The 57,671-nt window shown below is 71.8% G+C and carries 46 protein-coding genes (1 of these 46 running past the window's edge); 23 read left to right on the top strand and 23 right to left on the bottom strand.

Going from position 1 to position 57,671, the window contains the following annotated elements:
* The 3 genes from ACFYZR_RS25935 to ACFYZR_RS25925 all read left to right on the top strand — a co-directional run.
* Positions 1-948, top strand: partial view of a phosphocholine-specific phospholipase C gene (locus tag ACFYZR_RS25935; protein ID WP_391914272.1) — the end only. Its footprint begins 981 nt before the window's first position; only the last 948 of its 1,929 coding nucleotides appear in the window; the start codon falls outside the window, past its left edge; its stop codon occupies positions 946-948.
* 363 nt (positions 949-1,311) lie between these two features.
* The gene (paaK, locus tag ACFYZR_RS25930) at positions 1,312-2,613 is read left to right on the top strand and encodes a phenylacetate--CoA ligase PaaK (RefSeq protein WP_391914270.1); all 1,302 of its coding nucleotides are present in this window, start codon (positions 1,312-1,314) and stop codon (positions 2,611-2,613) included.
* Between the two features lie 94 nt (positions 2,614-2,707).
* Positions 2,708-5,149 carry a penicillin acylase family protein gene (locus tag ACFYZR_RS25925; RefSeq protein WP_391914268.1) on the top strand — a complete coding sequence of 814 codons (2,442 nt, stop codon included), beginning with the start codon at positions 2,708-2,710 and terminating at the stop codon, positions 5,147-5,149.
* 77 nt (positions 5,150-5,226) lie between these two features.
* Here ACFYZR_RS25925 and ACFYZR_RS25920 read toward each other — a convergent pair whose 3' ends face one another.
* From ACFYZR_RS25920 to ACFYZR_RS25900, 5 genes are all read right to left on the bottom strand, one after another.
* Positions 5,227-6,777, bottom strand: a complete 1,551-nt coding sequence (locus ACFYZR_RS25920; RefSeq protein WP_391914266.1) for an acyl-CoA synthetase — start codon at positions 6,775-6,777, stop codon at positions 5,227-5,229.
* Positions 6,774-7,955, bottom strand: coding sequence for an NAD(P)H-dependent flavin oxidoreductase (locus ACFYZR_RS25915; RefSeq protein WP_391914264.1), 1,182 nt, complete (start codon positions 7,953-7,955; stop codon positions 6,774-6,776). The genes ACFYZR_RS25920 and ACFYZR_RS25915 overlap by 4 nt, the downstream gene beginning before the upstream one ends.
* Before the next feature lie 82 nt (positions 7,956-8,037).
* A complete protein-coding gene (locus ACFYZR_RS25910; RefSeq protein WP_391914262.1) occupies positions 8,038-10,320 on the bottom strand; it encodes a tetratricopeptide repeat protein in 2,283 nt (760 codons plus the stop codon).
* Between the two features lie 135 nt (positions 10,321-10,455).
* Positions 10,456-11,643 carry an acyl-CoA dehydrogenase family protein gene (locus ACFYZR_RS25905; RefSeq protein ID WP_391914260.1) on the bottom strand — a complete coding sequence of 396 codons (1,188 nt, stop codon included), beginning with the start codon at positions 11,641-11,643 and terminating at the stop codon, positions 10,456-10,458.
* 76 nt (positions 11,644-11,719) lie between these two features.
* Complete coding sequence (locus ACFYZR_RS25900; RefSeq protein ID WP_391914258.1) at positions 11,720-12,889, bottom strand: tryptophan dimethylallyltransferase family protein; 1,170 nt, start codon at positions 12,887-12,889, stop codon at positions 11,720-11,722.
* Positions 12,890-13,349: 460 nt separating this feature from the next.
* On the opposite strand from ACFYZR_RS25900, the gene ACFYZR_RS25895 reads away from it, so the two are divergent.
* The 3 genes from ACFYZR_RS25895 to ACFYZR_RS25885 all read left to right on the top strand — a co-directional run bounded on the left by ACFYZR_RS25895 (position 13,350) and on the right by ACFYZR_RS25885 (position 22,430).
* On the top strand, positions 13,350-20,924 hold the full coding sequence (locus ACFYZR_RS25895) for an amino acid adenylation domain-containing protein (RefSeq protein ID WP_391914256.1): 7,575 nt from the start codon (positions 13,350-13,352) through the stop codon (positions 20,922-20,924).
* A 70-nt stretch (positions 20,925-20,994) separates the two neighbouring features.
* The gene (locus ACFYZR_RS25890; protein WP_391914254.1) at positions 20,995-21,225 is read left to right on the top strand and encodes an MbtH family protein; all 231 of its coding nucleotides are present in this window, start codon (positions 20,995-20,997) and stop codon (positions 21,223-21,225) included.
* Complete coding sequence (locus ACFYZR_RS25885; RefSeq protein WP_391914252.1) at positions 21,222-22,430, top strand: cytochrome P450; 1,209 nt, start codon at positions 21,222-21,224, stop codon at positions 22,428-22,430. The genes ACFYZR_RS25890 and ACFYZR_RS25885 overlap by 4 nt, the downstream gene beginning before the upstream one ends.
* A gap of 122 nt (positions 22,431-22,552) precedes the next feature.
* Here the strand turns inward: ACFYZR_RS25885 and ACFYZR_RS25880 are convergent, their stop codons facing one another.
* The 3 genes from ACFYZR_RS25880 to ACFYZR_RS25870 form a co-directional block, all read right to left on the bottom strand.
* Positions 22,553-23,569 (bottom strand): aldo/keto reductase family protein, encoded by a 1,017-nt coding sequence (locus ACFYZR_RS25880; RefSeq protein ID WP_391914250.1) that lies wholly within the window; start codon positions 23,567-23,569, stop codon positions 22,553-22,555.
* Between the two features lie 121 nt (positions 23,570-23,690).
* A complete protein-coding gene (locus tag ACFYZR_RS25875) occupies positions 23,691-24,971 on the bottom strand; it encodes a phosphatase PAP2 family protein (protein WP_391914248.1) in 1,281 nt (426 codons plus the stop codon).
* Between the two features lie 182 nt (positions 24,972-25,153).
* On the bottom strand, positions 25,154-26,170 hold the full coding sequence (locus ACFYZR_RS25870; protein WP_391914246.1) for a CapA family protein: 1,017 nt from the start codon (positions 26,168-26,170) through the stop codon (positions 25,154-25,156).
* Between the two features lie 337 nt (positions 26,171-26,507).
* Between ACFYZR_RS25870 and ACFYZR_RS25865 the strand changes: the two genes are divergently transcribed.
* The gene (locus tag ACFYZR_RS25865) at positions 26,508-27,488 is read left to right on the top strand and encodes a glycoside hydrolase family 25 protein (protein ID WP_391914244.1); all 981 of its coding nucleotides are present in this window, start codon (positions 26,508-26,510) and stop codon (positions 27,486-27,488) included.
* Between the two features lie 67 nt (positions 27,489-27,555).
* Here ACFYZR_RS25865 and ACFYZR_RS25860 read toward each other — a convergent pair whose 3' ends face one another.
* On the bottom strand, positions 27,556-28,863 hold the full coding sequence (locus tag ACFYZR_RS25860; RefSeq protein ID WP_391914242.1) for a DUF1266 domain-containing protein: 1,308 nt from the start codon (positions 28,861-28,863) through the stop codon (positions 27,556-27,558).
* A 200-nt stretch (positions 28,864-29,063) separates the two neighbouring features.
* On the bottom strand, positions 29,064-29,729 hold the full coding sequence (locus tag ACFYZR_RS25855) for a TetR/AcrR family transcriptional regulator (RefSeq protein WP_391914240.1): 666 nt from the start codon (positions 29,727-29,729) through the stop codon (positions 29,064-29,066).
* A gap of 57 nt (positions 29,730-29,786) precedes the next feature.
* On the opposite strand from ACFYZR_RS25855, the gene ACFYZR_RS25850 reads away from it, so the two are divergent.
* A complete protein-coding gene (locus ACFYZR_RS25850) occupies positions 29,787-31,247 on the top strand; it encodes an MFS transporter (RefSeq protein WP_391914238.1) in 1,461 nt (486 codons plus the stop codon).
* Complete coding sequence (locus tag ACFYZR_RS25845) at positions 31,244-31,639, top strand: cupin (protein WP_391914236.1); 396 nt, start codon at positions 31,244-31,246, stop codon at positions 31,637-31,639. The genes ACFYZR_RS25850 and ACFYZR_RS25845 overlap by 4 nt, the downstream gene beginning before the upstream one ends.
* A 144-nt stretch (positions 31,640-31,783) precedes the next feature.
* Here ACFYZR_RS25845 and ACFYZR_RS25840 read toward each other — a convergent pair whose 3' ends face one another.
* Positions 31,784-32,356, bottom strand: coding sequence for a TetR/AcrR family transcriptional regulator (locus tag ACFYZR_RS25840; RefSeq protein ID WP_391914234.1), 573 nt, complete (start codon positions 32,354-32,356; stop codon positions 31,784-31,786).
* A gap of 97 nt (positions 32,357-32,453) precedes the next feature.
* Between ACFYZR_RS25840 and ACFYZR_RS25835 the strand changes: the two genes are divergently transcribed.
* Entirely contained in the window at positions 32,454-32,741 is a 288-nt protein-coding gene (locus ACFYZR_RS25835; protein ID WP_391914232.1) for an antibiotic biosynthesis monooxygenase, read from the top strand.
* Between the two features lie 26 nt (positions 32,742-32,767).
* Here ACFYZR_RS25835 and ACFYZR_RS25830 read toward each other — a convergent pair whose 3' ends face one another.
* Positions 32,768-33,136, bottom strand: coding sequence for a hypothetical protein (locus ACFYZR_RS25830; RefSeq protein ID WP_391914230.1), 369 nt, complete (start codon positions 33,134-33,136; stop codon positions 32,768-32,770).
* A 4-nt stretch (positions 33,137-33,140) separates the two neighbouring features.
* On the opposite strand from ACFYZR_RS25830, the gene ACFYZR_RS25825 reads away from it, so the two are divergent.
* From ACFYZR_RS25825 to ACFYZR_RS25800, 6 genes are all read left to right on the top strand, one after another.
* Complete coding sequence (locus tag ACFYZR_RS25825) at positions 33,141-33,377, top strand: hypothetical protein (RefSeq protein WP_391914228.1); 237 nt, start codon at positions 33,141-33,143, stop codon at positions 33,375-33,377.
* A gap of 176 nt (positions 33,378-33,553) precedes the next feature.
* Positions 33,554-33,901, top strand: a complete 348-nt coding sequence (locus ACFYZR_RS25820; protein WP_391914226.1) for a hypothetical protein — start codon at positions 33,554-33,556, stop codon at positions 33,899-33,901.
* Between the two features lie 311 nt (positions 33,902-34,212).
* Entirely contained in the window at positions 34,213-35,736 is a 1,524-nt protein-coding gene (locus ACFYZR_RS25815; protein WP_391914224.1) for an MFS transporter, read from the top strand.
* 112 nt (positions 35,737-35,848) lie between these two features.
* On the top strand, positions 35,849-36,118 hold the full coding sequence (locus ACFYZR_RS25810) for a phosphopantetheine-binding protein (RefSeq protein ID WP_391914222.1): 270 nt from the start codon (positions 35,849-35,851) through the stop codon (positions 36,116-36,118).
* Positions 36,108-37,331 (top strand): beta-ketoacyl-[acyl-carrier-protein] synthase family protein, encoded by a 1,224-nt coding sequence (locus ACFYZR_RS25805; RefSeq protein WP_391914220.1) that lies wholly within the window; start codon positions 36,108-36,110, stop codon positions 37,329-37,331. Before ACFYZR_RS25810 ends, ACFYZR_RS25805 begins: the two co-directional genes overlap by 11 nt.
* Before the next feature lie 31 nt (positions 37,332-37,362).
* Positions 37,363-39,084, top strand: coding sequence for an FAD-dependent monooxygenase (locus ACFYZR_RS25800; protein WP_391914218.1), 1,722 nt, complete (start codon positions 37,363-37,365; stop codon positions 39,082-39,084).
* An 80-nt stretch (positions 39,085-39,164) separates the two neighbouring features.
* Here ACFYZR_RS25800 and ACFYZR_RS25795 read toward each other — a convergent pair whose 3' ends face one another.
* Both ACFYZR_RS25795 and ACFYZR_RS25790 read right to left on the bottom strand, forming a co-directional pair.
* A complete protein-coding gene (locus tag ACFYZR_RS25795; RefSeq protein ID WP_391914216.1) occupies positions 39,165-40,331 on the bottom strand; it encodes a beta-ketoacyl-ACP synthase III in 1,167 nt (388 codons plus the stop codon).
* Positions 40,332-40,365: 34 nt separating this feature from the next.
* The gene (locus tag ACFYZR_RS25790; protein ID WP_391914214.1) at positions 40,366-41,199 is read right to left on the bottom strand and encodes a hypothetical protein; all 834 of its coding nucleotides are present in this window, start codon (positions 41,197-41,199) and stop codon (positions 40,366-40,368) included.
* A 383-nt stretch (positions 41,200-41,582) separates the two neighbouring features.
* Between ACFYZR_RS25790 and ACFYZR_RS25785 the strand changes: the two genes are divergently transcribed.
* Both ACFYZR_RS25785 and ACFYZR_RS25780 read left to right on the top strand, forming a co-directional pair.
* Positions 41,583-41,738 (top strand): DUF6131 family protein, encoded by a 156-nt coding sequence (locus ACFYZR_RS25785; RefSeq protein WP_391914490.1) that lies wholly within the window; start codon positions 41,583-41,585, stop codon positions 41,736-41,738.
* A 92-nt stretch (positions 41,739-41,830) separates the two neighbouring features.
* Positions 41,831-42,055, top strand: coding sequence for a DUF6458 family protein (locus ACFYZR_RS25780; RefSeq protein ID WP_391914212.1), 225 nt, complete (start codon positions 41,831-41,833; stop codon positions 42,053-42,055).
* On the opposite strand, the gene ACFYZR_RS25775 is transcribed toward ACFYZR_RS25780, so the two are convergent.
* From ACFYZR_RS25775 to ACFYZR_RS25760, 4 genes are all read right to left on the bottom strand, one after another.
* A complete protein-coding gene (locus ACFYZR_RS25775) occupies positions 42,037-42,582 on the bottom strand; it encodes a type 1 glutamine amidotransferase domain-containing protein (protein WP_391914210.1) in 546 nt (181 codons plus the stop codon). The two genes, ACFYZR_RS25780 and ACFYZR_RS25775, sit on opposite strands and share 19 nt — an antisense overlap.
* 60 nt (positions 42,583-42,642) lie before the next feature.
* The gene (locus ACFYZR_RS25770; RefSeq protein WP_391914208.1) at positions 42,643-43,173 is read right to left on the bottom strand and encodes a DUF6328 family protein; all 531 of its coding nucleotides are present in this window, start codon (positions 43,171-43,173) and stop codon (positions 42,643-42,645) included.
* A gap of 19 nt (positions 43,174-43,192) precedes the next feature.
* On the bottom strand, positions 43,193-43,519 hold the full coding sequence (locus ACFYZR_RS25765) for a plasmid stabilization protein (protein ID WP_391914206.1): 327 nt from the start codon (positions 43,517-43,519) through the stop codon (positions 43,193-43,195).
* Between the two features lie 144 nt (positions 43,520-43,663).
* Positions 43,664-44,629 carry a TIGR03557 family F420-dependent LLM class oxidoreductase gene (locus ACFYZR_RS25760; protein WP_391914204.1) on the bottom strand — a complete coding sequence of 322 codons (966 nt, stop codon included), beginning with the start codon at positions 44,627-44,629 and terminating at the stop codon, positions 43,664-43,666.
* Positions 44,630-44,765: 136 nt separating this feature from the next.
* Between ACFYZR_RS25760 and ACFYZR_RS25755 the strand changes: the two genes are divergently transcribed.
* A complete protein-coding gene (locus tag ACFYZR_RS25755) occupies positions 44,766-45,404 on the top strand; it encodes a carbon-nitrogen hydrolase family protein (RefSeq protein WP_391914202.1) in 639 nt (212 codons plus the stop codon).
* A 106-nt stretch (positions 45,405-45,510) separates the two neighbouring features.
* Positions 45,511-45,924 carry a VOC family protein gene (locus tag ACFYZR_RS25750; RefSeq protein ID WP_391914200.1) on the top strand — a complete coding sequence of 138 codons (414 nt, stop codon included), beginning with the start codon at positions 45,511-45,513 and terminating at the stop codon, positions 45,922-45,924.
* A gap of 568 nt (positions 45,925-46,492) precedes the next feature.
* Here the strand turns inward: ACFYZR_RS25750 and ACFYZR_RS25745 are convergent.
* Entirely contained in the window at positions 46,493-46,912 is a 420-nt protein-coding gene (locus tag ACFYZR_RS25745; RefSeq protein ID WP_391914198.1) for a GNAT family N-acetyltransferase, read from the bottom strand.
* Positions 46,913-48,350: 1,438 nt separating this feature from the next.
* Positions 48,351-49,025, bottom strand: a complete 675-nt coding sequence (locus ACFYZR_RS25740; protein ID WP_391914488.1) for a class I SAM-dependent methyltransferase — start codon at positions 49,023-49,025, stop codon at positions 48,351-48,353.
* A 366-nt stretch (positions 49,026-49,391) separates the two neighbouring features.
* On the opposite strand from ACFYZR_RS25740, the gene ACFYZR_RS25735 reads away from it, so the two are divergent.
* Positions 49,392-50,183 (top strand): IS5 family transposase, encoded by a 792-nt coding sequence (locus ACFYZR_RS25735; RefSeq protein WP_391914196.1) that lies wholly within the window; start codon positions 49,392-49,394, stop codon positions 50,181-50,183.
* Here the strand turns inward: ACFYZR_RS25735 and ACFYZR_RS25730 are convergent.
* Complete coding sequence (locus ACFYZR_RS25730) at positions 50,140-50,673, bottom strand: hypothetical protein (protein WP_391914194.1); 534 nt, start codon at positions 50,671-50,673, stop codon at positions 50,140-50,142. The genes ACFYZR_RS25735 and ACFYZR_RS25730 overlap by 44 nt on opposite strands.
* Before the next feature lie 739 nt (positions 50,674-51,412).
* On the opposite strand from ACFYZR_RS25730, the gene ACFYZR_RS25725 reads away from it, so the two are divergent.
* Positions 51,413-53,656: a hypothetical protein gene (locus ACFYZR_RS25725; RefSeq protein ID WP_391914192.1), complete on the top strand. Its 2,244-nt coding sequence runs from the start codon at positions 51,413-51,415 to the stop codon at positions 53,654-53,656.
* Between the two features lie 349 nt (positions 53,657-54,005).
* On the opposite strand, the gene ACFYZR_RS25720 is transcribed toward ACFYZR_RS25725, so the two are convergent.
* On the bottom strand, positions 54,006-54,428 hold the full coding sequence (locus tag ACFYZR_RS25720) for a hypothetical protein (protein WP_391914190.1): 423 nt from the start codon (positions 54,426-54,428) through the stop codon (positions 54,006-54,008).
* A gap of 571 nt (positions 54,429-54,999) precedes the next feature.
* Between ACFYZR_RS25720 and dhaK the strand changes: the two genes are divergently transcribed.
* Positions 55,000-55,992 (top strand): dihydroxyacetone kinase subunit DhaK, encoded by a 993-nt coding sequence (gene dhaK, locus ACFYZR_RS25715; protein WP_391914188.1) that lies wholly within the window; start codon positions 55,000-55,002, stop codon positions 55,990-55,992.
* Between the two features lie 44 nt (positions 55,993-56,036).
* Here the strand turns inward: dhaK and ACFYZR_RS25710 are convergent, their stop codons facing one another.
* A complete protein-coding gene (locus tag ACFYZR_RS25710; protein WP_391914186.1) occupies positions 56,037-57,440 on the bottom strand; it encodes an NADP-dependent succinic semialdehyde dehydrogenase in 1,404 nt (467 codons plus the stop codon).
* Positions 57,441-57,671: the final 231 nt, after the last annotated feature.

Genomic DNA, 57,671 nt, shown 5'->3' with positions numbered 1-57,671 from the left:
GAGAACGACGGCTTCTTCGACCACGTGGCCCCGCCGGTCCCCCCGGCCGGCACGCCGGACGAGTTCGTCGGCGGCGCGCCGATCGGGCTGGGGCCACGGGTGCCGATGACGGTGATCTCGCCGTGGAGCCGGGGCGGGCACGTCCACTCCGAGGTGCTCGACCACACCTCGCCCCTGCGGTTCCTGGAGAACTGGACGGGCGTCAAGGAGCCCAACATCTCCGCCTGGCGGCGCACCGTCTGCGGCGATCTGATGAGCGCCTTCGACTTCGCCTCGAAGAACGTCGCCTTCCCCGCGCTGCCGGACACCACCGCGCTCGTCGCCGCCTGCGACCGGCAGCATTCCCTCCCCGAGGCCCGGCCCCCGGCCGACCCTCCGCAACCGGCGCAGGAGCCCGGCACCAGGCCCGCCCGCCGCACGGGCTACGGCTTCGACACCACGTCCTGGACCGACACAGCCACCGGCAGACTGTGGTTCAAGGTGGTCAACACCGGTAAGCTCGGCGCCGGTTTCAGCGCCTACACGGTCAATCACCGCGCCTACGCGGCATGGCACTACACGGTCCCGGTGGGCGGCGAGGCGAGCGACTACTTCAGCGCCCTGACCTACGGCGGCGGGAAGTACGACGTCGACCTCCACGGCCCCGACGGCTATCTGCGCGGCTTCAAGGGCGACGTACGCACCTGGTCGGACGGCACCAAGGGGCACCCGGAGGCCGCCGTGACGCCCGACCCCGCCGCGCCCGGTTCGCTGCGCCTGACCTTGACCAACGCAGGTGGCGCACCGGTCGTCTTCACGGTCTCCGACGGGCAGCGGGCCACGGTGGCGGCCGGCGGGAGCGCACGGCTGACGCTGACGGCGGAGCAGGACGGCGGCTACGACCACACCGTCACGGCCGACGTGGGCGACGGCTTCGAGCGCCGCTTCGCGGGGCGCGTCCACGTCTGACGCCCAAGAGCGCGGCGCCGGGCCACCGCCGTGGACGGGCCGCGCCATGGCGAACCCACGACGGAGAGGCGCGGGCGCGTCGTCGCCGAGAAGCACAGACCGGCGCCCCGGGCCTGCAGTTCCTGGATCTCCACGGCGAGACCGTCCCCTGGTGAAGCGCCGGACCGAACCGCCGGGCCCAAGCGCCGCCTACGACAGCCCGCCGAGCGTGGTTTGCTGTCGTCCGGTCAAGGAAACCGCTGCCGACCAAACGCCAAGCCATAGAGCTCTTGACGCCCGGTCGTGATCCTGGATACTTGATCCCGTCGAATCTACCGAACGATCGGTCGGGCACCCAGGGTGACGGCGAGGCAGGGGGAGACGATGACGGACGCACGGGCGGATTCGCGGGATCCGGCGGAGCGCATGACGCGCGGGGAGTTGGAGGCGCTCCAGCGGGAGCGCCTGCGCGCCACGCTCCAGCATGTCTACGACAACGTCCCCTTCTACCGGCAGGCGTTCGACGCCGCCGGGCTGCGCCCCGAGGACTGCCGGACGCCGGCCGATCTCGCTCGCTTCCCCTTCACCACCAAGGCGGATCTGCGCGCGCAGTACCCGTTCGGCATGTTCGCGGTCGAGCGGTCGCGGATCCGGCGGCTGCACGCCTCCAGCGGCACCACGGGCACCCCGACCGTCGTCGGCTACACCGAGCGCGATCTGGACGTCTGGGCCGACGTGGTGGCCCGTTCCCTCCGCGCGGCCGGCGTCCGGCCCGGCGACACGGTCCATGTGGCCTACGGTTACGGCCTGTTCACCGGCGGGCTCGGCGCCCATTACGGAGCCGAGCGGCTCGGCTGTACGGTCGTCCCCGCCTCCGGCGGCATGACCGCCCGCCAGGTCCGGCTGATCCACGACCTGCGCCCCGAGGTCATCATGGTGACCCCCTCATACATGCTCACGCTGCTCGACGAGTTCGAGCGCCAGGGCATCGACCCCCGGAGCACCAGCCTCCGCGTCGGTGTCTTCGGCGCCGAGCCCTGGACCGAGGAGATGCGCCGCGAGATCGAGGAGCGCTTCGCGATCGACGCCGTCGACATCTACGGGCTCTCCGAGGTGATCGGCCCCGGCGTCGCGCAGGAGTGCGTGGAGACCAAGGACGGCCCACACCTGTGGGAGGACCACTTCTACCCGGAGATCGTCGACCCGGTCACCGGCGAACCCCTGCCCGACGGCGCCCTCGGGGAGCTGGTCCTCACCTCGCTCACCAAAGAGGCCATGCCCCTCGTCCGCTACCGCACCCGCGATCTCACCCGGCTGCTGCCGGGCACCGCCCGGCCCGCCTTCCGGCGCATGGAGCGGATCACCGGCCGCTGTGACGACATGATCGTGCTGCGCGGGGTCAATCTCTTCCCCTCGCAGATCGAGGAGATCGTCCTGGACGTCGCCGGTGTCGCACCCCACTTCCAGCTGCGGCTGACGCGCGAGGGCCGACTGGACCGGCTCACGGTCCGCGCCGAGGCACGACCGGACGCGACCCCGGGGCGGCGCGCCGCGGCCGCCGCCGAGCTGGAGCGGCGGATCAGGGACGGCATCGGGGTGACGGCGGGCGTCGAGATCGTCGATCCCGAGACTTTGGAGCGGTCCCTGGGCAAGCTCAAACGGATCGTCGACGAACGCCCCAAGTGACGCTGCGGAGCATGAGGTCAACCGCGGCGACGTATGTGGCGTCCTTCTCCACGCGCTCAACTGGCGTCAACTTCTGTCACTTCAGGGGGATTTTATGACCGTTCGAAGTCGCTTACGATCATTCGCGGGCGTCTCGCTCGCCCTGCTGACCGCCGCTTCCGTCTCCCTGCCGAGCGGGGCCGCGGCCGCCGGCCCGGGGCGTACGGGGCACTTGTCGGACGGCGGCCTCTCCGCCGTCATCCGCTACACCGAGTACGGCATCCCGCACATCGTCGGCAAGGACTACGCGAACGTCGGCTTCGGCTCGGGGTGGGCCCAGGCCAACGACCAGGTGTGCGAGCTCGCCAAGGGCTTCGTCACCCTGCGCGGGGAGCGCTCGCGCTACTTCGGCCCCGAAGGCAAGGCCGACCGCTCCCTGTCGGACGCCGGCGACAACCTCTCCAGCGATCTGTTCTTCCGTGGGATCAATGACGCCCGGACCGTGGAGAAGCTCCTCGACCGGCCCGCGCCGGCGGGTCCGAGCCACCGGGCCAAGGAGCTGATGCGCGGCTGGGCCGCCGGTTACAACGCCTGGCTCCGCCGGAACCGGGTCACCGACCCCGCGTGCAAGAACGCCGAGTGGATCCGGCCCGTCACCGCGCTGGACGTGGCCCGGCGCGGCTACGCCATCACCGTCCTCGGCGGGCAGGGCGCCGTGGCCGACGGCATCACCGGCGCCAGACCCCCGGCCGGGCCCGACGCGTCCCGGCCGAAGAGCGCCCCGGCACCGGCGGACGCCGCGCGGGCGGCCCGCGATCTGTTCTCCCGCCGCGACGCCGCCATGGGTTCCAACGCCGTGGCCTTCTCGGGCTCCACCACCGCAGGCGGCCGCGGGCTGCTGCTCGGCAATCCGCACTACCCCTGGGAGGGCGGCCGCCGCTTCTGGCAGTCCCAGCTGACCATCCCCGGTGAACTCGACGTCGCGGGCGGCTCGCTGCTCGGCCTCCCGATGATCTCCATCGGCCACAACGCCCATATGGCCTGGAGCCACACCGTGTCCACGGCCGTTCCCCTGAACGTGTACGAGCTGAAGACCGCGCCCTCCGACCCGTACGCGTATCTGGTGGACGGCAAACCCGAGAAGCTGACCGGACGCGAGGTCACCGTCACCGTTCGCGGCAAGGACGGCCGGCTGTCGCGGGTCAGCCGCACGCAGTGGTGGACGCGCTACGGCCCGGTCGTCAACGGCCTCGGGCGCGGGCTGCCCCTGCCCTGGACGAACACTTCGCTGTTCGCCCTGGCCGACCCCAACGCCGCCAACCTGCGGTTCACCGACACCTCACTGGGCCTGAGCAGGGCCCGCGACGTGCGCGGCGTCCAGGACGCGCTGCGCCGCACCCAGGGGCTGCCCTGGGTCAACACCGTCGCGGCCGACTCCGCCGGGCACAGCCTCTACACCCAGTCCCAGGTGCTGCCGCGCGTCACGGACGAGCTGGCGGGCCGGTGCTCCACGCCGATGGGCCGGCAGACGTTCCAGGAGTCCGGCCTGGCGATCCTGGACGGTTCCCGCGGCGACTGCGTCCCGGGTTCCGACGCCGACGCCCTCCAGCCCGGCGTCTTCGGCCCGTCCGCGATGCCGGCCCTGGTCGACGCCCCGTACGCCGAGAACTCCAACGACAGCCCCTGGCTGGCCAACGCGGACCGGCCGCTCACCGGCTACCCGCGGATCTTCGGTGACACCGGCACGGAGCGGTCCTACCGGACGCGCGGTGCCGTCGAGGACGTCGCCGCCATGGCGCGGCGCGGCAAGCTGACCGTGGACGACCTCCAGAAGCTCCAGTTCTCCGACCGCGCTCCGGCGGGCGACCTGGCCGCCGCCGACGCGGGGAAGGCGTGCGCCGCGCTGCCGGGCGGCCGGGCGACGGGGAGCGACGGCACGGCCGTCGACGTGTCGGCGGCCTGCGGCGTGCTGGCCCGTTGGGACCGCACGACGCGCACCGACAGCAAGGGCGCGCTGCTCTTCGACCGCTTCTGGCGGAAGTTCACCGCCGCGGTCCCGGACGACCAGCGGTGGCGGGTGCCCTTCTCCCCCGCCTCCCCCGTGACCACCCCGAACACGCTCAACACCGGTGCCGACGGTTTCCCCCGCTCGCTGGCCGACGCGGTCGCGGAGCTCCGGGCGGCGGGCATACCCCTGGACGCCCCGCTGGGCGAGCACCAGTTCGTCACACGCGGCGGCAAGCGCATACCGGTCCCGGGCGGCTCCAACAGTCTGGGGGTCTGGAACATCGTCGAGGCCCGCTGGAACGCCGCGCAGGGCGGCTATACCGAGGTGGGCATGGGCTCCAGCAACATCCAGGCGGTGGGCTGGGACGGCAGCGGCTGCCCCGTGGCACGGACGCTGCTGACGTACTCCCAGTCCTCCAGCACCGCGTCGCCGCACTCCAGCGACCAGACCGAGCTGTTCTCGCAGGGCCGCATGGTCAAGGGCCGGTTCTGCGAGAAGGACATCCTCGCGTCGCCGCGGCTGAAGGTGGTGCGGGTGAGCGAGCGCTGAAGTCTTTGCCGACTTCGCGGCCTTCGGTGCCCGTGCCGTCCGGCGCCCCGCGTCGGGCGTCGGACGGCACGGTCCCGTCAGACGGCGCGGTCCCGGCCGTGCCAGTACGGGTCGCGCAGCAGCCGTTTGTAGAGCTTGCCGTTGGGGTCGCGCGGCATGGAGGCGGTGAACTCCACGCTCCTGGGGCGCTTGTAGCCGGCGAGCCGGGCGGCGCAGTGGCCGAGGAGCTCGGCAGCGAGGGCGGCGCCCGGGGAATGGCCGGGCTCCGGTTCGACGACGGCCTTCACCTCCTCGCCCCAGTCGTCGTGCGGGACGCCGAAGACGGCGGCGTCGGCGACGGCGGGGTGGGCCAGGAGCACGGACTCGACCTCGGCGGGGTAGATGTTGACGCCGCCCGAGATGATCAGGTCGATCTTGCGGTCGTGGAGGAAGAGGTAGCCGTCCTCGTCGACATGGCCGAGGTCGCCGACGGTGAAGAAGTCCCCGACGCGGCTGCGGCGGGTCTTATCGGCGTCCTTGTGGTAGGCGAAGGGACCGGTCGTCATCCGCAGGTAGACCGTGCCGACCTGCCCGGTGGGCACGGGCTCGCCGTCGTCGTCGAGGATGGCGATCTCGCTGATGGGCCAGGGCCGGCCGACCGTGCCGGGCTTGCGCAGCCACTCCTCGGAGGTGGCGTACGCGCCACCGCCCTCGCTGGCCGCGTAGTACTCCTCGACGCACCCGCCCCACCATTCGATCATCGCCCGTTTCACATGCTCCGGGCAGGGCGCCGCGCCGTGGACGGCGTGCCGCAGCGAGGAGACGTCGTAGGCGGCCCGTATGCCGTCGGGCAGGGAGAGCAGCCGGCTGAACTGGGTGGGGACCATGTGCGTATGGGTGCAGCGGTGGGTTTCGATCAGCCGCAGCATCTCCTCGGGGGTCCATCTGCCCATGACCACCAGCCGGTGCCCGATGTGCAGGGACGCGGCCGCGAATTGCAGGACGGCGGTGTGATAGAGCGGCGAGCACACCAGGTGGACGTTGCCGTCGTGGGGCTTGATGCCGAAGATGCCGAGGAATCCGCCGAGATGGGCCTCCTCGGGCGGGATGCCGGGCAGCGGACGGCGGATGCCGCGCGGGCGGCCGGTGGTACCGGAGGTGTAGTTCATGACCCAGCCGAGGGTCCGGCCCCCGGGCGGGGTGGCGGGCTCGCCGTCGAGGAGGGCGGCGTAGGGCCGGAAGCCGTCGATGTCCCCGACCGCGTACCGCCTGGAGGGCGGCAGCCCGGCCTCGTCGGCGGCGGCCCGTACGGTGTCCGCCCAGCGCTCGTGGGCGATCAGCGCCTTGGCACCGGAATCCGCGAGGATCCAGGCGATCTCGGGGGCGACGAGGTGGTGGTTGACGGGGACGAGGTAGAAGCCGGCCTGGGTGGCGGCGAGATGGGCGGTGAGGAATTCGGCGCCGTTGGGGAGGACGACGGCGAAGGCGTCGCCCTCGCGCAGCCCTTCCGCCCGGAGGGCGTGGACGAGGCGGTTGGCCTCCGCGTGGAGGTGGCCTGCCGTCCAGGCTTCGCCGGTGGGGGTGATCAGGGCTTCGCGGTGCGGGTCGTTTGTGGCCTGGGCCCAGAAGCCGTTGCCCTGCTCGGTCATGAGGTCGTGTCCTCCTGGGGAGCGTCGCCACCTGCGGGCCCGTGGTCGCGTTGTGCCCACCCGTTCCGCCCTGCGGAACGATTGCCCACAACGGCGTTCAGCCGGTTCACCGCTCGTTCGAAGCCTCTCGTCAGGTCGTCGACCACCGCCTGGACGCTGCGGACCGTGTCCATCGCCCCTACGATCTGGCCCACCGGCGTGCCCAGCAGCGGTACCACCTCGTGTTTCTGGATGCGGGAGAGTGCCTCGGCGACGAGGAGGCCCTGGAGGGGCATGGGCAGGGTGCCGGGGCCGGCGGGGTCGTCCCAGGCATCGGTCCAGGGCGTGCGGAGCTGGCGGGCGGGCTTGCCGGTGAGGGCGCGGGAGCGGACGGTGTCGCCGGAGCCCGCGGCCAGGAGCTTGGCGGTCAGGGCGCGGGAGGCCAGACCGGCCTCCTCGGTGGTGAGCCAGATCGAGCCCAGCCAGACGCCCTGCGCGCCCAGGGCGAGCCCGGCGGCGATCTGCTCGCCGCTGCCGATGCCGCCGGCGGCCAGGACGGGCAGCGGGTCGACGGCCCGGACGACCTCCGGGGTGAGGACCATGGTGGCGATCTCCCCGGTGTGACCGCCCGCCTCGTAGCCCTGGGCGACGACGATGTCGACGCCCGCCGCCGCGTGCCGGACGGCGTGCCGGGCGCTGCCGGCGAGCGCGGCGACGAGGGTGCCCCGGCCGTGGGCGCGTTCGATGACGTCGGCGGGCGGTGGGCCGAGGGCGTTGGCGAGGAGCGCGAGGGGGTGGTCGAAGGCGACGTCGAGCTGGCTGCGGGCGACCTCCTCCATCCAGCCCGTGATGCGCCAGCCGGAGCGGTCTCCCTCGGCCAGTTCGGGTACGCCGTGCTCGGCGAGCGTCCTGCGGACGAACTCCCGGTGCCCGTCGGGGATCATGGCTTCGATGTCGGCCTCGGTGAGGCCGGGGACGGTGCGGGCGGGCATGACGACGTCCAGGCCGTAGGGTCTGCCGCCGGTGTGCGCCTGCAGCCAGTCGAGGTCGCGCTCGAGTTCGCCGGGCGCGGTGTAGCGCACCGCGCCGAGGACGCCGAGCCCTCCGGCGCGGCTGATCGCGGCGGCGACCGGGGGGAAGGGAGTGAAGCCGAAGAGGGCGTGCTCGATGCCCAGCCGGCGGCTCAGCTCGGTCCGCATGGGCGGCAGGATGCCGCAGGGAGCCGGTGGAGGGAAGCCGCACGGACCCACTTTCTGACGCAACGTCTGATCCATGGGTCGGTCAGCGCGGCGGCTGGTTCCCCCGGGTGGCGCTGGTCCGGCGGACCGCCGCGACCTGGCGGTAGAGCTCGACGGCCTCGGCCGAGCGGCCGAGCTGTTCCAGGCAGTGGGCCTCGTCGTGCCGGCTGGCCAGGGCATCGGGGTGGTCCGCGCCCAGGACGCGCTGCCGGGCCTGGGCCACGTCGCGGTAGACGGCGAGGGCGTCCGCCCAGCGGCCGAGCCAGCCGAGGCCGACCGCCACCTCACGACGGCTGACGAGGGTGTCGGGGTGGTCGGGGCCCAGCACCCGGGCGCGGATCGCGCAGACGTCGCGTGCCTCGGCGAGGGCTTCCTCCCAGCGGCCCAGGCGGCCGAGGTTGACGCCCAGTCCGTGCCGGGCGCGCAGGGTGTCGGGGTGGGCCGGGCCCTGGGCGCGGGCGCGCTCCTCGACCAGCTCGCGGTAGAGCTCCAGGGCCTCCTCGCTGCGGCCCAGCCGGCCCAGGCAGATCCCGGCCTCGTAGCGGGCGGCGAGGGTGTCGGGCTCGTCGGGGCCGAGCACCCGGGCGCGGGAGGCGGCGACCTCCTGGTAGGTGCGCAGCGCCTCGGTCCAGCGGCCGAGCTGGCCGAGCGCGTAGCCGACCTCGTAGCGGGTGACGAGGGTGTCGGGGTGCTCCCGGCCCAGGACCCGGGAGCGGGCGGCGGCGACGTCGCTCGCCATCCGGTAGGACTCCTCCAGCCGGCCCAGTCTGCTGAGGTTGAAGGCCAGGTTGTGGCGGCAGCGCAGGGTGTCGGGGTGGTCGCCGCCCATGACGCGTTCGCGGGCGGCGAGCACGGATGTGTAGACCTGGTGGGCCTCGAAGTGGCGGCCGAGCTGTCCGAGGACGTACGCGGTCTCCTGGCGGGCCGCCAGGGTGTCGGGGTGGTCGGGGCCCGCGGCGCGCTCGCGGCCCGCCGCCGTCCGGGCGAACTCCCGCAGGGCGTCCTGGGGGCGGCCCAGCCGGCTCAGGGCGAAGCCGAGCTCGTAGCGGGCGGCGAGGGTGTCGGGGTGGTCGGGGCCCAGCAGCCGGTCGCGTTCGGTGGCGACGGCCCGCTGGGTCTCGGCGGCCTCGGCCCAGCGGTCGAGGCGGGCCAGGCGCAGCCCCTCGCTGTAGCGGGCGGCGAGCTCGGCCGCGTGCCCGTCCGGGGGCGGGCGTTCGGAGCCGGAGGGCTGCGGGGGGATCCGCCGGACCCCGGTGCGGCCGGGGCCGTCCCCCCGGGTGCCGGTCCAGGCGCCGGTGAGCGAGGCGGAGGGGTCCGGCGGCGGCTGGAGGTTTCCGGTGCCGGCGGCCTTGGAGCCGGTGGTCATGTTCCGGGCCCAGCCGGGCAGCCGGGGCGGCTCCGGGAGCCGGGCGGAGGCCCGTACGGGCCAGGGGCGCCCCTCGGGCAGGGTGCCGCCCGGGGGCGTGGCCATCCGGTACGGGGTGAGCTCGGCGAGGCTCTGGACGAAGGCGGCGGCGTCCTCCGGCCGGTCGTCGGGGTCCTTGGCGAGCAGGTCGAGGACGACCGTCTCGAAGGGGCAGGGCAGTTCGGGCCGGAGCTCGCGCGGCGGCCGGGGCGGGGTGTCGCGGTGGCCGACGAGCACGGCCCAGGCGTCGTCCATGTCGAAGGGCGGGGCGCCGGTGGCGATCTCGTAGAGCACGCAGCCCAGCGAGTACAGGTCGCTGCGGTGGTCGACGTTGCCGGCGCCGATCTGCTCGGGCGACATGTAGTGCGGCGTGCCCATGGCGATGCCGGTGCCGGTGAGACGGGTGGAGAAGCCGATGTCGTGGGCGAGGCGCGCGATGCCGAAGTCGCAGATCTTCACCGTGCCGTCCGCGAGGCGGACGATGTTGGCGGGCTTGAGGTCACGGTGGACGATGCCCTGCCGGTGGGTGTAGTCGAGGGCGGCGCCCACCTGGGCGGCGATCTCGACGACCTCGGGCACGGGCAGCGGGTGGTGCCTGTTGTCCTCCAGGAGCTGGCTGAGGTTGCGGCCGTCGAGGAGCTCCATCACCAGATAGAGGACGCCCTCCGACTCGCCGAAGTCGTGGACGACGGTGATCCCCCGGTGCTGGAGGGAGGCGGCCACGCGCGCCTCCCTGCGGAACCGCTCGCGGAGCACCCGGAGGTAGGACGGCTCGTGCTGACGCCCCATGGGCTTGAGGCACTTGACGGCCACGTGCCGGCCGAGGGACTCGTCACGGGCGCGCCACACCTCGCCCATGCCGCCCCGCCCGATCAGGTCGAGCAGCCGGTACCGGCCCTGGATCAGCCTGGTGTCCGCCATGCCGCCGCCGCCCCCGTCGATTCGCTGTGCCTCCCCCGGCCCCTCAAGTATGGCGGCCGGGCCAGGCGCCTTGTAGGCCGACGACGGCGCCCGCGGGACCGGTCCGGGATCCGTACGCCCTCCGTCGCGGTCCGCTCAGCGCCGCACCCGCGGCATCCCCAGCCCGATCCAGGAGATGATCTCGCGCTGGATCTCGTTGTTGCCCCCGCCGAAGGTGAAGATCACCGCACTGCGGTAGCCGCGCTCCAGCTCCCCGTGGAGGACGGCGCCGGCGGAGCCCTCCTTGAGGGGGCCCGCCGCGCCGAGGATCTGCATCAGCCAGGCGTAGGCGTCGCGGCGGGCCTCGGAGCCGTAGACCTTGACGGCCGAGGCGTCCTGGGGGGTGAGGGCGGCGCGCTGGAGGGCGTCGACCATGCGCCAGTTGAGGAGTTTCATGGCGTCGAGACGGATGTGGGTGCGGGCGAGGAGGCCGCGTACCCAGCCGAGGTCGATCACCCGGCGGCCGTCGGCGAGCTTGGTGGCGGCGGCCCAGTCGCGGACGTCGCGCAGGGCCCGGATCGCGGCGGAGCCGTGGGCGGCGAGGGTGACGCGCTCGTGGTTGAGCTGGTTGGTGATCAGCCGCCAGCCGTCGTTCTCCGCCCCCACCCTGCGGGTGAAGGGGACACGGATGTTCTCGTAGTAGCTGGCGGTGGTGTCGTGGGAGGCGAGGGTGTTGATCAGGGTGGAGTCGTAGCCGGGGTCGCTGGTGGGGACGAGGAGGATGCTGATGCCCTTGTGGGGCGGGACGCCCTCCTCGACGGGGGCGGTGCGGACGGCGAGCCAGACCCAGTCGGCGGTGTCGCCGTTGGTGGTCCAGATCTTCTGCCCGTTGACGATGTAGCCGTCGCCGTCGCGCACGGCCCGGGTGGTGAGGGAGGCGAGGTCGGTGCCGGCGCCGGGCTCGCTGTAGCCGATGGCGAAGTCCAGTTCGCCCGCGAGGATGCCGGGCAGGAAGGTCGCCTTCTGCTCCTCGGTCCCGTAGCGCATGAGGGTGGGGCCCACGGTGTTGAGGGCCATCAGCGGGAGCGGTACGCCCGCCTGGGCGGCCTCGTCGAAGAAGATGAACTGTTCCATGGGCGTCATCCCGCCGCCCCCGTACTCCTCGGGCCAGCCCACCCCCAGCCGGCCGTCGGCCCCGAGGCGGCGGATGGTCCGCCGGTAGAACCGCTTGCGCTCGGCGGGGTCGGCGTGCCGGGCATGGGAGCCGTCGGGCACCACGTCGGCGAAGTACTCGCGCAGCTCGGCCCGCAACCGCCGCTGCTGCGGGGTGTACTGGAGATCCACGGCCCCTCCCGGTGTGCGCCGGCAGCCCCTGCGGATGCCGGCGCACACGGTAGAACGCGCCTGCGCAAGAGGGAAGTCACACGGGGCGGTACGTGCCCGGGGCGACGTAGGCGGCGAACCTGGGGGTGCTCCCGCCCCGGTAGGAGAGGAAGTTCTGGGTCGCCGACTCGGTCAGCGGGCGGTCGGCGAGGGCGTCGAGGGCCGCGACGTAGGGTGCCGGGTCCACTCCCTCCTCGCGCATGAAGGCGGCCGCGCGGTCGCGGGCCGTCGCGTCGTCCGGGTGGCCGGGGACCATGGGGATGTAGAGCGTCGCGCCCGGCAGGTCCTTGCCGCTGCTGAAGGAGAAGCAGGTCACCGGGGGCTTCCGCCAGCCGGACGCATCGCGGTGGCCGGTGACGCTCTCCAGGGCGCGGGCGAAGGAGCCGGGCACATGGTCGTACGCGACGGCCGACTTGGCGTCGATGTCCTCGGCGGAGACGCCCGAGTGCGCCATGTACAGCTTGACGCGGGCCTCGTCGCCGTCGGAGAGGTCCAGGGCGAGGGCGGCCGGTTCGTGGGCCACGTCGGCGGTCGTGCCCAGGTGCCCGGTCAGGGCCCGCCAGGGGCGCTCCAGGCCCAGGCGGACCATCGCTTCCCCGGTGCGGGCCAGTGAGTGTTCGCGGCCGGCGACGGCGGGGTTGAGGTAGACCTTGTACAGCGGGTGGCCGCCCGGGCGCCAGGCGACGCCGTGGGAGAGGGCGAAGAAGCCCTGGGGGTTCTCGTCCGTGAAGAGGTCCTCGATCAGCAGATAGCGGTCGAGGGAGACGCCCGGCCGCCGGGCCAGCCGGCGGGTGAAGGCCCTGCCGTCCGCCATCCGGCCGCGCGGCGTGCCGGGGTGGCTCGGGGACTCCAGCGACAGCCGCAGCTCGGCGCCGCCGTCCGCCCAGGCGAACGAGATCTCGAAGGGCATCCCGTCGATGGACACCCAGCAGGCGCGCTCCGGCGGGGTGCCGGCGGGGAGTTCGCCCCAGGCGCCGCACAGCTCCCGGACGAGGGCGAGCATCGGCTCGCGGTCCCGGCCTCCTATGCCGAGGCTCGCGGCGGCCCGGTCCACCTTGTCGCAGGCGATGTGGGCGTAGCTGTCGGTGGGGGCGTAGCGCCGTGAGTCGAACCGTACGGCGCGCCCGACCATCTCGGCCACGACCCCGGTCGCGGGGTCGTCGAAGGCGGGATCCGGACGGCCGGTCACGGGGCTGGCGGCTTCCATCGTCACTCCCTGAACAGATCGCGAGCAAAAACGATCGGGATCGTCTCACCAGGTCAGAGGTTGTGTCCGGCTTTCGCTCGACAACGCACCCAAGTGTTCACCTCAGGGCACATGTTCACGCCAATTCGCTGCTTTCCCGGTGGCGTCGCACGCCTGGCCGGGGCCCGGTGGGCGGAGTCGCCCACCCGGGCCCCGGGCCCGGGACGCCGCTGATCAGCAGGGCGCACCCGCGCCTTACCCGGGGTCGCCCCGGCTCCCGGCGGACGCCGCGCCGAGAACGGCCGGAAGGGATCACCCGGGGGGTTTGCGATCCGGCGGACCGAGACATGATCGCTAGGCGTCGCCCGGGGCCGCTTCCGGCCCTCCCGGCGCGCACCTGTGCCTGCCCAACCGCGGACGGACGGACCGCCGGCAGACCGCCGCCGGCCCGGTGACGTCCGCGCAGAGGAGATGTCGACGCGTGTCCGCACAGCACCGCTCCGCAGCACTCCGGCCCCTCACCGCCGGCCGGCGCCCCGCCGCCCCCGTACCCGATGAAATCGACGAAGTACCCGATGAATTCGACGAACTCGCCACCCTCACCGGTGCGTTCGCCCGGCAGGTCCGCCGGACGCCCGACGCGACGGCGGTGGCGTCCGGGGACGGGGAGACGTCCCTGACCTACCGGGAGCTGGACGCGCGGGCCGACCGCCTGGCCGCGAGGCTGGCCGCGCGGGGCGTGGCGCCGCACGACACCGTCGCCGTCCTGATGGACCGCTCCGCCGGCCTGGTCGTCGCCCTCCTCGCGATCGTCAAGGCCGGTGGCTGCTACGTGCCGTTGGACCCCCGGCACCCCGCCTCCCGGCTGGAGTGGATCCTCTCCCGCACCGGAGCCCGCGCCCTGCTCACCGACGCCGGGACGGCCCCGCCCGCCGGGCTCGGCGACGGCGTACGCGTCCTGCGGGCCGACGACGACCGGGAAGACGACGACCGGGAACCCGCCGCCGGCCCCGCCGCCCCCGAGGCCGGCGCCGATCCCGGCCGCCTCGCGTACGTGATGTTCACCTCCGGCTCCACCGGCACCCCCAAGGGCGTCGCCGTCACCCACGGGAACATCACCGCCCTCGTCCGGGACCCCGCGTGGCACGGCGGCGCCCACGAGCGCGTCCTGCTGCACTCTCCGCACGCCTTCGACGCCTCCACCTACGAGCTGTGGGTGCCCCTGCTCACCGGCGGCACCGTCGTCGTGGCGCCCCCGGGCGAGCTGGACGCGCGCGGCATCGCCGCCGTCGTGGCCGCCACCGGGACGACCGGGCTGTGGGTGACCGCCGGGCTCTTCGCGGTGCTGGCCGAGGAGGACCCCGCGTGCTTCCGGGGGGTGCGCGAGGTGTGGACCGGCGGCGACGCCGTCTCCCCCGCCGCCGTCCGCCGGGTGCTGGCGGCCTGCCCCGGCACGGCCGTCGTCAACGGCTACGGGCCCACCGAGACCACCACGTTCGCCACCTGCCACCGGGTGACCGAACCGGGCGCCCTGGACACGGTCGTGCCCATCGGCTCCGCCATGGACGGCATGCGCGCCGAGATCCTCGACGCCTCCTTGCGGCCCGTGCCGCCGGGCGAGGTCGGAGAGCTCTACCTCGGCGGCACGGGCCTGGCCCGGGGCTACTGGATGCGCCCGGGCCTGACGGCCGAACGGTTCGTCGCCGACCCCCTCGGCGGGCCCGGCGAACGGCTGTTCCGCACCGGCGACCTCGTACGCCGCGGCCCGGACGGGCTGCTGGAGTTCGTCGGCCGCGGCGACGACCAGGTGAAGATCCGCGGCTTCCGCGTCGAGCCCGGCGAGACCGAGGCCGTCCTCGCCGGACACCCGGGCGTCGCCCAGGCGGCCGTCGTGGTCCGCGAGGACCGCCCCGGCGACAAACGCCTCGTCGGCTACGTCGTCCCCGCCGACACCCCGGCCGACGACGCCGGGGACGGGGCGCCGGAGCAGACCGGCGAGCAGATCGGCGAATGGCGGGAGATCTACGACGCTCTGTACAGCGACGTCGCCCACGCCCCCTTCGGCGAGGACTTCTCCGGCTGGAACAGCAGCTACGACGGACTGCCCCTCCCCCCGGAGCAGATGCGCCACTGGCGCGACGCCACCGTCGAGCGGATCCGCGAACTGCGCCCCCGCAGGGTGCTGGAGATCGGCGTCGGCACCGGCCTGCTGATGTCCCGGCTGGCCCCCGACTGCGAGTCCTACTGGGGCACGGACTTCTCCGGCCAGGTCATCGAGGGCCTGCGCACGCTCGTGGGGCGGGACCCGGCACTCGCCTCCCGCGTGGAGCTGCGCGCCCTGCCCGCCGACCGGATCGACGAGCTGCCCGCCGGGTTCTTCGACACCGTCGTCGTCAACTCCGTCACCCAGTACTTCCCCGACGGCCGCTATCTGACGGACGTCCTCACCAAGGCCCTCGGCCTGCTCACGCCCGGTGGCGCGGTCTTCGCCGGCGACATCCGCGACCTGCGGCGGCTGCGCCGCTTCCACACCGACGTCCAGCTGCGCCGCCCGGAGCCGCCCGCCGACCCCGCCGTGCTCCGCGCCGCCGTCGAGCACAGCGTGGTGCGCGAGAAGGAACTCCTCGTCGACCCTGCCTACTTCACGGAACTCGCGGCCACCGTCCCCGGCGCCGAAGGCGCAGAGGTGCGCGTCAAGCGCGGCCGGTACGCCAACGAGCTCACCCGTTACCGCTACGACGCCGTCCTGCGCAAGGCCGGGGCCGAGGGCCCCACAGCACCCCCGCCGCCCGCCGCGTCGCTGCGGTGGGGCCGGGACGTGACCTCCACGGCGGCGCTGGCGCCCCTGCTGGGCAGCACCCACCCCGGCGGGCTGCGGGTCACGGGCGTCCCCGACGGGCGGCTCGCGACCGTCGCGGCGGCGGCCCGGGCGCTGGAGGAGCGTGGCGAGGTCACCGCCCTCGGCACCGGCCGCGACGAGACAGGCGGCGAACTCCTGGAGGAGTTCCACGACCTGGCGGAACGTTTCGGCCTGCGGGTGGTGGCCACCACGTCCACGACCGCCTCCGCGTCCGCAACTGCCACCGCGTCCGCAACCGCCTCCACGACCGCCGACGACGCCCTCGACATCGAGCTGACCGGCCGCGCCCCCGGCGCCCCGGGCGGCCAGGAGCCCACCGGCGTCCCGCTCGCCTCGCTCGTCAACGCCCCCGCGACCGCCCGCGACACCGGCGCCCTGCTCGCCTCCGTCCGCTCCCATCTGCGCGAGCGGCTCCCCGAGTACCTGCTGCCCGCCGCCACCGTGGTCCTCGACGCCCTGCCGCTCACCCCCAACGGCAAGGTCGACCGCCGCCGCCTGCCCGAACCGGACACCGGTTCCGCCGCCGACGGCCGGCCCCCGCGCGACCCCCTCGAACAGCTGCTGTGCGGGCTGTTCTCCGACATCCTCGGCGTCTCCCGGGTCACCGTCGACGACAGCTTCTTCGCCCTCGGCGGCCACTCCCTGTCCGCCACCCGGCTCACCGCGCGGCTGCGGACCGTACTGGGCCTGGAGCTCCCCGTCCGGACCGTGTTCGAGACACCGACCGTCGCCGGGCTCGCCGGCGCCGTCCGAAAGGCGGCGGAAGGCGAACGGCCCCCGCTGCTCCCGGCGGAGCGCCCCGGGCGCGTACCGCTGTCCTTCGCCCAGCAGCGGCTGTGGTTCCTCCAGCGCCTGACGGAGTCGGGGGCCGCCTACAACGTGCCGCTGGTGCTGGCCCTGGACGGCGAGCCGGACCGGGCGGCGCTCCGGGCCGCGCTCGGCGACCTCGTCGAGCGGCACGAGAGCCTGCGCACCGTCCTGCCCGAGGACGGCGGGGTGCCGTACCAGCTCGTCCTGGACCCGGCCGCCGCCCGGCCGCCGCTGACCGTCACCGAGGTCGCCCCGGAGGCCCTGGACGCCGCCGTCGACGAGGCGGTCCGGCGGCCCTTCGACCTCGCCGGGGGCATCCCCCTGCGCGCCGGGCTGTTCACCGCCGGGCCCGGCCGGCACGTCCTCGTGCTGGTGGTCCATCACATCGCCTGCGACGGCTGGTCGCTGGCCCCGCTCTGGCGCGACCTGGCCGCCGCGTACACCGCCCGCCGGGCGGGCCGCGCGCCGGACGAGGCGCCACTGCCGGTCCAGTACGCCGACTACACGCTGTGGCAGCGCGAGCTGCTCGGCGACGAGAACGACCCGGGCAGCGCGGCCGCACGCCAGCTCGCCTACTGGAAGGGCGCCCTCGACGGGCTGCCCGAACGCACCGAGCCGCCCCTGGACCGGCCCCGCCCGCAGGTGGCCGGCCACCGCGGCGACACCCTGCGCTTCACCCTGGACGCGGACCTCCACCGGCGGATCGACGAACTGGCCCGCTCCTGCGGCGCGAGCCCCTTCATGGTCGTGCACGCGGCGCTGGCCGCCCTGCTGACCAAGCTCGGCGCGGGCACCGACATCGCGATCGGCAGCCCGGTCGCGGGCCGCACCGACCCCGCCCTGGACGGGCTCGTCGGCTTCTTCGTCAACACCCTGGTGCTGCGCGCCGACACCTCCGGCAACCCTTCCTTCCGGGACCTGCTGGCCCGGGTCCGGGAGACCGACCTGGCCGCCTACGCCCACCAGGACGTGCCCTTCGAGCGACTGGTCGACGCCCTCGCGCCCGCGCGCGGTCTCGCCCACCACCCGCTGTTCCAGGTCATGCTGGCCCTCCAGAACGCCCCGCAGGGCGCGCCCGAGCTGCCGGGCCTCGCGGTCACCGAGCTGCCGTGGCCGACCGGGGCCTGCCGCTTCGACCTGTCCGTCTCCCTCACCGAGCGGCACGGCCCGGACCGGCGGCCGCTGGGCGTCGACGGGGTGGCCGAGTACAGCACCGACCTGTTCGACCGGGAGGGCGTCGAGCGGATCGTCCAGCGGTTCGTCCTCCTGCTGGAGGCCGTCACCGCCGACCCCGGCCGCCGGCTGGGCGCCCTCGACGTCCTGCTCCCCGGGGAACGCGCCGGGCTCCTCGCCCTCGGCGGCTACCCCCGCGAGGACGTGCCCGCCGCCACCCTGCCCGAGCTGTTCGAGGCGCAGGCGCGGCGGACGCCCGAGGCGACCGCCGTCCTCTTCGACGACGGCGGGGGCGGCGTACGTAAGCTGACGTACCGTGAGCTCAACGCCCGCGCCAACCGGCTGGCCCGCCATCTGCTCGGCCACGGCGCCGGCCCGGAGCGGACCGTGGCGATCGCCCTGCCCCGCCAACCGGACGCGGTCGTGGCCACCCTGGCCGTGCTCAAGGCGGGCGCGGCCTATCTGCCGCTGGACCCCGGTTATCCGGAGGCCCGGCTGCGTCTGATGCTCGACGACGCCGCGCCCGGCCTGCTGCTGACGGACCTCGCGACGTCCCTGGCCCTGCCGGGCGCACCGGACCTGCCCCGCGTCGTCCTCGACCGGGAGGAGACGCGGCGCGCGGTCGGAGCCCACTGGGACGGCGACATCACCGACGCCGAGCGGCCGCGCCCCCTCGAGGCCGCGAGCCCCGCCTACGTCATCTACACCTCCGGCTCGACCGGCCGTCCCAAGGGCGTGGTCGTCACCCACTCGGGCTTCACCGGTGTCGTCCGGGCGCAGCTGCGGCGGTTCGGGGTGACCGCGGACAGCCGGGTGCTCCAGTTCGCCTCGCACAGCTTCGACGGCGTCGTGTGGGAGCTGTGCGGCGCGCTGCTGACGGGGGCGGCGCTGGTGATGGCCCCGGCCTCGGTCACCGCCCCCGGCCCCGGCCTGACCGCGCTGATGGAGCGGCACGGCGTCACCCACGCGACGCTGCCGCCCGCCGCGCTGTCGGTGCTGGAGCCCGCGGACCTGCCCTCGCTCACCTCGATGATCGTCTCGGGTGAGGCGGCGAGCGGGGAGACGGTCCGCCGCTGGTCCGCAGGGCGCCGCTTCCTCAACGGCTACGGGCCCACCGAGACCACGGTGTGCGCCACCCTCAGCGCCCCGCTGTCCGGCGGGGGCGCGCCGCCCATCGGCCGGCCCACCGTGGGCGCCCGGGCCTACGTCCTGGACCGCGACCTGTGCCTGGTGCCGCCCGGGGTCCCCGGCGAGCTCCATATCTCCGGGGCCGGGCTGGCCCGGGGCTATCTGGGCCGGCCGGGGCTGACGGCCGAGCGGTTCGTGGCCGACCCGTTCGGGGAGCCGGGCGGGCGGATGTACCGCACGGGCGACCTGGCCCGCTGGAACCCGGACGGGGAGCTGGAGTTCATCGGCCGCGCCGACGGCCAGATCAAGCTCCGCGGCTTCCGGGTCGAGCCCGGCGAGATCGAGGCCGCGCTCGGCACCCACCCGCAGGTGGCCCAGGCGGTCGTCGTCGCCCGCCGGGACGACCGGGCCGGCACGTACCTCACCGCGTACGTCGTGCCCGCCGGTGACGCGCCGGGCCCGGACGGCGCCGCGCTGCGCGCCCACGCGGCCGCGCTGCTGCCGGGCCACATGGTCCCGTCGGCCGTCCTGGTGCTGGACGCCCTGCCGGTCACCGCCACGGGCAAGGTCGACCGGGCGGCGCTCCCGGCACCGGACTTCGGGGCGCTGTCGACGGGCCGCGAGCCGCGCACCGCGCGCGAGCGGATCGTGTGCGGGCTGTTCGCCGAGGTCCTGGGCGTCCCCCGGGTCACCCTCGACGACAACTTCTTCGTCCTGGGCGGGCATTCGCTGCTCGCCACCCGGGTGATCAGCGGGCTGCGCCGGCGGCTGGGCGTCGAGCTGCCCGTCCGCGCGCTCTTCGAGCACCAGTCGGTGGCGGCCCTGCTGGCGGCCGTCGACGGCACGTCCGGACCCGCCCCGGCCGCGCCGGTGGACCTGGCCGCCGAGGCCGTCCTGGACGCCGGGTTCACCGTCGGCCGGCGGGCGGAGCGCGCTCCCGGGCCCGAGCGGGTGCTGCTCACCGGCGCGACCGGGTTCGTCGGCCCGTTCCTGCTGCGCGAGCTCCTCGACCGTACGGACGCCGAAGTCCACTGCCTGGTGCGGGCGGAGGACGCCGGGCACGCCGGGCGGCGGATCCGGGCGGGCCTGGCCCGGTACGGGCTGGGCGAGGAGGGCGTGGCCGTCCGGGTCGTCCCCGTCCCCGGCGACCTGGAGGAGCCGCTGCTCGGCCTGGACCCCGCCCGGTTCGCGGAACTGGCCGGGCGGCTCGACGCGATCTACCACAACGGCGCCCGCGTCAGCGCGGTCGACCCCTACGACCGGCTGCGCGCGGCGAACGTGGCCGGGACGCGCGAGGTGCTGCGGCTCGCCGCCGGAAGCGGCGTTCCGGTCCACCACATCTCCACCGTCTCGGTCGCGGTGGGCACGGGAGCGCTGCCGGAGGAGATCCCGGAGAGCCGTACCGTCCCGGCGCCGGAGGTCGCGGCCGACGGCTACACGGCGAGCAAGTGGGTGGCCGAACAGCTCGTCCGGGCGGCCGCCGACCGCGGCCTGCCGGTGACCGTCCACCGCCTGGGCCGGATCAGCGGCCACTCCACCGGCGGGGCCGGGCCGGAGGACGACGTCCTGTGGCAGCTCGTCCGGGCCATGCTCGTCCTCGGCTCCGCACCCCGGCTCACCGGCCCGGACGAGCCCCCGGCCGTGGTCGACCTCGTCCCCGCCGACCACGCGGCGGCCGCCGTGGTCCGCCTCGCGCGCCGGGAGGAGAGCCTCGGCCTCACCCACCACCTGGTCTGCCCCCGGCCGCTGCCCCTGGCCACCCTGCTGGACCACCTCCGGGCGTACGGCTACCGGCTCGCGGGCGTCGAGCGGGACGCCTGGGTGCGGGCGCTGCGCGAACGGGCCGAGGCGGACCCCGCCGCCGGGCTGGACGCCGCCGTGCTCCTGAGCGACGTCCTGCCCGCCCTCGTCCGGCTGGGCCGCGTCCGCCTGGACGACGCCAACGTCCGTACGGGGCTGGCGGGTTCGGGCCCCGCCCTCCCCGCCCCCGACCGCCGCCTGATCCACGCCTACGCCGGCCACTTCGTCTCCACCGGGTTCTTCCCGCGCCCCGACGGGCCGCCGGAGGGAACAAGCACCCCCTGAGGACCGGCGCTCCCTGATCGCACGCATCGGCAACGCAATTGCTACGCAACGACAGAGAGGTACGAGCATCGTGAACAACCCCTGGGACGACCCCGAAGGGACCTTCCTGGTCCTCGTCAACGACGAGGGCCAGCACTCCCTGTGGCCGTCCTTCAGCGATGTCCCCGCCGGCTGGGCGATAGCCCGCGGCCCGGGCACCCGCGCGGAGGCCCTCGCCCACGTCGAGGAGAACTGGACCGACATGCGGCCCAAGAGCCTCGTGGCGCGGTACGAGCGGGTCGCGGAGGTGCGGACCGCGTGAACGAGCCCCGGAGCACCGCGCAGACCCCGCCCGCCTACCCGTTCAACGAGGCCGTCGGGCTCGACGTCGACCCCATCTACGCGAAGCTGCGCAGGGACGAGCCCGTCGTCCGCGTCGGCTGCCCCTTCGGCGAGGACTCCTGGCTCGTCACCAGCCACGCCGACATGAAGACGATCCTCGGCGACCCCCGCTTCAGCCGGGCCCTGGCCGCCCTCCACGACGAGTCACGGCTGACGCCGCTGCCCATCCACACCAGCATCCTGGGCATGGACTCCCCCGACCACACCCGGCTGCGCCGGCTGCTCTCGCGGGTCTTCACCATGCGCCGCGTCGAGCTGATGCGCCCCGGCGTCGAGCGGGTCGCGAACGAGCTCCTCGACGGGCTGGTGGCGCGCGGCGCCCCCGGCGACCTGATGGAGGAGTACGCCGTACCGATGGCGGGCGCCGTCATCTGCGACCTGCTCGGCGTGCCCTTCGAGGACCGCGACGACTTCCGGCAGTGGATGGACGCCTTCTCCGCCACGACCGTGATGACGGCCGAGGAGACCCAGGACGGCACCGACGCCCTCCACGGCTATATCGCCAAGCTCGTGCGCGAGCGCCGCGTCGAGCCCCGCGAGGACCTCATCAGCGGCATGGTCAAGGCCAGCGACGAGGAGGAGCGGCTCTCCGAGAAGGAGATGGTCGAGCTGATCAGCGTGCTGCTGATCGCGGGCCACGAGACGGTCTCCTCCCAGCTCATCGACTCCCTCTACGTCCTGCTCACCCACCCGGACCAGCTGGAGACCCTCGTCCGGCGGCCCGCGCTCGTCCCCCAGGCCGTCGAGGAGCTGCTGCGCTACGTCCCGCTGATCTCGCACGTGACCTTCGCCCGCTACGCCGCGGAGGACGTGGAACTCAGCGGCACGCTGGTCCGCGCGGGCGAGTCGGTCCTGCCGGCGATCCCCTCGGCCAACCGCGACGAGACGGTCTTCGAGAACGCCGACCGCTTCGACATCGGCCGGGAGCACAACCCCCACCTGGCCTTCGGCTACGGCATCCACCGCTGCCTGGGCGCGCCGCTGGCGCGGCTCCAGCTCCAGGTGGCGCTGGCGACGCTGCTGGAGCGCTTCCCCGGGATGCGCTGCGCGGTGCCGTTCGAGGAGCTGGAGTGGAAGGACGGCATGCAGGTGCGGAGCCTGCTGAAGCTGCCCGTCGTGTGGTAGCCGGCTGAGCGGTAGCCGGCCGAGTAGTGGCCGGTCGAGTGGCAGCCGGCTGACGGGCCGGCCGGGCACCGGACCGGGGGCCCGGTCCCGCGAGAGCGGGGCCGGGCCTCCTGCCGTTCGCGCTAGGCCGTGCGCCAGTCGGGCGAACCCGGGCTGCTCTTCGCCGTCTCGCCCGGGTCCGTGGTGGCCACCGGGGCGAGCGCGGCGTCGATCAGGGCGACGGTCTCCTCGTCCAGCGCGACGTCGGCGGCCTCGGCGTTGCCGGTGATCTGCTCGGGCCGGGAGGCGCCGATGACGGCCGTGACGACGCCGGGACGGGCCAGGACCCAGGCGAGGGCGAGCTGGGCGAGGGTCAGCCCGAGCCCGTCGGCGACGGGCCGCAGCCCGGCGACCCGGCGCAGGACGTCGTCCTTGAGCCAGCCGCCCAGCAGCTCGGAGCCGTCGTTCTCGCTGGTGGCACGGGAACCGGCCGGCCACTGGCCGCCGGGCTCGTACTTGCCGGTGAGCACGCCCTGGGCCAGCGGCGACCAGACGATCTGGCCGATGCCCAGCTCCTGGCAGGCGGGGATCACCTCGGCCTCGGGGACCCGCCACAGGGCGGAGTACTGCGGCTGGTTGGAGATCAGGGGGATCCGCAGCTCCCGGGCGAGCGCGGCGCCCCGGCGGATCTGGTCGGCGGTCCACTCGGAGACGCCTATGTAGTGGGCCTTGCCCGCATGGACCACGTCGGCGAAGGCCTCCATGGTCTCCTCCAGCGGCGTGGAGGGGTCGAACCGGTGGGCCTGGTAGAGGTCCACGTGATCGGTGCCGAGGCGGCGCAGGGAGTTGTCGATCGATTCGCGGATGTGCTTGCGGGAGAGCCCGAGGTCGTTGCGGCCCGGCCCGGTGGGGGCGAAGACCTTGGTGAATATCTCCAGCCCCTCGCGTCGCACCCCTTTCAGAGCGCGGCCGAGGGACTCCTCCGCGCGGGTGTCCGCGTAGACGTCCGCGGTGTCGAAGGTGGTGATGCCGGCGTCGAGGGCGGCGCGCACACAGGCGCGCTCGGTCTCCTCGCCGCGCGACGCGTCGTGGGTGAGCCAGTTGCCGTAGGCGATCCGGCTGACGATCAGTCCGCTGCGTCCCAGGTGACGGAAGTCCATGGCCGCACGCTATCAACGGGCCCACGCGCGGCGGGGGTTAACAAGGATCATGGCGGACCTCCCGTGGGAAGTCCGCCATGACGTGGTGCTCTTCGGCCGTTTTCCGGTTCGGGCCGCCGCCTCAGCGGCGGTGCCACCCGCCGGCGGAGGGGTCGCCGCCCGCCCCGTGCCGTCCGCCCTCGGACGGGCCGTCGGTCCAGTCGCCCGGCTGGCCACCGTAGCCGCCGCCCTGCCCGGCGTCGCCGTCGTACTGGCCGGCGTAGCCGCCGCCCTGGCCGCCCTGGCCACCGCCGTCGTACTGGCCGCCCTGCCCGGCGTGGCCGTTGTACTGCCCGTACTGCCCGTACGCCCCGTATTGGTTGTTCTGGCCGTGCTGGCCGTGCTGGCCGTGCTGGCCGTACGCCCCGTACTGGCCGTTCTGCTCGGGCTGCTGCTGCCCGTACCCGTACGGGGCGTAGGCGCCCTGCTGTCCGTACTGCCCCTGGGCGGGGGGCTGCCCGTACTGGCCCTGCCCGCCGTACGCGTCGTGCTGCCCGTACGGGTTGTGCTGGGGCTGCTGGGCGTGGGGGGGTTGCTGGGCCTGCTGGGCCTGCTGGGCCTGCTGCGCGTACCCGCCGTACTGGCCGAAGTGGCCCTGCTCCGGGTGGCCGTCGCGGCCCTCGTGGCCGTCGTGGTCGTCGCCGCCATGGCCGTCGTCCTCGGCGGGCGCGAGCGCGGCCCGCTCCTCCGCGAGGCCGAAGCGCGTCAGCAGCGGCGCCACCAGCGGCAGCGTGTCGAGCCTCGGCAGCAGCCAGGCGTGCCACACGCCGGTGACGAAGAGGATGGCGGAGCCCGCGATCAGCACCGAACCGAAGGTGTCGGTGGGGTAGTGGGCGCCGATGTACATCCGGGAGAAGGCGACGAGCAGGACCGCGAAGACACCGCAGACCAGGACGGTACGGCGGTGCCGGGTCTCGCGGAGGAGGAAGTACGCGGCCACGACGGCGGCGACGGTGAAGGCGGTGTGACCGCTGGGGAAGCTGTTGGAGCCGATCTCCGGGTCGAGGGAGAACTGCCGCGGCGGCCGCTCACGGGCCACGATGGCCTTCGCGACCTGGGTGCTGTTCCAGCCGACGGCGACCACGAGGAAGGTGGCGACCGCGGCGGTCGGCCGGCGCCGCACGAACAACAGCCACCCGCTCCAGGCCACGAGGATCAGCACGCCGGCGACCGGCGAGGCGCAGTAGCTGACCAGCTCCATCGCGTGGTTGAGCCAGGGGGTGCGCAGATTGGTCTGGATCGTCCGGTCCAGCGACAGATCGTGCGGCTGGATCAGCGTGGTGTGCGCGGCGACCAGCCCGAGCACGATCGCGACCGCGAACAGCAGGATGGAGTTGCGCAACCAGTGGCGCACGTAGGGCATGGGTGGGGCGTCCTTCGTATCGGTACGGCGGTACCGGGGCGGCAGCACGGTATGCGTACGGTCGGGTGACGGGTACATGCCGCGCAGATGTCATCGGCACGGCTGCACAGCAAAAGCTACACGCGCGGCGTGAACACCCTTCCGGCGCGGCCGTGGGCGCACGGCCCTCCATGTGACGGGGGTCACTCGGAGGTGGGCGGCCATTCCACCAACAGTCGCTCGCCCCGTACGGTCACGGGCGTGCCGAAGGCGGCGCAGGCCCGGGAGAAGCGCTCACGGACCCATTCCCAGTCCTCGCCGCGCGCCGGCTCGGTGCGGCAGTAGTCGAGCCACAGGGGGAGGGCCTCCAGGCGGACCGGCCGGTAGCGCGCCGGGGCCGGGCCGTCCGGTGGCGCGGGGTTGTCCAGGGTGACGAGGAAGAGCAGCCCGAGATCGTTGCGGAGGACGGGGTCGACGGCGTAGTCGTCGACGAAGTCGCCCATGTCGTGGATCACGGATCCGGCCACGCCGTGGAAGACGTGTGCGGAGTGCCCGGCGATCAGGGTGGCCCCGGCCGCCAGCAGCTCCGCCGCGGCGGCCCGTACGTGGTGGGGCGGCGCCGAGGTCATATTGGGTCCCCAGTGCGGGGTGACCAGCACGGCGTCGGCCTCCGCCGCGGCCCGCCCCACCAGCTCGGTGAGCCAGTGCGGCACTCCCCTGTGCAGATCCGCGAAGGCCACGCCGGGCCGGTCGGGGCCGGCGGCGAAGTCGTCCGGGTGATCGGTGACGCCGACCACGGCCAGCCGTACCCCGCGCGCCTCCAGCACCGTGTACGCGCGGGCGGCGGCCACGTCCGCCCCGGCGCCGACGACCCGGATGCCGGCCGCCGTCAGCAGCTCGCGGGTGTCGGCGAGGGCGTCGTAGCCGTAGTCGAGGGCGTGGTTGTTGGCGAGGGTCACACAGTCCACACCCAGCTCGGCGAGGACGGCGGCGGCCGGCGGGGGCGCCCGGAAGAAGAAGGGCTTGCCGGGGGCCGCCCAGGGCTCGCCCCGGCCGGAGACGCAGCACTCCAGATTGAGGACGCACAGATCCGCCCCGGCGATGACGTCCCGGATCTCCTCGCTCAGGATCGTCGCGGGCTCCGGGATCTCCCCGAGCCGCTCGCCGACCCCGCGTCCCAGCATGGTGTCGCCCGCCATCGCCACCGTGATCGGCGCCATCCGCTCCGCCTCCGTCCGGGCGGTGCCCTCACACACCGTCCTCGTGCGCGCGCTCACCGCGAAGGTGGATCCGCGCAGGTCCGGACATGCGTCCAGCCTGCGCCCGAACATGCCTGGGCGCATCCGGAGGACACGACCGTCCGGGACCTCGGTGCGCTTCGTCAGCGCGACGTTCGAGGAGGGGCCAGAGGCCGGGGAGAGGCCGGGGGAGGCCGAGGAGAGGCATTTCGTCCGCCGGGACGCTTGCCGGAAGCGAACCGTTGTACGACGCTGTCCCGGCCACCCCCGCGCCGGCCGGCCCCGGACGGCCAAGGCGCGGTCCCCCACCATCACCGCCATGCGCACTCGGCTCACCGCGAAGAGGCACCGAATGGGCATCCTCGGCCAGGACTGGGCCTCGTACCAGTCCTCCACCCCCGACATCAGCGGGCTCTCCTTCGTCTTCGTCAAGATCACCGAAGGGCTCGGCTACATCAACCCCAAATGGGTCTCCCAGCGCGACCACGCCAAGGCGAACGGTCTCGTCTGGGGCGCCTACCACTACCCCCACATGGCCAACGACCCCCGCGCGGAGGCCGACTACTTCCTCCGGCAGGTCGCCTGGCGCCCCGGCGACATCATCGTCCTGGACTGGGAGGGCTACGACGACGCCAACGCGAACGTCCCGAAATCCCGTCAGCTCGTCTACCGCGACGCCTGGCTGGAGTACGTGAAGGGCAGCATGCCGGACCACGCGGTCGGCATGTACTGCAACCTCGAGTACTGGCTGAACGTCGACCGGACCTCGAACTGCGGCGACTTCCTGTGGATCGCCACGGCAGGACGACCGGCCGGCCGGCCCGGCATCCGCGACCCCTGGCTCTTCCACCAGTACAGCGAGGCCGGCGGCGTCGACCGCGACTACTGCCCCCTCGGCAGCACGGCCGAACTCCGCGACTGGAGCCTGTCGTTCCAGCACACTCCCCCCACCCCTCCCGCCCGCTATACGGAGGAAGACATGTACTCCTACTTCGATGTCCCGGCGAACGCTGACTTCGACCTGCCCGTCGAGCCCGCCGGCACCCTCGCCGCGCCGGCGGGCGGCGCCCGCAACGGCCCCATCTGGCTGATCCTCTCCGCCCAGGGCAAGGACGGCCAGGTCACCACCGCCTTCCATGACGAGGGCGGCGCGTGGGGCCGGGCGGCCGGGCCCGTCCCGGTCACCGTCGCCGGGGACAAGCTCGTCCTCCACCTGCCCGCCGACCGCGTCGTGGACAAGGTCCGGATACGGTCCACGGCTCCGTTGACGGGCTATCTCGTGGGCCGGCAGGTCGCGTAGCCGGGGCGGGGGCCGGGCGGGAGGCGGCCGGGCGCCACGTCACCTCGGGCCGTGTCGCCCGCCCCGCTCATCCCAGCCCTTCCCGCCCGTCCCGCTCGTCCGCGAAAGGCACCGTGCGCCATGGGCTTTCCGGGTCGGTGACCAGCGCGCGATGCGCCTCCAGGACCTCCGTGTACCAGGCGCCGAACCGCTCCTCGTCGAAGTGCAGGCACCGGCCCAGCACATAGCCCGCGGAGAACTCCTCCCACGAGCCGTACGCGTCCCGCGCGGCCTTGGAGGCGCGCTCCAGGGCCGTGAGCATCTCGGCCTCCGTGGCGTACCGGGCGCCGCGGCCCCAGCGGGCCATGCTGGAGCCGCGGCCGATGTCCCAGGCGGCGATCGTGCGTACGACCCCGTCGGGAGGCAGGAGCCCGTCGGCGCGGAACCGCGCCTCGTACCGCAGGATCTCGCCCACCAGGGTGCGCAGGTGCGCCACGAGGCCGGCGAACTCCGGGTCGCCGGAGGGGACTCCGTTCTCCCGGGCGCGGGCCCACAGCTCAGCCTCGACCAGGGCGCGCCACCGCTGCGGATCGACGTGGCCGCGCCGAGAGCCGGGCGCGAGCGCGACGCGGGCGCCGAGGACGAAGTCCCAGTACCAGGGGCTCACTTCGCCGTCGAGCAGCCGCTCCTGCGTCGAGCGCCAGTCGTCGCGCCCGTGGACGGACCAGCCGGCGGCGATCCGCTCGACCTCGCCCCGGTAGCCCGAGCCGTGCCAGTGCGGGGTGTTCCACGCGTCGCCGTTCTGGAAGCACAGATGGGCGCCGCAGGCCAGGCCGTGCAGCAGCGGGCCGGGCGGCGGGGCGCCCGTACGGCGGGTCACCACGCGGTCGCCCAGGCCGTCCGGTTCGAACAGATCGTGGTGGAGGTCGAGCCAGGTCTCCCGTTCGTCGTCGTCGGTGGAGAAGTACTCCTCGCAGGGCGTGGCGGCGTTGACCGCGAGGATGTCCACGTCGCCGGGGAGGATCCCCGCGAGCGCCCCGAGCGTCGCGTACTCGTAGACCAGGTGCGGATGCGTGCGCGGCAGCAGGCCGGCCGTGTAGACCTGCGCGGCGACGCGCCCGTCGGCGAGCGGGACGGTCAGCATGGGGAACTCGTCCTCGCCGGCCGCCCGCGCCTCGTCGAGCCGCACGGGGTAGTAGACGCCCTCGATGGCGAGGATGCGCAGATAGGCGTACGCGTTGCCGGTGCGGGTCAGCCGGTACAGCTGCTGTTCGACGTCGGTGGGCGCCGTCCAGCGGGTGCCGTCCCTGGGGGCGGGGACGAAGGGGAAGACCTCTTCGTGGTCCTCCTCCTCAAGGCCCTCCTCGTGGGCATGGTCCCCCGACGCCGTCCGCATGGGGTTTCCTTCCGTCCTGTGCCCGTCGCCCCGATGACGACCGCAAGATCACGCGGGTACGTTAACCGACGACGCCGTTGCGTTTACGCGTGAGGCCGCAGGTCAAGGGGGTTGAACGAGGCAACGGGACGCCTTCCTCCGTGTGGTGACCACAGGAGTGCGTGGTCGCTGGTGGGCGACGTGGTGGCGGCGGTGTGCCGTTACCGGGCGGCGAGGCCGTCCACCAGGGCTCGGAGCCCGTCCGAATAGGTGTCCTGGGCGGTCAGCGCCTCCCATCGGCCGGCGACTTGCGCCAACCGGGGAACCTCTTCGGGGTCGAGGTCGGCGAAGACGCTCTCCCGGTGGACGGGACGGTCGTCTTCCGCGCGTCGCCGGGCCGCTGCCGCCCGGACCATGATCTCTCCGGCTGTGTAGTACCAGATCGCGCGGTAACCGTGCACGGCCTGGTCGGGGGTCAGCCCGCAGTCGACGAACCCGTCCACTATTTGCTCGACGAACCACAGCGCGGTCCTGGACAGCAGGTCGTCAGCGGTCAGCACCGTCACGATCCAGGGGCAGGCCGCCAGGACCTCGTGAATCGCCTCCGCGGCGACGACGACCCGCTCGCGGGGCCGGTCGGGCAGTTCGGGCCGGCGCAGTGTCCGTGTCGCGTAGTCGTCCAGCAGCAGCACGAGCAGCTCGTCCTTGTTGCGGACGTGATGGTAGAGCGCCATGGGCGTACTGCCGACCTCCGTGGCCAGCCGACGCATCGTCAACCGGTCCACGCCTTCCTCGTCCAGGATCCGGAGGGCCGTCCCGATGATCTCGTCTCGGGAGATCCGGGGAGGTCGGCCGGGGGTCTTGCGCGGTGCGGGCGGTTGCGGCATGCCCCCATCATCCCCTGGGTGTCGACACCGGGGCGCACCAGGCGGTAGTTTTCTTACATGTACAGAAACTTACGGGGGCGTCCCGGAGCCGTGCTGGCCGCGGCTGCCGTCGCGCAGTTCGTCGTCGCCCTGGACATGTCGGTGGTCAACGTCGCGCTGCCCGCGATCCGCCTCGCACTGGGATTCACCCCGCTCGGCCTCTCCTGGGTCGTGCACATCTACGCGCTCACACTCGGCGGGCTTCTGCTGCTGGGTGGCCGGGCCGGCGACCTCTACGGCCGGCGTCGGCTCTTCACCCTGGGCCTGGCGGTCTTCGGGCTGTGCTCACTGGCGGGCGGGCTGGCCCAGGCGCCCTGGCAACTGGTCGCCGCCCGGGCCGGCCAGGGCCTGGGCGCCGCCGCAGCCGCTCCGGCCGCGCTGGCCATGCTGACCGCCACGTTCCCCGAGGGGCCTCGGCGCACCCGGGCGCTCGGGGTGTGGAGCGCGGTGAACGCGGCGGGCGGCGCGCTGGGTGTGCTCGCGGGCGGGCTGCTCACGCAGTACGCGGGCTGGCGGTGGGTCATGCTGATCAACCTGCCCATCGTCGCGGCGGCTCTCGCACTGGTCCACGCGGGCGTGCCCGCCGACGCACCTCCCACCCGGCGCGAGGCTCCGGACATGCTCGGCGCCGTCCTGGCGACCGGCGGAATCGGGCTGCTGGTGTTCGGCGTCGTCCGCACCGACACGGTCGGGTGGGGCTCCCCGGCCACGCTGGTGGCCCTCGCCGCCTCGGCCGTACTGCTGGCCGCCTTCGTCGTCACCGAATCCCGGGCCGCGGCACCACTGTTGCGCCTCGGGCTGCTGCGCAGCCGCTGGGTCGCCGGCGCCAACGTCCTGGTGTTCCTCGCGGCGGCCGGGCAGTTCACCGCCTTCTACTTCGTGTCCCTGTATCTGCAACAGGTCCTGGACATGGGCGCCGCTGCCACCGGTGCCGCGTTCCTGCCCTTCTCCGTCGGCCTGGTCGCGGGCACCGTCGCCGCGACCCGCATCACCTCCTCCCGCTCCCCGCGCGCGGCTCTGGTGCCCGGCGCGCTGCTGGCCGCCGCAGGGCTGGCCTGGTTCTCCACCATCGAACCGGACGGCGGCTTCCTCACCGACGTACTCGGCCCCTCCGTCCTCACCAGCATCGGCACCGGACTGGTCCTGGCCCCGGTCGCCGCCGCCGCGACCACAGGCATCACCCCCCGCGAGGCCGGCATGGCATCAGGCGTCTTCAACAGCTCCCGCCAACTCGGCGGCTGCATCGGCCTGGCCGTCCTCGCGACCGTCGCGGCGCACCGCACCGGCACGGCCACCGACCCCGCCGCTCTGAACGACGGCTACGCCCTGGGCCTGGCGGTCACCGCCGCGCTCTTCCTGCTCGCCGCGGCCGTGGCGGTCGCCGTACTGCCCCGCCACCGCGCCGTGCCGACCACCCCGCAAACCGCCACCCCCACCCCTACCCCCGCAGAGAATCAACTGGAAGGAACACCGTCATGACGACGACACCCATCGACCTGTTCGCCTCGGCCCTGCTGTTCCACCCCGACGGCGACGTCCGGGCCGCCGAACGCCGAATGGCGAGCAGCGACTCGGGCGCATGGCAGATCGCGACCTTCCACGTGGAGACCGACGCCGACGTCCACGTCGACCACTGGGAAATGCACCCGGAGGCGGACGAGGCGGTGTGCTGCCTGGCAGGCGGCGCCCGGATCCACTTCCGCCCCACCGGACCCGACGAATCCAGCGAGGCAGTGCGGTTGCCGGCGGGCGCCGCCGTGATCGTCCCCCGAGGCCGCTGGCACCGCCTGGAACTGGACTCTCCGAGCGACCTCATGTCGATCACCCTCCGCCACGGCACCCGTCTCGAAAGGCGCACCGACACCCACTGACCGAAGCGTGGCCCGGCAGACCCTGCTGCCGGGCCACCACCCGCCGCCCAGAGCTCACGGCAGCCGCGCCGGGGCGGGTTCGGGTTCGGGTTCCACCGCGCGCAATGATTCAAATGGACAGGCCCCCAGGGACCTGACCAAGCGTCATCCAGCGGGGTTGTCGTGCGGGACGTCGAGGATGATGTCGGCGGCGCGGGCGATGACCGGGGCGCGGGTGCCGCCGGGGTGGTCGGCGGCGAGGAAGTGGCTGCCGATGGCCGTGCAGAAGGCGAGCAGGGCGCGGGCCTCCACCTCGTCGGGGTCGGCGCAGAAGGTGCTGATCGTGTCGCGCGCCAACTGCATGCGCTTGTTGTCCACACGGCGCAGGCGGTCGGCGACGGTCCGGTCGCGGCGGGCCCATTCGCGAACAGCCAGGTCGATGGGGAGCAGCCGGTCGCTGGAGAAGGTGAGCTGCCCGGCCAGACGGACCTTGTCCCGCGCGTCGCCGCCCTCACGCTCGACGCGGTCGATGACGTCGTCGACGCTCTCGCGCTCCCAGGCGTCGAGCATTTCGGTCAGCAGTGCGTCGCGGTCGGCGAAGTACCCGTAGAAACCGCCCTTGGTCACCCCCAGCGCCTTGGCGAGCGCCTCGACCCGCACTGTGTCCACCCCGCCTGAGGCCAGAGCCTGCAGCCCCGCCTCGACCCACTTCTCCCGCGGTGTGCGCAACGCGCCCATCTGTGGCCCACCTCACCCTGTCAACCCGGTTGTACGGAGCCGTACAACGACCTAGCCTCGCGTTGTACGGCATCGTATAACCCGGAGAGGACACCCCATGTCATTCGGTTTCGTCGCCTTCCACTACCCCGCCCCCGAGCACCTCGAGGAGTTCGTTCGCGAGGCCCACCAGGTCGCCGAGGCGGCGCGGCGCCAGCCCGGATTCCTGTCCGTCGGGGTCTGGGTCACCCCGGACGGCGGCGCTGTCGTCACCACCGGCGCGTACGAGTCCGAAGAGGCCTTCTTGGCGGCGGCCGAAGTCGGCCGCGAAATGGGCGCGACACCCGACGGCCTGAGCGACCTGGAGGTCAGGCCCCGCGAGGTCCACTTCCTCGTGTCGCGCTAGCCCCTCCCCCTCTCCCTCGCCCCGGGCTACCGGGAGGCGCCGAGGGCCGCGCCGGCCGCGTCCAGGGCGTCGGCCCGGCGCCGGAAGTCGGCGGCCACGTCGTCCCAGACGGGACCGTGCAGATAGAGACTGTCGGCCGCCTCGCGCAGCAGGGCGGGGTCGTCGGGGCGCTGAAGGATCGCCAGCCGGTAGGCGAGGTTCCGGACCCAGCCGGGAAGGCGCCCTTCGACAAGGCGGGGAGACAGGTCACGGAGCATGGCGACGATCGAGTCCGCGTCGGCGAAGGTGAGTTCCTCCACGAAATACTGCTCGTGGTGGCCACCGCCGCACGCGGGTGCGTCCTGGTATTCGTCGCCGTACAGGCATCGAGCGTGTTCTGTGAGGCTGGCGTGCATGATCATGACTTTACGACCACACGCGCGGGCCCCGGCCGCGACCAGCCGGTTCGGGGCGGGCTTCAAGACGGGCGGGCCTGAAGGCGGCAGCCGTGCGGCCTTCGAGGAACTGTCCGGGCGGGACGTGACCTTCGTCCAGGAGCCGCAGCCGAGGCCATGGGGGCTCTCCGCGGCCCTGCGTGACCATTCCGGCACCGTGCACGAGACCCTCCAGCCGCACCACCAGCGCGGCGACGCCTGACCACCACCCGCCTGGGGCGAGCCTCCCCCGGTGTCCGCCGCCGGGGGGCAGCTCGCCGGGGTGGTTCAGCTCAAGGCCCTCAGGGCGCGCAGGTGGCGCCGGGCGGTGGCGCGGAGGTGGGCCAGGACCTCCGGATCGGCGTCGAGGGTGTAGTCGGCCCACCCCCTGGGGGCACCATGCCCGTCCTCGACCCGTGCGACAGCGACAGCCTGGGTGAGCGGATCCAGCGCGCCCTGCCGCGGACGAAGGTCGTCAAGGCGTTCGTCACCCAGGAACAGGCCACTGTCGTCGACCCCCGGGCCGTCGGCGGCGGGGATCACACCATGTTCGTCGCGGGTGCGGACGCTGGCGCCAAGCAGCAGGTCACCGACCTCCTCACCGCCTACGGCTGGAGTGACGTCCTCGACCTCGGCCCCCTCGTCGCCGCCCGCGGCATGGAGATGTACGCCCATATGCACAGCGCCATCGGCTTCGCCCTCGACGTGGACGAGCCGGCGCGGCCGGCCGCCGTGACGGGCACGTAGCCGGCCACCCGACAACTCGGTTGTCAACGAACGTACTTCGGCATCCCGCGTTCGTGAGACCGTGCCATGTCTCCGCAGGCAGCTGGTAGTTGTGATCCCGTGAGCACCTCAACACTGCCGTGCGGTCCGGTCTCCGACCTCGGTCCCTCAGCGGTACGCGCAACGTCCTGCCCGGTTGGATACGGACGGGGACAGGCACAAGGACAAGCACAGGGACAAGGGCACCGCGTCCGATGACGGCCGCCACCGAGTCCCCGTGTGACGAAGCCGACGCCGTCAGCCGGGGAAAGCCCCGTGGAGTCCTGTTCTCCATGAGTCTGGCGCTGATCCTGGTCGTCGCCTCCATGTCCGCCCTCAACCTCGCGCTGCCGGACCTCGCCGTCGGCCTGGCCGCGTCCACCACGTCCCTGACGTGGATCGTCGACGGCTACACGGTGACCCTCGCAGGGCTCGTGCTGCCCATGGGTGCTCTCGGCGACCGTGTGGGCCGTCGTGCCGTACTTGTCGTCGGCACTGTGGTCTTCGCGGCCGCGGCCCTCGCCGCGGCCGACGCGGCCGGTACGAGCCCCCTGGTCGCATGGCGCGTGGTCATGGGCGTCGGCGCGGCCATGATCATGCCGGGCACCCTGTCGACGATGACCGCCGTCCTGCCCGCCGGGCAGCGCTCGCGCGGCGTCGCCATCTGGGCCGGGTGCGGGGCCTCGGGCGTCATCATCGGGATGCTCGCGTCCGGAGCCCTGCTGGAGTGGTTCAGCTGGCGGTCGATCTTCGTCACCAGCTCTGTCGTCGCCCTGGCCGCCGCCCTCGCGGCCGTGCTCCTGGCCCCGGAGACGAGGGAGGCGTGCCCGCGCCGCTTCGACGCGGCGGGGGCGGCGTGCACCGCCCTCGCTCCCGGTGCCCTCGTGTACGCCCTGATCGAGGGGAACGACCGGGGATGGGGCCGACCGCAGGTGATCGGGGCCCTGGTCGCCGCGGCGCTGGCCGGTGTCGCGTATGTCGTCCTCGGGCTGCGAGCCGCTCAACCCCTGCTCGACCCCCGCCTCTTCCGCAACCGGGGCTTCCGGGCCGGGGCCGTGACCATCGCGGTGCAGTTCATGGCGGTCTTCGGGTTCTATTTCGTCGGCCTGCAGTACGTACAGCTGGTCCTCGGCTACACCCCCTGGAAATCCGCCGTGGCCCTCGTGCCCATCGCCCTCGTCGTCGTGCCCACCTCGCAGCTGACCCCGCGGCTGGCCCGCACGCTCGGCATGCGCACGGTGATGACGACCGGACTGCTTCTGCTGAGCGCGGGCCTGTTCGCGGGGTCGCTGCTCCATGCCGATTCCGGATACCTGCCGTTTCTCGGCTGCCTCCTGCCCGCCGGCGCCGGTGTCGGCATGACGGGAGCCGTCGGGACCGCGGCGATCACCGGCTCGCTCACCCGTGACCAGCAGGGTGTCGCCTCTGCCGTGAACGACGTGACCCGCGAGGTGGGCGCGGCCGTGGGCATCGCGCTGATGGGCTCCGTGTTCGGCAGCCACTACCGCTCCTCGCTTCCCGACGTGGTCTCGCGCCTGCCCGAAGCCGCGGCCGAAGCCGTGCGCCACTCCCCGGCGGGCGGCCTCTACGTGGCCGACCACGTGGCCGATCGCGTCGGGGCCGAGGGCGCGACCCTCGCCTCGGGCGTCAAGGACGCCTTCATGAGCGGCATGTCCACGGCGCTCAGCACGGTCGCCGCCGTTGTCGCCGTCACGGTCTGTTTCCTCGTCAGCGCCCCTACGAAGGCCAAGTCCCCTGAGGAATCACAGGGATTGGGGTCATCGAGGGAGCCCGACGAAGCGGCCACGACCGGGTGACACCTCGTAGCCCAATGATCCGGAAGCCGTTGCACATGACGCGCCCCAGGGCGTGGCGATCACAAGAAGCGGCCCCGACCGCTGCTCACCGATGAAAATGAGGAGACCCACCATGACAGAAGCAGTGCAGCAGACGTCGCCGTCGGCGCTTCCCCCGCAGCTCGTCCGCTTGGTGACCGAACACCTTGAACTGAACGTGAACCCGGCGGAGCTCACCGAGCAGACCACGCTCGAGAGCCTCGGCGTGGACTCGCTCGCGATGATGGAACTCGTGGTGGCTGCGGAGGCGGAGTTCGACATCGCGGTACCGGACGAGGCCCTGGACCTCTCGCGGACGACCAGCCTCGGCGACGTGGCCCGGGTGATCGCACGTGCAGCCTGAGATCGCGGTCACCGGCCTCGGCCTGGTGACCCCGGCAGGGCACACGACGGAGGCGAACTGGGCGGCCCTGTGCGAGGGCCGTTCGCTGGCCACCACCGATCCTGAACTGGCCGGAATACCCACAAACTTTTCCTGCCGGGTGCTCGGCTTCGACGCCAGGAAGGAACTCGGGCTGTCCCTCGCGCGGCGAGTGGACCCCTTCATCCAGTACGCCCTCGTGGCCGCGCGGCGGGCCGTCGCCGACGCCGACCTCGACACCAGCGCCTGGCAGGCGGAGCGGGTCGGAGTCGTCCTGGGGGTCGGGACCAACAGCCTGGGCGGCTACCTCACCGAGTTCGGCCATCTCGTCGCGGGAAACCCGGAGCGGGTCTCACCGCTCGCCCTCCCGCGCAGCGTGCCGAACATGGCCGCGGGCGAGGTCGCCATCGACCTCGGGGCGTGCGGCCCCAACTTCACCACCTCCAGCGCCTGCGCCTCGGGCGCCACGGCGATCGGGGTCGCACGGGACCTGCTGCGCTCGGGCACCTGCGACGTCGTCCTCGCGGGCGGAAGCGAATCGCCGGGGTCCCGTATCGCGGCGGCCTGCTTCTCCCGGATGCGGGCCCTGTCCCGGCGCCGGGAGCGACCGGAGCTCGCCAGCCGGCCGTTCGACGCGGCACGCGACGGCTTCGTCCTGGGCGAGGGCGCCGCCGTCCTCGTACTGGAACGCCTTTCCACCGCCCGTGCCCGCCGGGCACCCGTCCTGGCCCTGCTGCGCGGTTACGGAGCGGGTTCCGACGCCTACCATCCCATCGCCCCGCATCCCGACGGCGACGGCGTGGTCCGGGTCCTGCGAGCGGCCCTGGCAGACGCCGGCTGCCGCCCCCGGGACATCGGCCACGTCAACGCGCACGGCACCTCGACCCGGATGAACGACGCGGCCGAGGCGGCGGCCCTCGTCCGGGTCTTCGGTGACGACATGCCGCCGGTCACCGCCTCCAAGGGCGTGATCGGTCATGCGCTGGGAGCGGCCGGAGCTATCCAGGCGGCATACACCGTCCTCGCCCTGCGCCACGGGAAGGTCCCGCCGACGGCGAACTTCGAGGTTCAGGACGGGCCCCACAAGGTGGACGTGGTCGCGGGCCTGCCCCGCCCGGCGGCCGCGGACACGGGGGTCAGCTGCTCCTTCGGATTCGGCGGGCAGAACGCCGTCCTGCTGTTCACGGCTCCGTGACGCACGCAACCCACACCTCTGGAGGTCTGTGATGGCCACGCCACAGCTCGACGTCCTGGTCGTCGGCGCCGGTCCTACGGGCCTGAGCGCCGCGCTCCTGTTGGGCAGGGCGGGGGTGCGGACCCACGTGGTGGCCCGGCACCCCGGTACGTCCCGGCATCCCAAGGCACACGTCGTCAACGCCCGTACGATGGAGCTCTTCCGGCAGTGGGGCCTGTCCGGTGAGGTCGGCGAGGCCGCGCTGCCGCCGGAACGCGGCCTGGGCATGGGGTGGATGACCCGCATGGCGGGCCGGGAACTCGGACGGATCATGATCGAGGACGACCCCGCCGCCCTTGAGGCGATGCTGACGCACTCCAGCGAGATCCTGCGTTCCTGCCCCCAGGACGTGCTGGAACCCCACCTCCTCCAGGCGGCCGAAGCCCACCCCGGCGTCACCGTGGAGTTCGCGACGGAAGTGCTGTCCACCGAGCAGGACGCCTCGGGCGTCACCACGAGAGCGCGGTCGGTGCGGGACGGCGCGGAGCGGACCTTCCGCTCCACGTACGTCATCGCGGCCGACGGTTCCCACAGCACGATCCGGCGCGGTCTGGGGATCCCCACCCCCCGGCTGCAGGCGGCGGGGCACATGATCGGTGTCCACTTCACCGCCGACCTCGCCGCTTGCCGGCAGGACCGGCCGTTCCTGCTGTGGTGGATCGTCAACCCGGATACGCAGGGAGTGTTCATCACTCTGGACGGCCACCACCGCTGGGTGTACCTCTTCGGCTACGACCCCTCCCTCCACGCCGCACAGGACTTCACCCCGGAGCGCTGTGCGGAGATCGTCCGTCAGGCGGTGGGAACACCCGACGTGGCCGTCGACGTCCTCGGCGTCTTCCCGTGGCGGATGGAGACCGCCATCGCCGAGCGATTCCGCGAGGGACGTGTCTTCCTGGCCGGCGACGCCGCCCACCGCTTCCCGCCGACCGGCGGCTTCGGCATGAACACCGGTATCCAGGACGCCCACAACCTCGCCTGGAAACTCGTCCATGTATGGAAAGGCACCGCCGGGGAAGCACTGCTCGACACCTACGAGACCGAGCGGCGCCCGGTCGCCATGGCCAACGCGGAGCAGAGCGTTGCCAACGCCGAGCGCATGGCTCCCACAGGAGCCCTGCTCGCCGACCCTTCCTCGCTCCTTGAGGTCGAGAACGAACAGTCCCCCGAGGGCGCGGCATTGCGAGCCCAAATCTCCGCCGCCATCCCGGCACAGCGCGAACAGGCCTTCTTCACCGGGCAGACCTTCGGCTTCGTCTACGACTCGGCCGCGATCGTCGCGGACGGCACCTCGGCACCCGAGTCCACCGTGTCGGTCTACCGGCCCACGGCATGCCCCGGAGCGCGAGCCCCTCACCTGTGGCTACGGACCGCCACCGATGAACTGGTGGCCCTTCACGACGCGATCGCCGACCGTTTCACCGTGCTGACCGGCCCGCAGGGCCAGGCATGGGAGAACGCCGCGGCCGAGGCCGGCCGCCGCTGCGGCCTGGACGTCGGCGTGCTGCGCATCGGCCCCGGCACCGCCTGGCGGGACGAGACGGGGCAGTGGCAGGAGCTCTACGAAGTGGGACCGTCGGGCTGCGTGCTCGTGCGGCCGGACGGTCACATCGCCATGCGCTGCTCCACCGACCCTGGTGACGCGCTCGGTGTACTGACGCGGGCCCTGTCCAAGGTCCTCGCGCAAGAGAAATCACCGGTCGCCGTCGGCTGACGCCGCGGCGTTCACGCCGACGGAAGGAGCGGGCGAGGCCGATGCCATCGCCCGCTCCTTCACTGCGCCTGCACCAGCGTCTACACCACGGTGAGCTGCATGAAACCGTAGGTGAAGCGCCCGCTTTCGGGCACCCAGCACAGCAGCTTCTGTCCGGGCGTCAGCCGTCCGCCGTTGAGCAGTTCCTCAAGCATGATGAACACGGAAGCGGACCCGGTGTTGCCCTTGGACGCGAGGTTCGTGAACCACTTCTCGCTCGGGATGCCGAGCCCCCGCTCACGGAAGGTCTCCTCGAACGGCTGGCGGAAGTACGCGGACGAGTAGTGCGGCAGGAACCAGTCGTAGTCGTCACCGGTGACATCCCTGCGCTCGCGCAGGACGTCGATGCTCTCGCCGAGCAGCTTCGTGATCAACTGGCCGAGCTGCCGGGCGTCCTGCCTGATGTAGAAGTACTCGCCCTCAAGCGCCGCGCGGGGACTCCCCGCCTGCCGCCAGCCGACGAACGATCCGTCCTTGTGCTTCACCGCACCCGCGTACATGCACGGATCGGCGAGGTGGGCCATGGAGATGATCTCGACCCAGTCGACCCGCAGCGAGACCGACGCGCCCCGGGGCTCGTCGGTGACCAGTACGGCCGCCGAGCCGTCGGACAGCATCCAGCGCAGGAAATCCGCCTCCAGGGCGACCACGGGGTTCGCCCGGAGCCGCTCCGTCGCCCGCTCGTCGTCACTGTCGGCCGGCTTGTAGCCGGACTCGAAGTAGGCGGACCGCAGGCTCGCCGAAGCGAGTTCCGAAGCCGTCGAGACGGCATTCCTGCTGTTGCCCGAAAGCACACTGAGGTAGGCGTACTTGAAGGCGGTCAGGCCGGACATGCAGACACCCGCGGTGCTGACCGGCTCGCACGGAGGGCAACCCAGCTCGCCGTGCACCATGACCGCGTGGTTGGGCAACGCCTGGTCGGGCAGGCTCGTGCCACAGGAGAGAGTGTCCAGGTCGGCCAGTGAGAATCCGGTCCGGTCGCACAGCGCCCGGATCGCCTCCACGGTGAGCTGGCAGTTGGTGTGGGTCATCTCGCCGCTCGCCGGATCCAGCGCGTAGTGGCGGGACGTGATGCCATTGCTCTGCAGCACTGTCGCCTTGGTCCGCGACCGTCGGCCGCCGACCTGCCCGAGCACGTTCTCGATCTCGTCGTTGCCCACGGGCTCGTTCGGCAGGAAAATTCCGACCCCGGAAATGTAAGCAGGCATTGTCTTCTCACGTTCCTTTCTTCCGGAAGTACGACTATGAGCAGCCGTCCTGTGGGTCCAACGCCTGCGTGCCCCGGAGGTAGCGGATGAGACGTCCGGCGAAGACCCGGCCCAGCACCGGCGTCAGCACCGCGGACGTCACGAGGAGGACCGGCAGCGTCACCACCAGCATCAGCACGAACAGCAAGATGACCGGTTTGCGGACCACGCTCCCCGGCCCGCCGCACAAGCGGGCGATGCGCGCGAGCGCCACCATGAGCGGGGCGACCGCCATCTCGGGCAGGAGAGAAGCCGTGGGCACCTTGGCGGGCGCCAGATCCGAGAGGAGCGGTGCGGGTCGGGGCTCGGCCCAGCGGTCCACGGTCTCGCGGAGCCGCTGCCCGAACCGTCCCAGCCCCTGAATCTCACTGCGGGAGACGCCCGCGGCGGGCAGGAAGGAGAGCTTTTCGCGCCTCCCTGTGATCATGAGCCAGGGGGCTGTGAGATAGCCGGCCGACGAACCACCCTGATGTGTGAGGACGATGTTGTCCGTGAGGACGCCGCCGGCCCGAGCGATCAGCCGCCGCATCCTGCCGTACGCGCGCTGCCACATCTGCCGGCAGCAGATCACACTGATCACTCGTGTCCCGCGCAGCACTGCGGCCTCCGGTGCGGCGAAGAACGCCTGCATCGGCAGCGAGGGAGACAGGAACCAGACCTGCCAACCGAGGATGACGAGGTCGAAGCGTTCACTTGGGTCGAGCCCCATCGACGCCAGCTCCGGCGGCCGACCGGTTACCGCTTCCGGCATGCAGTCGAAGAATTCCGCCGCCCTCCAGGGAAACGAGTAGCGGGGCACGCTGTCGACCTGCCGCCAGCAGATCTCCACGCCTGGCGCCCGCAGGGGCGCGGTGAGCGCCTCGAGAGCGTTCCGGACATCTCCCGACTGGGAGTAGTAGACGACGAGTACGCGCTTCACTTCACGCCCTCTCCGCGGCAGCCTCGGTCGCTCAACGCGGAGGATACGGAGGGAGGTTGCGGTCGACCGGCGCGCCGATGCGGCGGACGCTCCGGCGAGCCCGGCGCGCGGCGAGAGACGCCTGCACCCAACTCATCAGCAGTGTGGGTGGAGTTGGGGTGGCGAACGGTCCAACGGGAGCGGTGGCCAAGACGTGTAGCCACCGTTACGGAAGTGATCACGTGCGCATGGATATCAGCGCGCGCCCGCATGATGTGACAATCACTCAACCGAGGGCGTGTCAGGAGATCATCGTGATCGTCCTTGGACTCGTCCTTCTCATCATCGGATTCGTGCTCGGCTTCCATATCTTGTGGACGATCGGCATCATCCTGCTGGTCATAGGTCTCACCCTGTGGGTCCTGGGTGCCGCGGGTCACGCTGTCGGCGGCCGACGCCACTATTGGTAGGAGGTGACCGCGGTCATCGCCACAAGCTCCGATGGTTGAGCCTCCCGGCCGGGGGTACGCGCTCCTGAGCCGAACCGATGGAGGTATCAACCATGGGCATGGGATGGTGCATCGGCCTCATCGCTGTGGGCGCGATCCTCAGCTTCGCCGTGGACTGGCACGTGCAGGGCATGAACCTCACGCTTGTCGGCCTGATCCTGATGGCGGTCGGCTTCATCGGCACCTCCGCGTACGTGAGTGTGTTCAAGCGCCGACATACCCAGCCACCGCCCCCGGCCGCTCCGGTCGTCGAGGAGGATCACCGCTTCACCCGCTGAAGTTCCTCGGTCAGCGCGGTGTCGAAGGCCTTGAGGTCCTTGGGCCTACGGCTGGTGATCAGGGTGTTGGGTCCGTTCCCGCAGACGACGACCTGTTCGTCGACCCAGTTTCCGCCGGCGTTGCGGATGTCGGTGCGCAGACTGGGCCAGGAAGTGAGAGTACGACCGTCGACGACGCCGGCCTCGACCAGGATCCAAGGGGCGTGGCAGATGGCGGCGACGGGTTTCCCGGCGGCGAAGAACGCCTGGACGAACGCCACGGCTCGTTCGTCCAGGCGCAGCGCGTCGGGGTTGGCGAGTCCGCCCGGCAGGACCAGCAGGGCGTAGTCGTCGGGCCGGGCGTCGTCGTCCAGGCTGGCGTCGACGGCGAAGGTGTCCGCCTTGTCCAGGTGGTGGAACGCCTGGACGCGCCCCGGCTTCGTTGACACGAGCTCGGGACTGCCTCCGGCGTCCTGTACGGCCCGCCAGGGGTCGGTGAGTTCGATCTGTTCGACACCTTCCGGTGCCACGAGGAACGCGATGCGCATCTCCGGTGACGCTCCCTTCCGACTGGTCCGTCCGTCCGGCCTGTCCGACCGGTCCGGCGGTTACTTCCGGCGCTCGTACCGGTGGAGCGCCCATCCGGGGAGCCCGAACCAGCAGAGCACGAGCCAGGCGACGACCCCGGCGACCACCCAGGGCACCGCCGCGTTGTGGAGGGCGATCCGCAGGATCAGCAGCAGCGCCGAGGTGACGGTGGCCAGCAGCAGGACCACGCCGACCAGGGTCAGCCGCGCGGCCCAGGCCACCGTCTGCGCCTTGAGCCGGTGCCCGCTGACGATCCGGTGGAAGGCGACCGGCCCCACCAGGGCACCGGTCGTGGCCGCGCCCAGCACCACCGTGACGACGTAGATGACGCGGTCGGTCCCGCCGAGGGTGGCGAAGCGTGGGGTGAAGGCGACGGTGAGCAGAAAGCCGAAGAGGATCTGTACGCCCGTCTGGGTGACGCGTACTTCCTGGAGCAGCTCGCTCCAGCGGCGGTCGGCCCGTTGGGCCGGGGACTCGTGGCGGCCGTCCCGCTCCGGCTCCCCGGTTCCCGACGGGTCCGAATCGCTTCCGGATGCTCCGTTCTCGGACATGTGGTCGGCCGCGGCCGGCTCAGCTCCGGCCCAGGGCCCGCTTCAGCTCGGCCTTGTTCATGGTCGAGCGGCCCTCGATGTTCTTCTGCTTCGCCTCGTTGTAGAGCTGTTCCTTGGTCGGGCCCTGGGCGCCGGAGTGGGAGCGCTGCCCACCGCGCTTGGAGGACGACATGTCCTGGAGCGAGGAACGGCTGGCCGTTTTCGACTCCCCCGAACGGGCCCGTTCCTTGTTGACGGTGCGCGCCGCGATCTCCTCCGCCCGTTTCTTGCCTTCACCCCGGTCGAGCGCGCTCTCCTTGATGTGCTCGTACTGCCGCTCACGCTTGGCGCTGGAACCCCTGGGCATGCCGCTCTCCTCACACTCGTCCACGCACGTGTCCACCGTGGCACTCGCGACACCACGGCGCAGGGCGGGAGCCGCCGATCGGACGGTACGTACGCGGGGCTGGTGGCGGACCTGAAGGTCGCGGCCCGGCTGATGGGCTGACACTCAGAGTTCGCGCAGGGCCGGGAGGAGTTCGGCGGCCGCCCAGCGGAGGTACTTCTCCTGGTGACCGCCGCCGATCTGGACGAGGGCGATCTCGGTGAACCCGGCCTCGGCGAAGGGGCGTACGGCCTCGACGAAGTCCGCCACGTCCGGGCCGCACGGGATGGCCTGTGCCACGTCGTCCTTGGTGACGTGCTGCGACGCGGCGGCGAAGGCGCTGTCGTGGGGCAGTTCGGAGAGCACCGGCCAGCCCAGGGAGAACCAGCGGAACTGGTCGTGGGCCCGGGCGACGGCCGCGTCGCGGTCCCGGTCGTAGCAGACGGCCAGCTGGCCGATGCGGGGCTTGCCAACGCCGCCATGGCTGTCGAAGGAGTCGAGGAGTTCCTTGCGCGGCTCGGTGGCGATGACCAGGTCGGCGAGGTGGCCGGCGAGGCGGCAGGAGTCCTCGCCGGAGACGGCGACGCCGATGGGCGGAACGGGGTCGGGCGGGTCCCACAGCTTCGCGTGCGCGACGTCGTAGTGGCGGCCGTGGTGGGTGAGCGTCCGGCCCTCGAACAACGCCCGGATGATCGTCACCGCCTCCGCCAGCTTCTCCTGCCGGACCTCGACCGTGGGCCAGCCCTGACCGACCACGTGTTCGTTGAGGTTCTCCCCGGAGCCGAGCCCCAGCCTGAAGCGCCCCTGGCAGAGCGCCTGGACGGTGGCTGCCTGCTGGGCCACCACGACGGGGTGATAGCGGGTCGTCGGGCAGGTCACGAAGGTCATCAACGGGATGCGGGAGGTGGCCTGCGCGGCGGCCCCGAGGACGGCCCACGCGTTGGGACTGTGCCCCTGGGAGGCGAGCCAGGGGAAGTAGTGGTCCGAGATCACCGAGAAGTCGAATCCGGCCTCCTCGGCGCCCACGAGATGGGCGACGAGGTCCCTCGGCCCGGCCTGTTCCGTCATCATCGTGTAGCCGATTCGCGCCATACGTTCCGGTTTCCCGGCATCGGTGACCGAAAACCGGATGCCACGCGGACGGCTCCCGGTCCGTTCCCGGTCAGCCCCGTTCCATCCGGGCGAACGGGCTGTCGTCCAGGCCCGCCAGGGTGTTGGCTCCTGTGAGGTGCTGGCCGACGCAGCGGGAACCATCGCCGATAGGCGCCTGGATGCGCTGACCGAAGAAGCCGTACGGACGGGGACACTGGTTCTGGCCGGAGCGGCGGTTCGGCGTGCCGACGGCCGACTGGTCAACGGCCTCCTGCGATTCGTTCCCTCCGGTTCGGTCTCTCTCGGCTATACGAAGCAGCGCCTCTGGCACTCGGACGAGGCCAGGATCTTCACGGCCGGCACGGGCGGGGACGGTCTCTGGGAGGTTGACGGCTGGCGGCTCGGCGGAGCTATTTGCTACGACATGTCCTTCGCCGCGCACGCCGGAGCCTCCGCTCTATCCGGTGCGCACGTCTATGTGTGCCCAAGCGCGTTCATAGTCGGAGCCGAGCGCCGAGCCGCTGTGTACATGCCCGCCCGCGCCTTGGAGAACACCGTCTACAGCGTGTTCGCCAATTCGGTCGGAGGGCCGGCCGACCGCCGAACGGGAGGTGCGAGTGCTGTCTACGCCCCGGACGGCAGCCTGGTCGACATCGCAGGAACGGACGGCGATCAGATACTGATCAGCGAACTGGAGCCGGGCCGGATCACCTCCACCCGCACGTTTCTGCACATGCTGGCGGAGCGCTCGGAATCGCAGACCGGCCGGAGGTAGGACTGAGGACCCAGGACCAGCGCCCGATGGGCATTTGATCATCCACGCACTACATTCCCATGCAGCAGCACTTCCTTCACCGCGAGTCACGACAGGAGGCAACAGCATGCCAGCCAACGCCACTGCTCACGTCCGCATCGCACGCCCGTCGCGGGACCTACGAGCAGCTGAGCGATTCTGGGTACTCGGACTGGGGCTCGACATCCTGTACCAGCACGCCGCGGACCACAATGCTGGACGGCGGCATTCGCTCCTGATGGTCGGCTGGCCCGGTGCAACGTGGCACCTCGAACTCGCCCACGACCCCGCTGCGCCAGTGGAACCACAACCAACCCCTGAAGACCTTCTGGTCGTCTACCTCGGCGAGCCGGTCCCGGACGTCTTGTTGGAAAGACTCGAACAGCACGGTGGCGAGCGCGTACCAGCCCACAATCCCTATTGGGACACCTGGGGGGTGACCGTGCGGGATCCGGATGGATATCTGCTGGTCCTGTCCACTCGTTCCTGGGCCGGTTCGTGAGCTGACACGCAGGGCCATCATCCGTGAGCAAACTGATCCACAGCTCTCGGCCAGGCGGGCGGGTTCGCCGATAACTACATGGAGAATCAGGGTCTCTTGGTAGTCCAGGCGTAGCGAAACCGTCCCGGGCGGACAAGAGACCCTGCCACACTGTTTCCCCCCCTGCCGACATCCGCCGTCACCCCGTTGACGGAACCATCCTGTCCCTGTGTGGCCTGCCACTGGGGGCACGGAGAGCAGTATCCGGCCCGGCACCGCCGCTACATCTCCGGCACAACCGACGCGCAGTGGCAGGTCACAGCAGCGGTGGTGCCATGGCCAGCCTGGCTGAACGGGAGCGGTCCAGAGTCTGGCTGCGCAGTCGACGTCACACGGATGGGCATGTACTGGTGGACAACTGCTCCGCCTACGTCAGGAGCTGCAGCGTGAGCAGCGGCCCCGTCACGATCCGGTCTTGCATGTGAAGCGACCGCAGGAGGTGAGACGAGCGCCCAGGCAGGTCCTCTGGCTGGCCTCGGAGTTTGAAGCTTTAAACACACCCCTGGGCTACTGGAGCCTTTAGAAAGACTTACGACTTACCTTCATGGGGTCGGGCGCCGAGAGCCTTGTAGAACCCCAGGGCGTCGGGGTTGTCCGTGTCGGCGGTCCATTCCACGCGGGAGCAGCCCGCTTCTGCTGCTGCCTCCCGAACTCGGGTTATGAGGGCTGTGGCCACGCCCTGGCGGCGGGCGTGCTCGCGGACGAAGAGTTCCTTCATGAACAGCGAGGCGTCGGCGCCGGCGGCTGGCCAGAGGAAGCTGTATGACGCCATGCCCACGATGTCGTCGCCTTCACGGGCCAGCAGGACCGTGGCGACGGGCCATTCCCCGAAGAGCCGTGCGTGGACCTGGGTGGGATCGGCTGGGGACTCGTCGCCACCGTAGTACGCCTCGATCTCGCCGATCAGCACCGCGATGACGTCCACATCGCGTTCGGTTGCCTGGTTCAATCTGCGTGGTGTGCGCCGTCCTCTCCTCCTGATAAGGCCAGCTTCGCGTGTAACTCCAGCACCTCCGGTAGCGCTTGCCGTGTCCGGGGCACGGTAGCGGCCAGCTGACGGGCGCGGAAGACGATCAGCGCGCCGCAGTGCGTGGCGGGCAGGGCGGTGAGGGTGGCGACGGCGTGTGCGGCTGCCGCCGCTGTGTCGCCCTCGGCGGCCAGGCACACCGCCCCTCCGCCACGGCACCTTTCGTGTGGAACAGCTTCAGCGCTGACACCTCCCCCTCCTCAACTACCACGAGCTCAACGCCAGCAAGCGGAGATGTATTTGCTAACCAGTCGCGGGGATGCCGTCACCTCGTGGTGCACGGCATCGAGCCCGCCTTGGGAGACGCCAGCCACGGCAGGCCACGCAAGTGACCCGCACCAGATTGGGCGCCGGAGATTGCCTCGAAGGGGTGGAACATAGCGCGGGGTCACCGGTTAGGTGAACCGGTGACCCCGCGCATCACTGAATGTCCACTGCCACTCTCTACCCGCACGTCGGAAGGCATTGCCGAAACAGCCACCGATTCAACCTGACACGGCTCGTCAGCGCTTCACGTCGCCCACCTAGTTCGAACAGAACAGGTCCGCAGCCACGCTCCAGTCCTCCCAGAGCAACGACATAGCCTCGCCTACGTGAACCACCATGACGACCCGATACCATGACCCGCTGAACCGCAGTAGTCGAAAACTCCCCGGTGCCGATCGCTGCCCCACCAGGGAGAGCACATCAGCCACATGAACGTCCCGGTGCGTGTCCATTCCAAGGACCGCCTCCCCCGTCGGCGGGCACGGGAGGCAGGGGACGCACCAATCATGCTCATTCCCCTTCCCACCCGACGGCACATCTGTTGCCGGCACCGGACCGCGCTGACGGTCAGAACCGTGACGACTCCTGGTCGGCAAACCGCCATCGAGACACCCACCCGGCCCAGTACCAGCAACGCACCATCCCGAGCCAGCAGTTGACACGGTTGAGCAAGACGCCACGGTCAGAAGCCTCAAGAGCCAGACCCGGCGACCTGGGCACCCACCCAACTCTCCCGGCAACTCATCGCCTGCCACACGAGCTTGCAGCACATGTTCAATCCCGGTCCATGGGACATCCCAATCCCGTCGCTAGCCAACCGCGAAGGTGGATACCAGGGTCACCTCGCTCTTGCCCGCGGCCAGCAGTACGACTCCAGCTACGGGTAGCGCTCACACAACTCCAGTGTGCGCCGCCGACACGCAGAGGCCCTTAGCGGCTGTTGTTGTTCCGATCTTGAGCGGTGTCGCTCGAACGACAGTCTCAGTATCGGGTGACCACGGTGGGTGCCGGGCAGGAGAAGGCGGCGTACATGACCGTCTCGACGCAGATCGTCGCGCGAGGCTCGCCGTGGTACCCAAGAACGAGTGTCGCCCTATTCGGATCGCCGACGCGCGAGATGGACGATGATGTCGGCGGCGATCTCGACCCTCTCGGGCAGGACCCGCGTGATCGCGTCATACGCCTGCTGTCGCTTCGATTGCGGCAGTTGGAGATACGCCGAGACGGTCGACAGGTAGCCGACGTAATCAGGAGCGCTCATCGTCAAGCGCCGTTTGACGACGGCCTGCTGAACGTCGAGAAACAACGGAGACTGCTGCAGCTCCGTACCCGGCCACTGCATTTCCTCATCAGAAGTAGTCCCGTCGGGAGATGGAACCTCGTCGCTTTCCAGGAACGGCGCCCGCGCCGCACGCACAGACTCCACAACAGCTGGGTCAGTCAGCTGAACCTGGCCACCGAATGAGGCGAACACACCCTCCGGTTCCAGTAGCGCGGCCGCTCTTGACCACCGACCCTCCGGGCGTGTCCAGTGCAGGGCTGCCGCCGCGTAGACCAACCCATAGGTCTCACCTGGCCGCAGGTCCTCGAATGCGGCCCGCACTGTCGTCACGTTCGCTGGCACGGTCTTGTTCAGCTCGGCGAGCATGGCAGCATCGGGCTCCGTCGCCGTGACCATGACCCCATGGTCAGCGAACAGGCGGGTTGCTTTGCCTGTCCCCGCACCGATCTCCAGGGCCGTCCGGACCGGTCGGCCCGCGTACGTCATCACCAAGTCGAAGAGCTCCTTGGGATACCCCGGCCGGAACCTTTCGTAGGCTCCCGCGGTTGCACCGAAGCTCAGTGCACGAGCAGACATACCGAGCATCCTGACACGAGCGGGGCAGACAGCGCTTGGCAATACTCAGCGGCTTGGCCGTCCAATCTTGCGGCGGGTGCCGGGCATGAAAACAGGACCCCTTGGTAGCTCGAAGGGCGTCTACGCCAATAAGAAGTCCAGGAGGCCCTGTTGTCGCACTTGTACGGCATCGCGGGAGCGGAGTCCACTTCATCCACCCTCGCGTGTGACTGTCCGGTACACCGGTTCGGTAACGCCGCCGACCACGGGGTCCGTGCGCGCCGCTACCCGACGGACATGTCCGATGCGGAGTGGGCGGTGGCGCGGCAGCTGCTGCCGGTGCCGGGCTGGCTGCGAGGTCGGGGCGGGCAGCCGGAGGCGTACTGCCACCGCGCGATGTTGGACGCGGTCCGCTACCTCGTTGGCAACGGAACAAAATGGCGGGCCATGCCGACCGACTTCCCGCCGTGGGACCGCGTCTACGCCTTCTTCCGCCGCTGGCGCGACCACGGTCTGGTCCGCGAGTTCCACGACCGGCTCCGCCGCAAGGTCCGCGAGCAGGCCGGGCGGGAGCCGGAGCCGAGCGCGGGCGTAATCGACTCCCAGTCGGTCAAGGCGGACGTCGTCGTCGGCCGTGACAGCCGCGGCTTCGACGGCGGCAAGCTGATCAACGGCCGCAAGCGGCACGCCGTGGTCGACACCCTCGGCCTGCTGCTGGGGGTGATGGTCACCTCGGCGGACATCGGCGACCGCGCTGCCGGACAGGTTCTGCTCGCCCAGGTGGCCGCCACGCACCACCGACTGGCGCTGGTCTGGGCCGACGGCGGCTACACCGGCAGCCTCGTCGAGTACAGCCTCACCGTCCTCGCCCTGGTCCTGGCGATCGTCAAGCGCAGTGACGACATGCGCGGCTTCGTCGTGCTGCCCAAGCGGTGGATCTTGGAGCGGTTCTTTGCCCACCTGATGCGAAGCCGCCGCCTCGCGCGGGACTTCGAACGCTCCACCGGCAGCGCGGAGGCGATGGTCTACTGGTCGATGACCCTGCTCATGACCCGCCGCCTGGCCCGGCCACGGCCTTCGCGAGCGTGAACCGGCCCGGCGCCGGCTCGGCCAGCCACCCGCGCGCTGTCAGCCGCTTCGCCTTCGACCGCAACGCCTCGATCTTCGCGGGCACCGGGTCCAGGCCGAAGCAGCCTGCCATCTCCTGGCACGTCAGCGGCCCCTGACCGAGACGGTCGCGGTCCGCGAGAGCCTGTACGATGCGCTGGTAGTCCGTCGACAGTGCCGACCGGGCCAGGCCCGCGCGCCACATCGGTACCACCGATTTCGGCTTCGCCGCCTGCGGAGATGCAGGAAGCGCGGGCGGTTCACTGCGTTCCGACGGCTCCTCGGCGGCATCCGGGCCGGCGACGTTCTCTTCGCCCGGGGACAGCACCTCGCCAACGCGTGAGCGGGCGACGATCCACTCGTTCCACTCCCGCTCGGCCGCGACCAGCTCGGCCTGGATACGGTCCGCCTCCTCCCGCAGCGCGTCCACATGACGGTGAGCGGTCAGCTCACGCTGTTCCAGCAGCCCCACGACGACGGCATCCCCGACCTCCCCCAGAGCGACGACACGACACGACACGTCACCACTCCCCGAGACCGCCGACCCCATGCCTGAACAGCGAAAACGCAGCCCTCAAGCCCGGAAAGACAACAGCCACTTAGCACCGGCTCGCCAATTCGTCAACCCCGCTAATTCGCTCGAACCCCATCACGTGTGAGTTCGGCACCTCCGCACGGGGATGCCGACCGGTAGGTTGTTTTTGCTAACTACGCCATCAGAGTATGAGCTCGCCACTTCGCGATAGGAACAAAAGTACGCCCCTTCACTCGAAGGGGGTACCTATCGGGTATGCACACGACTCCTCAGCTTCCTGATGCCAGCATGCTTCCTGTTCCTAACGTGCCGATACAGGACGGCTATTGGCCGACGGGTCGACGTGCGGCTGCGACTCCCGAAGGGCCTCAGCCATGCCTTCATCTCTGGAATCTGACCACCCTTTCGACGAATCTGCCGAGGAGATCCGACGGAAGGAGCGGGAGCGGGCCGAAGCCGAGGCCAAGTTGGCGCGCCGTGAGCGGATGAAGGACCAGCTACGGGTCCTGCAGATGATCTCCTCGCTGATCGCGCTCGCGACGGGCGACGGGCGACGGGCGACGGGCGACGGGCGACGGGCGACGGGCGACGGGCGACCCAGCTTACCGGTGGGTGGCGAGATGTGTGCAGTGGGTCATGGAACGTTTCGGAGACTCCGAGTGATGTGAGGTAGAGCGTGAGCGAGGGCAATGCCGGTGGACCGTTTCCGATTCCGGCTTCCCGGGAGGATCAAGAGGTATGGATCGAGGCCGTGCTGGCGACCACGGGGGTGAATCTGCCCCGTGGTGCACTGGAGAACATCGCCCCCTTCATCGTTGATCCCAATGACATGCTGAGCGAGCCCGACGCCCACGGTGCGCGTACGCTCAAGGCGAGCACGGTCCGGCGCATCCGCACAGACGCCGGTGACTTGGTCGTCGCCGTCGTCCGGATGCACGGCGTCGGCGGTGTGCAGTGGGGACACAACGAGCGGATCAGCTCGATCTGGCGCTCCGTCGCGGATCCGACGGTCGGCCGGGAGACCGAGAGGGCCCTGGCTTCGGTCCGGCCCTGGTTGGGCGTCGATGGTGATGGGCGCAAGCAGTGTTTCGCCGCGCTGGAAAGCGTCGTGGCCGACCGGCGTACGTTGATCATGAACGCGGAGGACGCGGCGGACGAATTGAAGAGGCGAGACCGTGTCCGCCCTTATGACCTTGAGGAAGACCTCGTCCTCAATGGGCAGCAGGACCCCGGTATGTACGTTGCTCAGCAGGTGAGGATCGAGGAGAACCCGGAGAGGGATTCTGACGGCAACCCTCTTTATCCAGACGCCTATTGGGGGTGGATGGCAGTTCGAGGCAACAATCGCACACAGAAGCGTCAATCGATCTACCGTTTGACATCCAGTGAAGTGCTGGCCGGTGTCCCGGCGGAGAAACTGGAGCGGGAGGGAGGCGAGGTCGTCTGTGATCCCCGTGACTGGCTCCCGGAATTCTCCACTGTACTCAACAGGGAGTTCGCGGAGACGGGCGACAGTGAACTGGATCCGACGAGCGGCTCACGGGCACGACGCGCCGCAGCCATCGCCGTGGTGGACGCACATCTGGTGATCGGCACCCCCACTCCGCAGCGGCTCTACCGCATCGTGCAGATGAACAACCGGCGCGATCACGTCCACCCGCCGCTGGAATTCGACGCCCTCGACCGCTCGCGCGCGCTGGGGCGCAGCGTTCTCGGGATGTACGTGGCGCAACAGGTTATGGACGAGAAAACGGCAGAGGTCCTTTCCGGGCTCGTGCCGATTCGTAAACTCCCGGACGCAACGGCCGACATGACCGTCTCGGAGCTGCGGGACCTGCGCTCCATGAGGTTGATGCAGGAACTGTTTCCGGTGGATCCGCGCAAGCGCCATCTACTGCGGCGCGCGCTCAGCGAGAACCCGCCCTCCCAACTCAAGTCGGGGGAAATCAACCAGCGGGCGCGCACGTGGTCCGCGATGACTTCCGAGAGCTACCCGGCGCCATGGAATCCGCGCGTGGGTCAGGTCTTCTCGACCCGGGCCCGAGAGGGAATCGTCCTCTCCGGGCGCAGGCTGCCAGATCTGCTCGCCGCTGCGGACACCGATGACGACGCCTTCGATGAACTGGTGTCCTATCGGGCGGCGCACTGGCTGGCCTCCTTCGGCATCATCGAGGCCGACCGAGGCTCGCTCGACGGCCAGGAGGCGATCGGCGACACAGGGGAACGGATTCGCCGTTCTCGCAGGACCGTCATGAACTGCCTGCAGGCCCTCAGGCACGAGAAGAGCCGGATGATGGCAGTCGGCGTACTGAAGTCGCTGGCCGCAGCCATGGACGACGGAGACCGGCGGCCCTGGCGAGTCAGCAGCTCCGGCAAGGAGATGGTGGGGCGGGAGATGACACCGCTCTGGTTCGACAGCGAATTCCCCAAGGAAACCGGTACCCGGCCCCGCAAGACCGCAAATTCTGCGCCACCATCGCTCACAACGGCGACGGTCCCCACTTCCCTCCCTTCACATACGCTGCCCGCGCTCTCACTCATGACGCCAACGCCCTCACCTGTGACGTCAGCCTCTGTCCAGCCACCCTCGCCTCAGCCCACCCCTGCAGCCTCGGCCCAGTCCGAAGGGCTCGCCACCGATGAGACCGACGACGCCGACAGCTCCGTGCCCTCCCCCGAGGAACCCCTCACCCTTGAAACACTGGTGACCCGGGTCGAGGAACGGATCCGTGGCCTGCACACGGCCTCCGCCGAAATCGGCGAACTCCTCGGCCATCTCGCGGACCAGAGCCGCGCGGCGTCTGTCGCCCAACCCATCGGCCGGCAGCAGGCCGACAGGACCGTGCGCCTTCTGAACCGGACGCTATCCAGGCTGCGCAGACTGCCGGAGCTCATGGAGGAGATGACGGAACCCGTCTGACACAGGAGGGCTTCCGCCTTGCCTCGGGCAGGGCGGAAGCCCTGCCGCGCGCCGACGGACCCGCCTGGCCATGGCCGTAGGCTGCTCCGACCGGCGGGGTCATCATCCGGCGAGCGATGCCGCGCATGATGTGCGCTCTCGTGCCGGTGGTCGGGCTCCTGTGGCAGCGGTTGTGACACGGAATCCTCCTGCTCAGGGCGATCAAGGGCGGGTCGGGTGGCAGCCGCCGAGGCTGACGGACGCTCCCGCTCGATGGCGCGAAGGAGTCCGAACCGCCACCTTGGGCGCATTCCGGCCCCCGTCGGCGCACGTCCGGGGGGCCTGGGCGGGCTGGGCAGGGCGGGTGGTGTCAGGTGGTAAAGGTCTGGTGGCCGAGGACGCGGAGGAATTCCAGGCGTTCGGCGGCATCGGTGCCGGGCTGGGGCCGGTAGAGGAAGAGGCGGTTGCCGGTGCTGGGGCTCAGGACGACGTCGCATTGCAGGTCGAGGCGGCCGACGTGCGGGTGGAGGAGGGTCCCGATGATCAGGCCCGGCGTCGGGCGATGGGTGTCCAGGATCACGGGCAGGTCGGCGACAGTGACCACGCCTTGGTCAGCGAGGGCGGCCAGTTGCTCGTTGTCGCTCTGCTCCAGGACGCGCCGACGCAGCGCAGGGTCGGTCGTCCGCAGCAGCAGCGCGGGCAGCACCGCTGCCAAGGACTCCTTGCGCCACCGTTCACCATGGTTGTCGACGTCATAGAGGGTGCGCGATGTCGTGCACAACGCCTCAATCACCGCGGGCAGCGCCTCGTCCGGCAGCCCTTCGCTGACGGCGAGCTGCTGCCACAGCGAGTAGTCCGGGCGTTCACCATGTTCACCCCCTCCCAGGCGCGGCCCTATGTGCCCTTGCTGTCACGGCACGTGCCCACGATGACGGTACGCGGCAACGACCGCCCACCAACCCCGAACTCAACAAGAAACCCGTCACCGCCCACCAAGGCGGGTGCCGACACGGCTCGTGGTGCAGCGCCTGTCCCGGTTCAAGTTCGTCACCCCAGCGCGCGCCCCCGCGGTCGGGCGTCTGACCCGCGCAGCGTCCGGTCCCCACCGCCGGCCCCGCCGACGACGTGCGCCAGAGGTAACAGGTGATCAGGGCGCCAGCCTCAGTACCCTAGGGCCATCACGCTGAGTAGTTTGCGATTCAGCTGATGCACCGCCAGAAAAGGCAGCATTAGGTCAGCGTCAGTACCGCCACAGACCGTCATCAGCCGCCAAAGACCGCCAAGATCAATTACTACCCTCATCAACGTTGACCTGCGGAAATGCAGGTCAACGGCATAGCCCGCCGTCACTGAAGGAGCCCCGCATGAAAATGCTCATCAACGTCCCCGAGACCGTCGTCGCCGACGCGCTGCGCGGTATGGCCGCCGTGCATCCCGGGCTGACGGTCGACGTCGAGGGCCGGGTCGTCGTGCGGCGGGACGCGCCTGTCGCGGGGAAGGTGGGGCTGGTCTCCGGTGGGGGGTCCGGGCACGAGCCGCTGCACGCGGGGTTCGTGGGGGCGGGGATGCTCGACGCGGCGTGTCCCGGGGAGGTGTTCACCTCGCCCGTGCCCGATCAGATGGTGCGGGCGGCCGCGGCCGTGGACAGCGGCGAGGGGGTGCTGTTCATCGTGAAGAACTACACGGGCGACGTGCTCAACTTCAACATGGCCGCCGAACTCGCCGAGGACGAGGGCATCCAGGTCGCCAGCGTGCTGGTGAACGACGACGTCGCCGTGACGGACAGCCTCTACACCGCAGGACGGCGCGGTACCGGGGCCACGCTGTTCGTGGAGAAGATCGCGGGCGCGGCGGCCGAGCAGGGCGCCCCGCTGGAGCGGGTGGAGGCGATCGCGCGCCGGGTGAACGAGTCGTCGCGGAGCTTCGGGGTCGCCCTCACGGCCTGTGCCACCCCGGCCAAGGGCGGGCCGACGTTCGATCTGCCCGAGGGGGAGCTGGAGCTGGGCGTGGGCATCCACGGCGAGCCGGGGCGGGAGCGGCGGGCGATGATGACGTCCGGTGAGATCGCGGACTTCGCGGTGGACGCGGTGCTGGAGGACCTCCGTCCGGGCGGGCCGGTGCTGGTCCTGGTGAACGGCGCGGGTGGCACCCCGCTGCTGGAGCTCTACGGGTTCTGCGCCGAGGTGCACCGGGTGCTGCGCGAGCGCGGGGTGCCGGTCGCGCGGACGCTCGTCGGGAACTATGTGACGTCGCTGGACATGGCCGGCGCGTCCGTGACGCTGTGCCAGGTCGACGACGAGCTGCTGCGGCTGTACGACGCTCCTGTGAGCACCCCGGCACTGCGCTGGGGGATGTGAACGGGGGGAAGGTGAGCGGGGGGATGTGAACGGCGTCGGCCGCGTCACGCGCCGGGATCGGCCCCGTACCAGACGGTCGTGACGTTGCAGAACTCGCGGATCCCGTGCCCCGACAGCTCCCGCCCGTAGCCCGAGCGCTTCACGCCGCCGAAGGGCAGGGCGGGGTGGGAGGCGGTCATCCCGTTGAAGAAGACGCCACCGGCCTCCATGTCCCGGACGAACCGCCGCTGTTCCTCCTCGTCGCGCGTCCAGACGTTGGAACTCAGCCCGAAGGGGCTGTCGTTGGCCAGGTCGATCGCCTCGTCGACGCCGTCCACGCGGTACAGCGTGGCCACCGGGCCGAAGGCCTCCTCGCGGTGGACGCGCATCTCGGGGGTGATCCCGGTGAGGACGGTCGGCTCGTAGTACCAGCCGCGCTCGTGCCCGGGCGGCCTGCGCCCGCCGCACAGGGCCGTGGCGCCGCGCCGCAGCGCGTCGTCGACGAGCTCCTCGAGGTCGGCGCGGCCCCGCTCGGTGGCGAGGGGGCCGACGTCGGTGGACTCGGCCATGGGGTCGCCGACGGTGAGGCCCTCCATCAGGGCCGTGAAGCGCTCGGCGAAGGCGTCGTAGACGTCGGTGTGGACGATGAAGCGCTTGGCGGCGATGCAGGACTGGCCGTTGTTCTGGACACGGGCGGTCACGGCCGTGCGGACGGCACGGGCGAGGTCGGCGGACGGCAGGACGACGTACGGGTCGCTGCCGCCGAGCTCCAGGACGGTCTTCTTGACCTCGTCCCCGGCGACGGCGGCCACCGCGCGGCCGGCCGGTTCGCTGCCGGTGAGGGTCGCGGCGGCGACCCTCGGGTCGCGCAGGACGGCCTCGACGGCACCCGAGCCGATCAGCAGGGTCTGGAAGCACCCCTCGGGGAATCCGGCGCGCAGGAAGAGGTCCTCCAGGTAGAGGGCGGTCTGCGGCACGTTCGAGGCGTGCTTGAGCAGCCCGACGTTGCCCGCCATCAGGGCGGGGGCGGCGAACCGGACGACCTGCCAGAGCGGGAAGTTCCACGGCATGACCGCGAGGACCGCGCCGAGCGGGCGGTAGTGGACGCGGGCGGTGGACGCCCCGGCGTCGCGCGCCTCGGCCTCGGGCGGCACCTCGTCGGCCAGCAGGGCCTCGGCGTGCCCGGCGTACCAGCGCATCGCCTTCGCGCACTTCGCGGCCTCCGCCCGGGCGGCGGCCAGCGGCTTGCCCATCTCGGTCGTCATGGTGCGGGCGATGTCGTCGCGGTCGTCGTCCAGGAGCTGGGCGGCGTGCCGCAGCAGCCGGGACCGTTCGGCGAAATCGGTCGTGCGGTGGTGGCGGAAGGCCGCGTCGGCCGCGGCCAGGCGCCGTTCGACGTCCTCCGGGCCCAGTTCGGCGAAGGTCTTGAGGGTCTCGCCGGTCGCGGGGTTCACCGTTGCGATGGGCATGCCTCGACTCTGCGGCGCTCCGCGCGGCCGCGCAAGGCGTACACGCGCCAGGCGGGGACCCGAGCCCCGTTCGGAGGCGGGGACGCCGTGCGGACCATGGGGCGCACACGCCTGAGGGTGGTGTGGGGGGGGGGGGGGGCCCCCCCCCCCCCCCCGGGAGACACCCCCAACCCCCCCCCCCCACAACGGGCGCGGGGGGGGGGCGCGGGGGGGGGGGGGGGCGGGGCCCGC

Source organism: Streptomyces sp. NPDC001678 (assembly GCF_042892945.1).
Taxonomy (GTDB): domain Bacteria; phylum Actinomycetota; class Actinomycetes; order Streptomycetales; family Streptomycetaceae; genus Streptomyces.
Note: the sequence above shows the minus strand (reverse complement) of the source record. Positions and strands in the feature narration are given on the sequence as shown.

Coding starts and splice junctions, on each gene's coding strand:
- paaK (WP_391914270.1), top strand. CDS start 1,312: ATGACGGACGCACGGGCGGATTCGCGGGATCCGGCGGAGCGCATGACG.
- ACFYZR_RS25925 (WP_391914268.1), top strand. CDS start 2,708: ATGACCGTTCGAAGTCGCTTACGATCATTCGCGGGCGTCTCGCTCGCC.
- ACFYZR_RS25920 (WP_391914266.1), bottom strand. CDS start 6,777: ATGACCGAGCAGGGCAACGGCTTCTGGGCCCAGGCCACAAACGACCCG.
- ACFYZR_RS25915 (WP_391914264.1), bottom strand. CDS start 7,955: ATGCGGACCGAGCTGAGCCGCCGGCTGGGCATCGAGCACGCCCTCTTC.
- ACFYZR_RS25910 (WP_391914262.1), bottom strand. CDS start 10,320: ATGGCGGACACCAGGCTGATCCAGGGCCGGTACCGGCTGCTCGACCTG.
- ACFYZR_RS25900 (WP_391914258.1), bottom strand. CDS start 12,889: ATGGAAGCCGCCAGCCCCGTGACCGGCCGTCCGGATCCCGCCTTCGAC.
- ACFYZR_RS25880 (WP_391914250.1), bottom strand. CDS start 23,569: ATGGACTTCCGTCACCTGGGACGCAGCGGACTGATCGTCAGCCGGATC.
- ACFYZR_RS25875 (WP_391914248.1), bottom strand. CDS start 24,971: ATGCCCTACGTGCGCCACTGGTTGCGCAACTCCATCCTGCTGTTCGCG.
- ACFYZR_RS25870 (WP_391914246.1), bottom strand. CDS start 26,170: ATGGCGCCGATCACGGTGGCGATGGCGGGCGACACCATGCTGGGACGC.
- ACFYZR_RS25865 (WP_391914244.1), top strand. CDS start 26,508: ATGCGCACTCGGCTCACCGCGAAGAGGCACCGAATGGGCATCCTCGGC.
- ACFYZR_RS25860 (WP_391914242.1), bottom strand. CDS start 28,863: ATGCGGACGGCGTCGGGGGACCATGCCCACGAGGAGGGCCTTGAGGAG.
- ACFYZR_RS25855 (WP_391914240.1), bottom strand. CDS start 29,729: ATGCCGCAACCGCCCGCACCGCGCAAGACCCCCGGCCGACCTCCCCGG.
- ACFYZR_RS25850 (WP_391914238.1), top strand. CDS start 29,787: ATGTACAGAAACTTACGGGGGCGTCCCGGAGCCGTGCTGGCCGCGGCT.
- ACFYZR_RS25845 (WP_391914236.1), top strand. CDS start 31,244: ATGACGACGACACCCATCGACCTGTTCGCCTCGGCCCTGCTGTTCCAC.
- ACFYZR_RS25840 (WP_391914234.1), bottom strand. CDS start 32,356: ATGGGCGCGTTGCGCACACCGCGGGAGAAGTGGGTCGAGGCGGGGCTG.
- ACFYZR_RS25835 (WP_391914232.1), top strand. CDS start 32,454: ATGTCATTCGGTTTCGTCGCCTTCCACTACCCCGCCCCCGAGCACCTC.
- ACFYZR_RS25830 (WP_391914230.1), bottom strand. CDS start 33,136: ATGCACGCCAGCCTCACAGAACACGCTCGATGCCTGTACGGCGACGAA.
- ACFYZR_RS25825 (WP_391914228.1), top strand. CDS start 33,141: ATGACTTTACGACCACACGCGCGGGCCCCGGCCGCGACCAGCCGGTTC.
- ACFYZR_RS25820 (WP_391914226.1), top strand. CDS start 33,554: ATGCCCGTCCTCGACCCGTGCGACAGCGACAGCCTGGGTGAGCGGATC.
- ACFYZR_RS25815 (WP_391914224.1), top strand. CDS start 34,213: ATGAGTCTGGCGCTGATCCTGGTCGTCGCCTCCATGTCCGCCCTCAAC.
- ACFYZR_RS25810 (WP_391914222.1), top strand. CDS start 35,849: ATGACAGAAGCAGTGCAGCAGACGTCGCCGTCGGCGCTTCCCCCGCAG.
- ACFYZR_RS25800 (WP_391914218.1), top strand. CDS start 37,363: ATGGCCACGCCACAGCTCGACGTCCTGGTCGTCGGCGCCGGTCCTACG.
- ACFYZR_RS25795 (WP_391914216.1), bottom strand. CDS start 40,331: ATGCCTGCTTACATTTCCGGGGTCGGAATTTTCCTGCCGAACGAGCCC.
- ACFYZR_RS25780 (WP_391914212.1), top strand. CDS start 41,831: ATGGGCATGGGATGGTGCATCGGCCTCATCGCTGTGGGCGCGATCCTC.
- ACFYZR_RS25775 (WP_391914210.1), bottom strand. CDS start 42,582: ATGCGCATCGCGTTCCTCGTGGCACCGGAAGGTGTCGAACAGATCGAA.
- ACFYZR_RS25770 (WP_391914208.1), bottom strand. CDS start 43,173: ATGTCCGAGAACGGAGCATCCGGAAGCGATTCGGACCCGTCGGGAACC.
- ACFYZR_RS25765 (WP_391914206.1), bottom strand. CDS start 43,519: ATGCCCAGGGGTTCCAGCGCCAAGCGTGAGCGGCAGTACGAGCACATC.
- ACFYZR_RS25760 (WP_391914204.1), bottom strand. CDS start 44,629: ATGGCGCGAATCGGCTACACGATGATGACGGAACAGGCCGGGCCGAGG.
- ACFYZR_RS25750 (WP_391914200.1), top strand. CDS start 45,511: ATGCCAGCCAACGCCACTGCTCACGTCCGCATCGCACGCCCGTCGCGG.
- ACFYZR_RS25740 (WP_391914488.1), bottom strand. CDS start 49,025: ATGACGTACGCGGGCCGACCGGTCCGGACGGCCCTGGAGATCGGTGCG.
- ACFYZR_RS25735 (WP_391914196.1), top strand. CDS start 49,392: ATGTCCGATGCGGAGTGGGCGGTGGCGCGGCAGCTGCTGCCGGTGCCG.
- dhaK (WP_391914188.1), top strand. CDS start 55,000: ATGAAAATGCTCATCAACGTCCCCGAGACCGTCGTCGCCGACGCGCTG.
- ACFYZR_RS25710 (WP_391914186.1), bottom strand. CDS start 57,440: ATGCCCATCGCAACGGTGAACCCCGCGACCGGCGAGACCCTCAAGACC.